Raw genomic sequence first — 57,671 nt, 5'->3', positions numbered from 1 at the left:
TTTAACACTGCATCCGCATAACCTTGCCCTTGGAATTCCGGTAGTACCGCCATTTTATAGAGATAACCAACCGACGTGCCATTATCCTTTTTGCCAGCAAAAAAATTATAACTATCCTTATCACTTATGACGACGCTCCCCACTAACTTATCGTCATCGTAAGCTACATAAAAATTATCTCTCCCAAATTCCTCTGCTAATTTATCTGGCGTTAGATTGTTGGCATCCCAGCTACTACTACCATAGCCTCGCTGCCCCATCCAGCCAGCAACTTTAGTAATAACCTTCGTTGCGTTATCGAAATCATTTACCAGTTTGACTTGCTTGACGCTACTCGTCACAATCTGCCGCCGATCCACGATATTCAGCTGCTTTTCGACGAAATTCTCCGCCGGCAGGCCATGGCAGTCCCAACCCCAGACGCGCTCCACGCGTTTACCCTTCATCGTCCAGTAGCGTGGCACTGCATCCTTCACAATACTGCTAAGCAACGTCCCATGGTGCGGCACCCCAGTGATAAACGGCGGCCCGTCGTAAAAAACGTAGGCATTATCCGCCGGCCGCTGTGCTACCGACTTCTCAAATGTCTGGTCATCCTTCCAGCGCTGCACCCAATCCTTTTCGTATTCTGCCGCCCGGCGGCGTGTGCCGTGTGTGAATTTCATACTTTTCCTCCTTATCTACCTTATATTCACTGCTTTGTTTAAATTATTAATCAAACTTTCCTGTTCCCCGTTCATCATTCTATTAGTTTCCTCATCGCCTCCACTATCTCCTCATGAACGATTCCATTGCTTAATACCGCCCCGCAAATATCCTGATCATACCGCTGCTCCCGGCCGAAGAGGTCAGTCACCTTACCGCCAGCTTCCCCGACGATGACTTTCGCCGCCGCAATGTCAACATTTTTGCCCTTCGTGCCAGCAAAGACCGACGCAACAAACCCACCACGCGCTACTAAGGCTGCCGCGTGCGTCGTGCTTCCTAGCGCCGTGACATATGCACCCTTCTCATACGCTAACTTGTGAATCACCCGCATAACATCCCACTCTGCACTCGGCCACCAATCCACGTTCATCCCAGTCATCCCACCAAAAGTCTTCTTATTCACGTAAATCTGTTTACTATTCATAAACGCACCCTGGCCACGCACCGCCCAATACAAATGATCGCTAAACGGCGCATAAATCACACCGACTTCCGGCTGGCCATTAATCACCAACGCTAACGAGAATACCGATACTGGTAACTCCATCGCAAAAGGTGCCGTACCGTCAATCGGGTCACACACCCACACATAGTCCGAACCACGGCGAGCACTCGCTTCTTCACCGTCAATATCATGGGCTGGATATCGCTCAGCTACTCGCTTGATCACAAGCTGGTTGATTTCCTCATCGGCGATAGTCACAATCGTATTGTCTACCTTGAGATGAGCATCCGGTTTTTTACCAAAATATTCTTGCATAATGTCGCCCGCTTCGTGCGCTACACTTCTTGCAAAATCAAGCCATTCTCGTTGTTGGTTGGTCACAATTTACTCCTTAATAATATATTTCTTAGTGTCATCACCACTGCATCATCCAGCACCCGCACTCGATCTGTGTGCCGATCACTATACCCAAGCGCACCTTTCTGATTTGTATAGAGTGTTATGTGCGGAATAATAAACTCCGCCTGTGGGATCAGCTCACGAATTGCATCACGCCACGTCTCTAGTTCATCCCATCGAGCAAGTACGATAATCGTTTCACGGCCAGTCACGTCATCTTTTAGCTTAAGAAAATCACCAGTCAATTCTGGCTCTGTGGTCATTGCTGCACCAGCTTGACACGACACCTGTTCCAGTCGTCCATAGCCGGCCTCATCGAACCCGTACTCCTCACGCACCGCAAATAACGACAAATGGAATTCATCATCTTTGAGCAGCAGCCCCGCCACCTGACGCGGAAAGTCTACCGCACGAACCAAATCAGTCGTATCATACATGATATAATCATGCGTCCGATCAATGACGAAATTATTCACTTGATTGTTACGCGCAAATTCGCTCATGTTAGATGACTCCTGCTATTAGTTAATGACGCGAAAACTTATCCAAATAAAATCACCTCTTCTGACTTCGAGAATCCGCTGGAGGTGTTTCAAGCGGACGGTACCATCTCGATTCCAAAAGAAGTGATTCTTCGCGGGCTTTGCCGAGTTGACCGGCATCCACGCACTCTTTTAGCACTCAATTGTCACTTTGTCGCAGCGAGTCACGGTGGGGTCTAATCTCAGCTGATAAAAAGCCGATTTCTTCCCGCAGGCTTCGCGGTTGATAGCCGCTCATTTCGCGCTAGTATCGCCAAGACTACTCACCCAGCACACGTGAAAACGCCCTACTCACATTGTAGCGCGTTTTCGACGGAATTACTAGATACTACCATCTCAGACCATCTATGATCTGGTTGAATTGCTCATTAATCTTTGCGCCATCCTTTGCCCGACGTAGCTTATCCAGGCATTCCTGCACGATAGAGGAATATGTTCTCTCAGTTTCACCATCACCCAACCAACAGTTTTGATAATCCTCGTCAGGAAACTCACGCAGATAATCTAATGTTTTTATCAGACCGACCTCAAAATTATTAGCATATCGTTGGGCATAAGCCAATGCCTCAGGTGAATGATTCGCCTGAATTACTTGCACAGCCTCATTAGTTATCCGCATAATTACATTTTCTATGCCAGCATCTACATATGGCCAAGGCTCTAATAGCCTCTCATCATCAGCGTCGCCCAAAAATACAAACTCCGGCAAAACATTTTGTGTATAATACGTAACGGCATCCTTGAGGTCTTTATAGACTCCCATTGCCTCTTTGGCCTCAATAAATTCCCCATAGGTATTACAAAATTTATGATATCCTTCATCCTCAAGTTTTTGGTATCTTTTAGATAAAGCTTCAGGTATATTGATCTGCGCCGCCTCATCAATCTGTATAAACTTTTCTATTTCTTCCCCTACCCGGCTCTGGAGCTTATTTCTATCAGCATCAGCAACGCCTTCACGATACTGACCCGTACAGCCCCTCGCGATTGCGCTTCGGGTCGTCTTCAAAACATCTACTACTAGTCGAAGATCATCACCTGGTTGTAGGTTCTCCACATACTGTACAAATTTACCAACATCCTCCGGTGAATCGCCCGGAACGACCGGATAAATTTTACCGTCACCGACCATGGTCTCGCTAGAACTACCGATCATCGCCATTGAGCCGCCCCCGTCCGCCAGCCGAACACCCGCATTACCAAGAATCTCTGCATGCCGTAGACATTGGATATCAGCCTTGATACGATTCTTGCTAGTCTGATCCGATAAAGCCTCTTCGAGACTACCACTGTCTACCTCGGCTGCTTCGGCTTTGTTTGTTGCTATTATAGCAAGTACTAGGTCTTTAAATGGACTAACTCCCCTGTTGTGCTCAATGATTCCATCATAGGCCTCTTTCACCAATGATACCGGTGGTATCGGATGCTCATGTCGTGGCGATAGATGATCATGCATTATTTTTACCTAATTCCTTTTTTTCTTATCTTTACTGAACTATCAAAATAATACTCTATATATCTATATTTGTCAAGTTTATAATGCTTCTGCCGTGCACTGCCCTTAGAACATAAAGGCCAGTAGAATTCTCCACTGGCCTTTTGTACGGTAAAAAGCTTATTTAACTTCCAAGCCGCCCAAAATACACTCACCCCTCAGGTGGATTGTCTTTTTAGCAGAAGACTTCGGCGCAGTTTTATCCTCACTGCCGCCCAAAATACCACGAACCTCATTTTGGACAATTACGTCGTCCGGCAAACTAATGCTGGCGCCGCCACAAAACGTAAACACATCAATTACCGCACCGTCCTTAATCTTCGCCTGACGTAGATCCAACTCCACGCCGCCAAATATCGCCGTCACTGAACCGCCGGTATAATCGCCTTTCACCCGCGATTCTTCGCCGTAAAAAATTGCAACTTTTTCGTTATCGCTACCATCAGCAGCCAGCTTCTTAGATCGTCTGCGGCCCCCAGACCCGATACTCAGCATGATTACCAAGCCAACAATGATTAATATCACTGGCCAAAATAGCTTCCAGACACTAACATTAATCACATTATAGGTGTTCAGTCCGATCGCCGTACCAACAGCTATCAACAGTAACCCCCATACCCAGGCCGCTGGTCTGCGGGAGCTGAATAGTGCTGATAAACCAGCCAGGAGGAATATACCTGCCCAAAAAGTACCCCAAAATAGGTGCCAGTTATCAAAGGTAATAATCCCGAGATTCCGCAGCAGCAGAATCCCGCCGAGCGCCACGATGGTAATGCCCAAAAACGCTCTGACGAGAAAATTTTTCTTCATATGCCTAGTATACGGATACTAGTACCATTATTCAATACGCCTACTCTTAATTTATGCGAATAGCTCACGCCCGAATGTTGCCAAAATAACAACAACGATCACAACGGTCACTAGCGCCAACAGGAACGTGTCAAATCCCCGATCGACAAATTTTCTCGTACGCCTACCGCCAACCATCCTAGTCACCACATTATATCTCGTCAATCCGTAACAGACCAGCAGCATACCCGCGTCCAGCGTCAAACACCACGGACACAACGCGCCAATCTCAACATAACTCATATAAAACATCCAACCAGCAAACAGAAGGCCCGCCACCGCACCAAGCTGCGCGCCCCACATAAACCACTTCGGCAACTTCGCACCGGCTAGCAACGCCACCGCAATTGTCACCATTACTGGTAGCGTCATCACGCCGATGAAACTATTGGGAAAGCCGAGTAGTGTCGCCGACCAATGGTTTGCCACCGCCGAACAGCTTATCACCGAATTCAAGTCGCAGTTCAATGCAGCATGCGAATTTTTAGCAAGCGTCAGCGCCTCGATCGACAGTACAAACGAGGCCAACAAGCCCAAACCGCTGCCGAGCAGCAGCACTAATGCTGCGAACTGCCGGCGTTTTGAATCTTTGTTCGAGAGCCACTTACGCAGCATATCAAACATAAAAACTCACCTCACTAATCGTCGGTAGCGGTAATCCGCACCACATATTCTGCATCTGGCTATCAGCGCTCAATGCGATAACGGTCGGGTATTCAACGATGTCGTATGTCCGGCAAAAATCGCTGCCCTCAGCCGAATCTGGGTCAAGTTCCTCAATCGTATGTCCCGTCTGCCGACTAAAGTCATGTAGAAAACTAGTGACTTGGCGCGCGTAATCACTTTCTGCCCGATATACGACGACGACTCGCATTATTCTTGTCCTTTCTGGCGGCGTTGTTCTAGTATCTTGACGAAATCATCCAGCGTTTCAAACTTCTGAAACACGCTGGCAAAACGTACGTACGCCACCTCGTTACGCTTCGCTAACTCATCCAACACAAACTCGCCGATCTGCCGCGACGGTACCTCTGAGGCGCCCAGGGCATATAATTTATCCTCAACCGCCGTGATAATCGACTCGACTTCCTCGTCGGATTTAAGGAATTTGCCGACCGACTGGCGCACCGCATGCGCGAGCTTAACTCGATCAAACAGTTCACGACTGCCGTTTTTTTTAATCACAATGAGGTTTGGCTTTTCTACTCGTTCATACGTAGTGAAACGCCGTCCATCCGGCGTCTCGCGGCGGCGGCGAATCGCCACGCCATCAGAAACCTCTCGCGACTCAATCACGCGGCTATCACCAATGTTAAATCCGCTCATTTATTCCTCCTTGTTCTTTTTGCGGCGACGAAGGAATGCTGGCGTATCATCTTCGTCCGCCTCATCCTCAGCTGGCTGATCCCAGATGTTATTTTCCTGCTCGGACGTAAAGTCTGTCGCTCCGCTCTGCTCACTGAGCTCCAGATCAATCCCTTCAACCACCTCGTCATCAACCTCAGTCTCTGATTCATGCGACGCTTCACTCGTCAAACTCACCTCATGATCATGATACGTCTCGCTATCAAACCCAGTGGCGATAACCGTGATGATCACCTCGTCTTCGAGTTCTGGCTTGAGCGTCGCTCCAAAGATAATATTGGCATCAGGGCTGACCGCGCTGGTAATTACCTCAGCCGCCTCCTGAATCTCCGCCATACTCATGTCATAGCCACCAGTCACATTAAACAGCACGCCCTTCGCACCGTCAATCGACACCTCGATCAGCGGACTCTCGATCGCTTGCTGAGCGGCCTGCACCGCACGGTTCTCGCCATCGGCCCGACCGATCCCCATCAGCGCCGAACCAGCCCGACTCATCACCGCCTTGACGTCAGCAAAGTCGAGATTAATCAAACCATGCTCGGTAATCAGCTCAGAAATACCCTGCACACCTTGGCGCAGCACGTCATCAGCAATCTTGAACGTCTCGAGCAGCGGCGTCCGCCGATCAATCGTCTGCAGCAATCGGTCATTCGGAATAGTAATCAAAGTATCAACCTGTCGGCCCAAGTGAGTAATTGCCCAGTCTGCATTCACCCGACGCTTCTCGCCTTCAAAACTAAACGGCCGCGTCGCCACGCCAACCACCAGGATGTCCATCTCGCGAGCGATCTCCGCCACGATATGCCCAGCGCCCGATCCAGTGCCGCCACCAGCACCAATCGTCACAAACACCATGTCCGCGCCCTCAAGTGCCTGGCGAATCTCCTCGCGCGACTCATTAGCCGCCGCCTCACCAACCATCGGATCAGCACCGGCACCCAGCCCATTAGTCGTGGTATGCCCAAGGTGAATCTTAACATCCGCCTTAGAATTGTGCAGTGCCTGAGCATCAGTATTCATGGCGATAAACTGCACGCCAGCGAGCCCCGCATCTTTCATCCGATTGATGGCCGAACCGCCAGCTCCACCGACACCGACAACTTTGATACTGGCAAACGTTTGAACTTCACTTGGTGTAATCTGCGGCATTTTCCTCTCCCTATCTTTCTCTTATCAAGTATACCATCTTTGTCTACTAGCTTCTACTTAAACCTCGCTAGCAATCGACTAATCATTCCGCCGGCTTTCTTGGTCACCGAACCTACCTTGCTCTGCGCGTGCTCGGCCCGCTCAGTCCCCGCCCCATCAATGAGCATCAGACCAATTGCCGCCGCAAACTCCGGCCCATTCGCCTCGTCACTCACGCCCGCATATCCTGCCGGCACGCCTAGCTTAGCCGCCACGCCGAGGCTATTTTTCGCAAATTCGACCAGATCCTTAACCTTGGCGCCACCACCAACCAGCACCACGCCGCTCGGCAGCCGTCCGATGCCACCGGCCCGCTTCAGTTCTTTGGCAACGAGCTCGAAAATCTCCTCATAGCGCGCCTCAACAATCTCATCAATCTCGCTTTGTTCAAACGTATACACCTGTTTGTCGTATTTGGTATCAACGCGACCAGCCTTACCGCCGCCCAGCCGGGCATGCGCCAATTTAACCGCCTCAGCGATCTCCGGGTCGGTCTTGAGCCCAATCGCCACATCATTTGTCACGTTCTGCGCCCCCATAGGGATCACCGCCACATGCTGCAAATCGCCCTCTTCAAATACCGCCACTCCCGTTGTACTGCCGCCAATGTCGATAACCGCCACGCCGTTCTCAATCTGCGACTCGCTGAGCACCGCTCGCGCTGCCGCCAACACGCTTGGTGTTAGGCTCGAGGCAGTGACATTCGCCATCTCGGCCGACCGGCGTAAATTCGCCACATACGGCGTCAAGCCCGAGACCACATTGGCTCGTAGCTCCAGGCGCGTCCCACTCATCCCCACCGGATCCTTGATGTTGTCCTGCCCATCCAGCCGATAGGCATGCGGCACAATCTCCAAAATCTCTCGATTAGCCGGCACCTTCCCGGTCGTCGCCACTTCCTCGATCCGCAGCACGTCCTCGTCTGTCACTTCGCCGCCGCTCATCCCCACCGCGATCATGCCATCGGCCTTGGTGCTCAAGATATGTGACCCATTGACGCTCAGTGCCGCTGCATTGATATGATGGCCGCTCATGCGTTCGGCCGCCTCGAGCGCCTTGTCAATCGCCGCCGCCGGCCCCGTCAAGTTCGATACCGCACCTTTACGCATGCCGCTATTCTCACTCACACCAACACCAACGATGTTCGGCAGTCCCGACTCCCCGATATGTCCGACCACGCAGCGCACGGTCTTTGTACCAACATCAATTCCTACCACATATCGAGATTGTTCTTGCATATGCTTAGTATACCAGATAGCCTAGAGTGTCGTCAAAATCTCCGCACCCGTCTCAGTAATCAATACGGTGTGTTCAAAATGTGCACCCAAACTGCCGTCTTTCATGCTAATCGTCCAGCCGTCGTCCTCGGTCACAATTTTCTCGCTGCCGAGGCTAGCCATCGGCTCGATGGCAATTGTGTCGCCTGCGTGCAGCACCGGCCCGGTACCGCGGCGACCATAATTTGGAATCTCTGGACTCATGTGCATCTCCAGTCCTACGCCGTGGCCAACCAGCTCGCGAATGATACCCAATTTCGCTTTCTTCAACACCGCTTCCACGCCCGCCGAGATATCGCCAACGCGCGTTCCCTCGCCAGAAATCGCATCAATTCCCGCATACAAACTCTGTTCCGTCGCGTGCAGCAAATGCTTCTTAGCGCCGCGCGGCTCTTCGTCAATCACCATAGTAAAGGCGCTATCGGTTTTCATACCGCGGTAGCCGATCACCAGGTCAAAACTCACCACGTCGCCTTTCTCAAATACATAGTCTGTCGGGAACGAGTGCACCAATTGCTCATTAGTCGACACGCAGATCACCCCTGGAAATTTTACCTCATCTGTCAAATACGTCGCTTCCGCACCAAAATCCTTGATTCGCCCGGCCGCAAACTCATTGACATCCAATTCACTCATACCAGCCGTTACCCGCTGGCGCAACTCGTCATAAATCGTCGCCAACATCCGCCCGCATTCGCGCATATCCTTCATCTGCTGCGGCGTTTTCTCACCCGTAATTAAAGTTGGCATGCGTACGCCACCTCTTCATAAATCCGGTCATGTACTTCACCAGCCGTCCCGACGCCGTCCAGATGGACAATCCTAACGCCTGCCTCAGCAAAAATCCCCAACACCGGATACATTTTTTGCCGATAAATCGTCATTCGCCGGGCAATCGCCTCTGGCGTATCCTCCAACCGGCCACGCTTTTCTAGCCGCCGCATAATTTCCGCCTCCGGCACTTCCAGTGAAATCACCGTATCAATCTTCTCACTCATCCGTGCCATATACTCATCCAGCCATGCCGCCTGTTCTTTCGTCCGCGGAAAGCCATCCACAATGATATTTGGATATTTTTTATCGCGCGCATCCTGCACCGCCTGCTCAAACACTTGGTAAATCAACGCATCGCTCACCAGCTCGCCCGAGCGTAAAATATCAATCACCGCCGGATCATTACTTCGGCGCAACATCTCGCCGGTCGATAGCCATTTCCAACCCTGGCGCGCTGCCAACATCTGCCCCTGCATACTTTTACCAGCCCCCGGCGGCCCAAACAATAAGATCATCCTTTGCTCCTTTTTCTGTGTTGTTATTGTTTTGCTAGCGTTTCTTTGGTAATTTTCGCAATCAAGGCGCCGTCAGCCGCATTGCCAGCCTTAGCCTTCACCGCACCGATCACCTGACCCATCTGCTGCATCGTCGCACCCAAATCAGCAACCGCTGCCTCGACCATTACCCGAATCTCATCTTCGCTCAGCTGTTTAGGCAGATACTCCTGTAAAATAGCTGCCTCCTTCTCCTCTGGCTCAGCTAGTTCCGCTCGGCCATTTGCCCGGTATAATTCGGCACCTTCTTTGCGTTTTTTAACTTCGCGGGCAATAACCTTCTCGACTTCTGCATCACTTAGGCCCTCGTCGCGCTTACCGAGCGATACCTCCTCATTAAGAATTGCCGCCTTCAAACTACGTAGGACGTCACCCCGAAAACGATGCCGCCCTAGAAGAGCGGCTTTCATATCATCAGCAATACGCGCTTTTAGCGCCGACATTAACGCGTTGCTCCCATACGCATCCTGGCTGTTTTCTCGGCCCGGCGCTCGCGGCGAATAATCGCTTTCTTGCGGCGCTCAACCTTGGAAATCGGCTTGGCAAATCGCATCACCGACTTTGCCCGTGCAAGGACACCGCTCTGCAGCACCTTGCGATTAAAGCGACGAATCACATTCTCGTTCGCTTCCTTCTGATCTTTACGTGTAACTTGAACCATACTTTTTGCATTATAACAGATGAGAAAATATTTGACAAATTAGTATTCCAGATCAACCGAATATATCGCCGCCAAACTTGCCGGCTGGTTCATATTGGCGTGTGTATGACGAAGGATATTCCACTGACTGATTTCTGGAATATTAGGTATATTACGTATATTACGTGCACGCTCAACTATCATTTGAATATCTTCCCACTTGTTTAGATGGCTCAGTTCTGGTACTAAAATATCAATCCTCTTTCGCACATTTGGAGCCGCCGCCTGGAAGTCACCCTCAAACGCATTCCGTTTCAATCCAGACGGATCAACCAAGAAAGACTGAATCCAACCATTCTTTGGTGCTTCAAACGGACGGTCCAACTCCTCCGGGCTAAACTGAACGCCCTTTGCATATTCGGTATCACGGAGATGAGGAGCTTCCACGGCAAGCGGTATCAAGCCAGCTTCTTTAGCTGTTGGAGAAGCAGACTCCTTAGCATACCGAGCGTCCTCTGCTCCTTCTTTTCCGAAAAAGCCAACAGCAATACCACCCAGACTCATATCCCGTGTACCTGTCGGATCATGCAATCGTAACTCCGATACTGCACCTGGCTCCATATTCGCGACTATTCCCGCAGCTTGCCTTGCCCCCAGTGAGTGTCCAGCTACATTGACCTCGTCATAGTCTTGAGCAACATGCTCCAACACCTTTGCATAATATTCACCTGCTGGTACATAGCTACCAGTCTGCCTGATTTCTTTTTGGACCGACTTTGGCAGCATACCAGAATTACCGATTCCTGGACCATTCATTACCATATAGGCAACATCTGGATTTGCATAAACCATATTGACCGCTTCACGCTGAGCGTTCGGATGACGAAAGGCACCGCCCCAGCCATAATACACAGCCTGAAGCTCTCCCGCGCTAGGGTCGCCGATTAGCGCAACCTCAATTCCAACGCCACCCAAACCACGAATATAGCGTGGGTTTTTCAACTGCTCAATAGCTTTTTCTTTCTGGTCCTTGTTGATATCAAGCCACGGATTGGCCTCCAGCTCTTCAATCCTTTCTGGCGATATCTGAATTATTCTACCATCATTAGACAACTTATTCTCAGTGCCCTCTGCTGCGGGCACTATATGACTGACTCGTTCTAAACGAAGACCTTCGTCAAAGCTATAGTCTGGTGTTATTTTAGCTGTTTCACTCATGTGCGTAATGCTCCAGTGCGGATTATTTCTCAAACTGACTTTTGTTATATTACATAAATTGATATAAATCAACCATACGGTGGCTACTGACACCTATGCTGTAACTATTCTGCACTACTTACGTGTAGCAACCGTCCCTCAACCGTCCGCACTCCCTGCCACTCGTTGACGGTTGGCTGAAACCACACTGCTACTTCATCACCTGGATCGCGAAAGAATTCCTCTGATGCGTTGAACGCCAGCGTCTGCAACAGTTTACCATTTTTATCACGCAGCGCTAATTTAACGTGTTGTCCGTCCGCACCCATCCGCCGCACGCTCGATACGCTCGCTGTAGTGATTTTTACTACAGGCTCGGGATTACCATTGCCAAACGGCTCCATTCTCGCCAGATTCTCCACCAATTCCTCATTAATTTCCGAAAAATCGTCGATTTCCACGTCAGCCCGCGGCAACAAATATCGCTCTTGATTTTGTAGCTGCAGCGAGTCATAAAACTCATTCACGCGCTGACGAAAATCGCCAATTTTCCCAGTCTCCAGCGTCACGCCCGCTGCCGCTCCATGTCCGCCGCCTTTGATGATAATGTCATCCGCTGCCCGCACGGCATCTGCCGCTGAAAAATCACCAAAACTGCGCGCCGAACCCGTTGCTTCCTCGCCGCGCTCGCCAATGATAAATACCGGCTTTTTATATTTCTCCACCAGCTTCGACGCCACAATGCCGATAACACCGTGATTCCAGCCATCACTACTAACCACCAGCACCGGGTCATCAGCCAACCCCTCGGCTTGTACGCACGCCTCCTCAAAAATTGCGTCCTGAATACCGCGCCGCTTACCGTTCAGCTCCTCTAGCTTCTCACTTGCCTCCAGTGCCGCCAGCCCATCGCGCGCCGTCAGCATATCTAGCGCGTGCTGCGCCGTCTCCAGCCGCCCCGCCGCATTCATTCGCGGACCCAAACCGAACCCCAGATGCCTGGCATTGACTTGTTCTGGCTCAATACCCGCCACCGCCATCAGGGCCTTCAGTCCTGAACGTTGTTGTTTTTTCAACACCTCCAGACCCCAATAGACATTTGCCCGATTTTCATCCGCCAACGTCACGATATCGCACACCGTCCCCAGTGCTACCAAATCGAGTAGCCATTTTTCATAGCCATTAGGCAGCCCATCCAATTCAGTCTGCAGCGCCTGGACCAACTTGAACGCCACGCCCGCCCCACACAAATCACGAAATGGATACGTATGACCAGAGAACTTCGGATTCACCGCTGCCACGCTCGGTGGCGGCGTTTCGGCCACGTTGTGATGATCCGTCACCACCGTATCAATTCCCAAGCTAGTAGCATAGGCAATTTCCGCATGGCACAAACTACCCGTATCCACCGTCACGATCAAATCCGCACCCATATCACGCACCTTGTCCACCGCACCCATAGTCATACCATAGCCCTCGACAAACCGATTCGGAATGAAAGCGTCTACGCCCTCAAAACCAAACTTACCAAACGCATCCAGCAGCAGCGCCGTGGCGCTCAGTCCATCAATATCATAATCGCCGTAAATGACGATTTTTTCACCGTGCTGCCGCGCCTGTTTCAACCGCGCCACCGCCTTCTTCATGTCCGGCAGCAAAAACGGATCGTGTTTGACCGCCGTATAATCCGGCTGCAAAAAAGCCTCGCGCGCTGCTCGCGTCGTCAGGCCCCGCGCTGTTAAAATCTGCTCAAATAATGTCATCAATCTCTATCAACCGAGCCGCGCTTCGGCCGGGCCGCATGTTGCTGCGACTTAATCACCATACTCTGTAATTCCTTGAAAATCGGGAACTGCTTGTTCGTAAAGTATGCCCGCGAATTGCCCTGCTTTTCACTCCTCAGGAAACCAACCTTTTCCAGCCGCTTGAGCTCGCGCTGAATGTTACCGGGATCTTCCTTAATCAGCTTCGCCAGGCCACGTACGTGCGTATGAAAATCAGGATACTTGGCGTACACGACTACGATTTTGCGTCTCACTCGTGATGTAATAAAAATGTCAAGCATTCTCTCCCCATATTCCCTTTCGTTACCACTCAGTGTATCACAATTTTACAACACCCGACAAGCTTTTTTCGACAATTATACGCCCTACAGCCTCAACATACGCGCTTACACCCTAAAACGCTCATGATTATATTCAACCAGCCAGCGCGGTATAATAAAGCAAGACATGTACTACTATTTGGTATCACCGATCAAGATCATTCGTGCCGATGCGCACTCGTTTACCTATGCACACCCTGAGCAGCTGCCAGTCGGTGCGCTGGTCGTTATAGAAGTTGGCTCGGCTCATTGCGTTGGTATCATCATGTCAGCAGTCGTTAAGCCTGAGTTTACGGTTAAAGAAATTGTCCAGATTTTAGATGACGCTCCCGTGCCGCTACCGCTCATCCAAACGGCTCTGTGGATGAGTAGCTATTATCATACGCACCTCGCGACCGTCTGGCAAACCATTCTGCCACGCGGTTTGACGAAAAAGCGCCGCCACATACCCGCACGCGCCGCCAGTCCGCAGGCCTCACGACCACCGACAACAGCGCTCACGCCCAACCAGAGAGCCGCCATCACCGCCATTGACGACATGCTCCCCGGCAGCGCCCTACTACATGGCGTGACCGGATCTGGCAAGACGCGTGTCTATATCGAGCTCGCCCGGCGGTTGATAGACGAGGGCTTATCGTCAATTATTCTGGTGCCAGAAATTGCCCTCACCTCACAACTCGTTAGCGAATTTGCGAGGTATTTCGACAATATTATCCTCACCCACTCGCGTCAGACCGAAGCAGAGCGGCACGTGACTTGGCAACATGTTATCAATTCACGCGACCCGCTCATCGTCATCGGCCCTCGATCGGCCCTGTTCATGCCCGTCCAGCAGCTGAGCCTCGTCGTCATTGATGAATGTCACGAACCCAGCTTCAAACAAGAACAATCGCCCCGCTACTCAGCGCTGCGTACTGCAGCCATTCTCGCTCGCCAGCACGAAGCCAAGCTTGTCCTCGGCAGTGCCACCCCTACGATCAGCGATTATTTTCTGGCAAAAACCGCTGGCCGGCCTATCATCGCTATGCCCACGCCCGCCCGTTCAGACGCCGTCAAGCCACGCATCTCGCTGGTTGATATGACCAAGCGCACAAACTTTACTCAGCATTTCTTTCTCTCTGATCAACTACTCTCGGCTATCACCGGCTCGCTGGATGACGGTCATCAGGCCCTCATCTTTCATAATCGCCGCGGCACCGCCGCTATCACCCTATGCGAACAATGCGGCTGGAATGCTGGCTGTCCGCGCTGCTTTGTGCCACTCACCTTACACGCCGACCAGCACCAGCTCCTCTGTCATATCTGCGGTTTCACTGCAACCGTCCCTACCAGCTGCCCCGAGTGTCGTCATGCCGATATCATTCATAAGGGCCTCGGCACCAAGCGCATCGAGGCAGAATTACGCAAGCTCTTTCCCGCGAGCACCATCGCCCGCTTCGATGCCGATACAAGTACCAACGACGCAGCTGATAGGCGCTACGACGAGCTCAAAAACGGTTCAATTGACATCATCATCGGCACCCAAGTGATCGCCAAGGGCCTCGATCTACCGCACCTACGCACTGTTGGTGTCGTCCAAGCCGACGCCGGGTTGACACTGCCTGACTTTTCCTCGAGCGAGCGCACCTTTCAGCTGCTGGCCCAAGTCGTTGGCCGCGTTGGCCGCTCCCATCACGCCACCAACGTCATCGTCCAGACCTTTCAGCCGGATCATCCCGCCATCCGCGACGGACTCGCTCAAAATTACACTGACTTTTATGCCCGCACTATCGCGCGGCGACACGCTACTGACTTTCCGCCATTTGTCTATCTGCTCAAATTAACCTGCGTCTACAAAACCGAAGCTGCCGCTATCCGCAACGCCAAAAAGCTCGCCCAGACACTGCAGGCAGCCGCCCCGGCCGACATGTGCATCCTTGGCCCAACACCGGCATTTTATGAGCGAGTCCGCGACACGTACCGCTGGCAGCTCATTCTCAAAAGCCCGCGCCGCAGCGACCTTGTCAGCCTCCTTGATCTCGTACCACCCGCTCATTGGCAGGCTGAGCTCGACCCGACCAGCCTCCTCTAGCCACCTGTGGTATAATAATCACAATGACTAAAGACGATATCATTGCCCTGCCACATCCGCACCTCCGCCAAAAATCAGCTAAAATTCACGTCATCACCGACGAGGTGCGCCAGTTATCAGCCGATATGATCGCGGCCGCTCTTGACTGGGAAGATTCTCGCCCTCATGAAATCAGCGCTGCCCTAGCTGCCATCCAGGTTGATCATCTCGAGCGCGTCATCATCGTCCGCAGCGACTTTGACGACAAAGTCACTCGCGAATTCACCACCTTGATCAACCCCGAAATTGTCAAATACGAGGGAGAAATTGTCGCCGATTTCGAAGGCTGCCTCAGCGTCAAGCATGTCTACGGCAAAGTCCCCCGCCATTCTAAAATCCGCGTCAAGGCTCTTGACCTCGACGGCAACGAGATTCGCCTCAAGGCCGAAGGCTTCCTCGCCCGTGTCATCCAGCACGAGATCGATCACACCAACGGCGTCGTCTTTATCGACCATATCCGCGACCAGCACGACGCTTTTTACACGCTCGATGATTCTGGTGAATTACAGCCGCTTGATTATGAAGCCGACATCAAAGATAATGCTCAGCTGTGGGACTAACATGCCACCAATCATCTTTTTCGGCACCGAAGCGTACAGTCTGATTACCCTTAAGGCACTCTACGAGGCAGGATTTCCCATTCGCGCCGTCATCACCAAACCCGATATGCGTAGCGGCCGCGGCCATAAGCTTACCGAACCACCAGTCAAGACCTTTGCCCGCCAACATGGCATCCTCGTCTGGCAGCCCAATAAGCTCCGCGACATTATCCCCGATATCACCGCCCTCCAGCCTGTCGCTGGCGTCCTCGTCGCTTATGGCAAAATTATCCCCCAGTCAATCATTGACCTCTTCACTCCTGGTATTATTAATCTCCATCCCTCGCTACTGCCAAAATGGCGTGGCCCTTCACCCATTGAGGCCGCCATTGCACACCGAGACTCAGAAACCGGCATCTCCATTATGCAGCTTGACGCCCAGATGGACGCTGGCCCAATTTACACCCAACACCGTCACCCGCTCACCGGCACTGAAACCAAACCGCAGCTATATGATGAGTTGTTTGCTGCTGGCAGCGACCTGCTCGTACGCACGCTGCCGGGCATCCTCGCCGGTACGCTCCAGCCAACTCCACAAAACGACGCCGATGCCACGTATTGCCAGCTGCTTTCCAAGGGTATGTCGCTCATTGATCCTGCCACCATGACCGCCGCAGTCGCCGACGCCCATGTACGGGCGTATCTCGGCTTTCCACGTAGTCGTCTGCGCATTCATGACCGTGAACTCATTATTACCAAAACTCACGTCTCAGAGGCTCCAGAATCGCCGCTGAGCGTCAAGTGCTGTGATGGACGATACGTAACCATCCTCGAACTGATCGCCCCGAGCGGCAAAAAAATGACCGCAGAGGCGTTTCTCCGCGGCTATCAAGGCTAAGTTCATGATCTAAGGCAGCTTAAAAAACTTGCTCTAAGCTTGACCCGGCGCCGAGGATGCACTCATACCGCCTAAAATAGCCTCGCGGTTAGTTATAATCTCCTTCTTCAGCTCGTCCATCGTTGCTGCCACCACGTCGCGATAATCAGGCCGATTCACCTCCAGCCACTTCGTCGCCGCAAACTCATCTTTTAGACCCGGATTATTCGGATCAGCCTTGGTCGCCTGCACCAGCCGCTGAAACATTGGCTCCTGCTGGTAATTTGGTGCGTGTTTGGCGAGAAACTCATCTACCGCGCCCGGCGCCTTGTCGATGATGTTCGCAAATTCATCCAGCTGCGCGTCACTCATCCCCTGACTCAGCCGCTCACCGACCCGTAGCTCCAACTCACTATAAATATGCTGCAAAAACGGCTTCTTCTGCTCATCTGGCAGTTGGTCTAGTCCTAATTCTTTCAAAAAATTATCATCTAGTTGGAACATATCGTCTCCTCGTTTATGGTTCCCGTTCTTTATATCTAGTATAGCAGCATCCTGATCAGAATGCTACTATACCTCATGGAGCTATTTGACGACCTATGCGTCCAACCGACTTTTTAGACGAGCAATCTCATCCTCCAGTATTGCCTGGTATAGCTGTCCGGCCTCTGGTATATGAGTTTTTAGCCACTCACCGACAACGGTAGGATCACCATCATATGCGTCAACGAGCTTATTTAATTCCTCATCTTGTTCTTCCGTTAATAGCTCATCGCCAACGCTAGCAAATTGGATCTCAACCGTACCGATGAGGTTGTGGAGAGTGCTCTGCTTAACCTCATCACTCGCACCAGTAATACCTAACTGCTCAAATATTTGTTCCTGTGTCATTGTTTGTGTTCTCCTATTGTTTTAATTTCTAAAGCTTAGTGACGCCTTTCATAGCTTCAATGACTCGTGCTGCTTTATCACTAAAGCGTACACTCGTATCAACATTCCAAGGCCCAAACTGCTGGTCACCAGCACCTCCCGTAAATATATCTACTGGGTTATTGTTACCGTCGACAAAAAGATTATCTTGGCCAATGTTATTTGCAAGCTTATTCAGAAACTCCGTCGAATCGCCCTCGAGCCTATAGCCAAGATGCTGCAACTGATCGCCAACCACGCTCTCTGGCGCACTGTTCGTATTAACTTCAGTAAAGTGAGACTGAGCTGGTAGAGTCTCTGACGAAACTGTTGGTGGAACATTTCCAGCACTATCACCGCCTCCGGTTTCTGACTTTAGCTTTTCAACATTGCCACTCCCACCGGCGCTTCCCGATCCCATCAAATCCGTAGAAAATTTAATGACTGCAGCTAGCGCCACCGCGCCTACCACTGGCTTAATAAGACATTCAGCATTCTTGCCAGCCTCAATTGATGTCTCATATAGATGCGTACCGACGATATCACGCGCACCCGGCTCCCAATCAGAACCTTCTTCTTGTGCCGCCTCAGCCCGAGCCTGCATAGACTCCAAGAACCGTTGATGATATACGTCTGCCACAGCCTCAGCTTTATATTCTTTATTTAGCGGATTTTTATCTTCTGGACTAACTTTCATGTTGGCATTTCGCTTGTTGGCCAAGCCACGAAATACACCAGCACCCGCCCCAGCAACGGCAAGACCAAGCGGCAAGCTAAATATCGCCGTCAAGCCACCAACCGCACCAGCAGATACATAGCCCAGTCGTCGCAACCACTTGCTCATTGGACGTCGATGCTTACCATTCTCATCTTTGCCATAGTCCATCTGTAGACGTGCAATTTCTTGAACATTGTCATGATGCTCTGTCGCAAAGAACTGACCACGTATACCGCGAACTTCCTCTTCTGTTAGATTGCCATCATTAATCTCACGACTGAGGAAGTCACGCCGATCAGCATCAACCTGCGTCAAGGCTGCTTCGTAAGCTGCCGCTGCCTCCTGCTCTTCTTTAGATGGACGCGTTAGACGATCAGCGAGCTTAGCGCCCAATCGACCACAACCCAGCAAGCGTTCCATGAGCTTACCGCTTGGATTGATGCGTAGCCCATGGCTCTTCTGTTTACGATCCATAACCTGTTGAAAACGCTCACGTTCAGCTTCATAGCGCCTAATATGCTCAAGATACGGGTATCGTTTCTCACCAGTAGCAGGGTCTATCTCATACGTATTCTTAAAGAAATCGCTCATGCGAGTCATCGCATCACTGATTCTCTCCTCGGCTGAACGTGGATCATCCTCACCACTACCATCATCTTCCGGCCCCTTCGCGCCTTCCGGACCTTTTTTACCCGACCCCAGACCATCAATCTTCTCTATGATTGCCTGAATAGCTTCACGCGCCTTCGCCTTATCTTCAGCAGAGGCGTCTGGATCACTGAGAACTCGCGAAGCCTCGTCCACTAGCTCAACAGCTTTATTCATAAGAGCATTTTCACCGCCCTCGCTGCTGCTACTACCCTGGCCCTCAGTCCCCTTACCAATCGCCGGAACCTCTCCCAAGTTTTTCTTGGCTGGCAGCAAAGCAGGAGACGACGATGTGTCAACAGACCGCTCCGCAGACGAAATAGTGTTGCGACGATGAGAGATGTTTCTTTCTGGCATACTGGCAGCTTCCTTTCAAAGACAAATAATTATATGTAAGCAATTTAAGTATCTCGTAAAATATACACTTGCTGTCTAAACTTTAGCAGATTTAGTAAGAAAAGTCAATAGAGAATCGTCCGATATACTAAAATTACCCACAGTGACAAGTTGTTACAACGTCTTCTTCACCAGCTCCCGCGTAAAGAACTCCAGTGTGTCGCCTTCTTCGACGGCGACTTTTCGCGTAGTTTTGAGGCTGAGTCCGCACATTTCACCCTCAAACACTTCTTTGGCTTCCTGATGTTGACGCTGAACGGATGATACTTCAACCTCGGCAATGTGCTCATCGCCGCGCTTCAGGCGTGCCAACAAGCCCTTATAGACCTTACCCGTCATCACTTCACCACCAGCGATCACCTCTTCGCGCACCGTTCGGAACACGCCCTTAACACTCAGCCGGCCGACCTCAGTCTCGACGACCTCTGGGGCCAGTAGCGCCTCCATGGATTGCTTGGCATTATCAAGTAGTTCATAAATCACCCGGTATAGTCGCACCTCAACGTGCTCACGCGCTGCCAGGCGCTTTACTGCTGGCGGCAGATCGACATTAAAACCATAAATAACCGTGTTCTCGCCAACTGCCAGATGAATATCATTTTCTGAAATGTTACCAACCCCGCTACCGATGACATGTAGATCCACCAAGCCACCTGTATCAATCAATTTCAGGCTATCAATCACCGATGTGAGCGACCCCTGAACATCAGCCTTGACGAGAACATTGAACGACTCAGCGTCATGCTGCTGACTCATCATTTTCAAAATATCCGAGCTGGTGACATTGGTGCTGGCAGCCATTTTTTCCTGCTCTAGGCGCGCTGCCTGCGCCAAATGCCGTGCTTCTTTCTCGTTTTTAGCCAACCGAAAACTATCACCAAATTGCGGCAGCTCCTTAAATCCAGTCACATTAACCGGTGTGCTCGGGCCCGCCATTTTCATTGTCTGACCACGAAAGTCCGACATTGTTCGTACTCGACCGTACGCCGTGCCGGCCACCAGATAATGCGCTGGCTTTAGCTGACCGTGCTCAACGAGTAGCCCGACCACCGCGCCACGCCCGGTTTCCATATGCGCCTCAATCACCAAGCCCTCCGCCGGCACGTCCTCATCCGCCCGCAGATCTTCCATATCTGCCACCAGTAGCACCATATCCAGCAGCTTATCCAAATTCTGGCCAGTTTTAGCGCTAACTTCCACCATCACCGTATCGCCGCCCCACTCCTCAGGATTGAGGCCGTGCTCAGATGCCAGTTGCGTTTTTACCCGCTGTGGATTGGCGGTATCTTTATCAATTTTGTTGATTGCTACCACGATTTTGGCGTTAGCCGAACGGGCAAACCGAATCGCCTCGACCGTCTGCGGCTTGACGCCGTCGTCCGCCGCCACTACGATGATCACCACGTCAGTCAGCACCGCGCCGTGTTGCCGCAACGCTGCAAACGCCTCGTGCCCCGGTGTATCCAGCAGCGTAATCATCCGCTCGTTACGCTTCGTTTGGTAGGCGCTAATGTGCTGCGTGATACCGCCGGCCTCACCAGCAGCAGTCTTGTTACCCAAAATCGCGTCTAGCAAGCTCGTCTTGCCGTGATCAACATGCCCCATCACCGCCACAATCGGTGGGCGCGGTACTGCCCTTTCCGACAGTGTATGTTCCACGCGGGCGCGGCCAACAGCCGCTTCCTTTTTCTTGAGCGTCACCTCAAGGCCCAGCTCTTCAACGATAATCGATGCCGTCTCAAAGTCCAACCGCTGATTAATCGTCGCCGCGATACCATTCTTAAACAGCTCGCCAATAAGCGTCGTGACCGGTAGATTCAAGGTGGTAGCGAGCTCTCCGACGGTTACTGAATCTGCAATTGCGACAATCTTTTCTGTCATCTGCTCGTGCTCCTTTCATCGCCCGCGTGACACCTCGGCGAACTGTTTACATTACTCTTTTTCTATAGGCTATTTTTTCTTGCCGCCAGCCAGCGACAGCGAAATCTTGCGATTATCTTTATCAATTTCTAGCACGGTAAAGGTCTTGCGCTCATTCAGTGTAAAGACTTTCTCCGGGTCAGTCCCATCGCCACCCAGCTCCGAAACGTGAACGAGAGCCTCGACAGCTGGACTTAGCTGCACAAATGCACCAAACGGTGTAATCCGTGTGACTGTGCCTTCGACGTCCTCGCCTGACTTGAACTGCTCCACTTCATCCAGCCATGGGTCCTTCGTCAGTTGTTTCATACTCAAGCTGAGGCGCTCCTTGTCGATAGCGATAATCTTCGCCTCCACAGTCTGGCCAACCTTGACGTAATCGCTCGGGTTGTTAACCCGCTCCCAGCTAATTTCTGAGATGTGAATCAGTCCCTCAATTCCCTCAACGTTCACAAACACGCCAAAGTCTACCACGCCAGTCACGATACCCTTGATGGTATCGCCGACTGACAACTTCTCGAACCGCTCCGCCAGGCCCTCTTTGATGGCCTCTTTTTCGGAAAAGATGAGCTTGTTCGCCTTGCGATCAGCATCCAAAATCCGTACGCGAATCTCTTTGTTGACCAGCACGTTAAGCCGCTGCAAGATCTCATCCTTGTCACTTGAACCAACTCGCGGATAATGCTCAGCCGATAGCTGCGATACCGGCAAGAAACCGCGCACCCCTTCATATTCAGCCAACAGACCACCACGATTGGCGTCGTACGGTGTCACCGTTACAATTTCACCGCTCTCCAATTTGGCGGCGACCTCGTCCCAGCCACGATCGCGCGCCGCTTTACGCATGCTCAAAAGTGAATAACCGTTGTCCAGCTCAACCTCGACAACACTCGCAGTTACCTCGTCACCTTCTGCGTAATTGTTCGACATGCTCACCTCACGGCGCGGCACCAAGCCAACGCCCAAAGGCCCCAGATCAATCAGAACTTCGTGTTTCTTTATTGATAAAATAGTTCCGTGCACAACCTCGCCCGCGGTCAGCTGTTTCACGGAGTCGCTCGCCTGAGCAAGCAGATCGTCCATGGTCAATGGATTTGCCATACGTCCAAATAGACTCCCATATTACGTTAATATTCTTATCCAAGCGGCCTGCCAAAACAGTCACCTCTTGGAGGTCTCGCTTTATTATATCGTAGATAACGCCTCGAGTAAAGAGAAGAAAGCTAAACTACCAACATTGACCGGCGATAAGCAAAGCCCGCGGCTACAATCAGCCCCAACACGAAGCCAACTGCCAACGAGTCAGCCGGCCCAGTTGCTGGTAAGCGGGATGACCCACGGCCATTATTTCGAGCTGGTGCTGTCGGTTGATTTTGTGCGTGCTGTTGAGGCTGTTGCTGCGCAGGCTTTTTGACTTCAGCTGAAGAAGTATCTTTTTTCTCATCACTCTTCTCATTCTTCTTTTGCTCAGTCGATGCCTTATCAGTCTTTGTACCCTTTGCATCTTTTTGCTGCTCGGTCGTCGCAGTATTTTCTGCCGATGATGCCACCTGATTCTGTGCCGATAATTGTCGCAATCCGTACAGCGTTGCCAAAGCGATCGCCGCCAAAATAACCCCTACAACTACGTAGATTACAACATATCCTCGCTGGCGGTTCTGCTTCATACCATTATCTCCCTGATGTTACTAGTACTTACTGTACCATATTGTCACCACTCTCGTAAAGGGTTATACTGGCCTCATGATTATTGCAATTGATACTGGGGGTACAAAAACATTAGTCGGACGATTTACCGACAACGGTACACTAGAAACAACGACTCGGTTTGCTACGCCAACAGATGTTACGGCATATATCAAACAGGTCGTTGAGACCATCACCATGATCACCGAGGGCGCGCCTGTCACAGACATTTCAATTGGCTTGCCCGGCACCGTCACTGGCGGTGTTGCTACGTACTGTATTAACCTTGGCTGGTGCGGCGTACCCATCCAAGACCTCTTAGCCAAGCACTTCTCCGATGCTCAAATTATTCTCGAAAATGATGCCAATCTCGCTGGTCTCGCTAGTATCCGTCGCCTCGAGCCACAACCAGCCTGTGGTCTTTACGTCACTGTCGGCACAGGTATTGGCACTAGTATCATCCTCAATGGCACACTCCACCCTAGTTTGCGCGGCAGCGAAGCCGGCCATATGCAAGTTGCGTATCAATCAACTATCGATTCATGGGAAAACCTTGCCTCGGGACGAGCGCTCAGTCAACAGTTTGGAGAGTTATCGGACACAACACCGCCTGAAGTCTGGCTTGAGGCTGCTAAGAGACTCAGTCTAGGACTTCAGGCACTGACCGCCGCTATCCAGCCAGATGTCATCGTAATCGGCGGTGGCATCGGCCGCTACACCGACAAATTCTCCGCATCGTTAGCCGGATTTATCACCGAGAAACTACCGTCATTTATCACCTGCCCACACATCGTTGGTGCAGCATATCCCGAGGAGGCCGTACTGTATGGCTGCTACGATAACGCTATCCTCCATCGTTAAGCAGCTGACTCGTGATTACCCGAGGTATCGGTTCCAGACTGGTGATGTTTTTTCGTGGTCATACCACTCACAGACAATTACTTACATTGATGAGGAATCACCAGCTGCTGTCGCCCAGCTACTCCATGAAACGGCCCATGCCATCCTAGGCCATCATCACTATACTCGTGATATTGACCTTATTACCATAGAGCGCCAGGCTTGGGAGGCGGCTATCCATCAGTTAGCCCCGAACTATAATATTATTCTGACCATGGATGATGACGTCGTTCAGGATGCACTTGATACCTATCGCAAGTGGTTGCACGCCCGCAGTACATGCCCAACATGTGGCGCTGTCGGTATAGAAACCGCCAAGCACCACTATCATTGTCTCCTTTGCACCGGCAACTGGCGTGTCAACGAGGCCCGGTCCTGCGAACTGCGCCGTTACCGCAAATAGCCCTCTGTAGAAAGAGGGCTATGTATCCTTTTAAATAGTACGGCTACGCAGCCAGCGTTACGTCGTCTTGAGCCGTTGCCTGTACTGTCGATGCTGTTGTCGGATTAACCGCCGTCGTAGCTGTCGTTGTTGCCTTACGCCGACGAGAAATACGGCCACCCTTCGCGCCAGCAATCCGTGCTAGAGCTGGATTAGCCGCAAAACCACCGGTACGTCCGTTCCGACCGCCCTTCGCACCAATCTTTGCATAGAAATCTGGGTCACGTGCTAAGTTTTTTGCTGCTGCTTTCATACCGCCAATTTTTGTACCTGCCATGTGAGTTTTCCTCCCTAATTAAAAAGATTTCCACATCATCTACCGTGGAAACCCTCGCCTTTATATATCACACATGATATGTGTTTATGTATGCATATTATCATACTGCTCATACTTTGTCAACATTTACATAAGCCATTTTTATTGTGAATAAAATATTGCAATCGGCGATCTACTTCGTTATAATGAGATCTGTCACACCGTGACGGCACCTGTTGGAGCTTAGAAATGATGAGTTCCACCACTCAAAAACCACCCTTTCTGCGAGATGGGTGGTTTTTGGTTGTACAAGGAATTCTGTCAACAGCTAAATTACCTGAATTAAAAAATAATCTGACGGCGAGCAAAATAACATATACCTCTCTTCAACTTTCCAACCACAAAGCCGTGTCCGTAAAACTAGCTCAATAGCAAAGACGTGTGACCCCAACGCACCATCCTTATCCGGATGCCAATTTTAATGCACCGCCAACAGCTGCGCCGCCGGCCCAGCACCAGCTGTCATTGCCACAAACTGTGCCCTCGTCCAGTAGAGCTGTCCCGATATTGGGTCATTAATATAAAATCCAAGCGGATCGTGTGGCTCGCCGCGCACCCCAACGATGAGGCGCACATGCATTGGTATTGGCCCACTCACCGTTCGGCCTGACGATGTTCTCCAGCTGTCAATTTTTGCGCCAGTCCGCCACACACCCCACGCGATAACTGGATTACCATTGTGGATTTGCTGCGCCACGAAATTCGCATTAGCCCCATACGCTAGCGATGTTCCCCGGCCATATTGGCCGGCAGCTCGCGCCACTGGACCAGCATATACACCCCATCCTGTGCCTGTACCCTGATTACCGTTTACATCACCCACAAACTGCGCATTCGGATCATCCCACTCATTTGTCGACTTATCTCGCGGTCGTGGATGATACCCAAAGCGCTGCAAAATATTCCAATCATTATCATGTACGCCACGATATGCCAAGGCCATACGCAGCGAGGCCGCTTCGCAGCTTTGGGCGTACGCCTGACGATAGAATGGTACGTTATTGAGTTTGACGACCCGTGAATTAGTTGTGAACGATGTCGCAATTCGCTCTACACTCGGCAGTCCAAATACTGGCTGCACGCCTGGCTCTACCCAAACCTGGACTTGCCGCTGAAAGCCCATATTGACCACCCGAGCAACCATCGTATTACCACGCCAGGAAATACTCTGAACTGTACCAGATGAAACCCTGAGACGATCCTGGGCGCTCTTGTGGTCAACTGCCTGATCAAAGGTTATCCATACATCCTGCACCGCTTGATCAACAGTGGTTCGCCACGGGGACGCCCCCACACCACGCACATGCCCATTAGTGGTAAATGTCTTTTTTACTTCCTCGACGAGAACACCTCCACGAGCTGTCCGTAGGCCTTTAGGAATGGTGTATGTGTATGTCTTGCCCGGCTCCAATTTATCCGCCTTGAATACGTACTCGGTATCGCTCCGCCACGAACCATTACCAGCCGTATCAACCGCTATATTTGGCCGATCCTTTGCATCAATTGCTTCCTGAAACGTCAACTTCAATTCATCTGATGGCGTTACTGAATGCTCTTTAATCGGTGACCCAATCGCCGGTAGTGGCGCACTCTTCACCGTAAAACGTTTTAACTCTTCCTTCTGGGCTTTATCGTATAACTTGAAGGTGTACTGCGTGTCAGGTGCTAGTAGGCCAGCATATTTCCATGAAAATGTTTGATCATCAGACGACTCACGCTTCAGCTCAAGCGCTGGCTCGGTCGTCAATTCTAGATCGCGCAATTTACTCGCCCGCGACCCCAAACGCACCGTCAACGCCTGGTCCATTGCGATCACTTCTTTGCCGTCCAGTGATGTCGTATCCACTCGTGGTGCTTTTTGCGTCTTGAACGATACATCATGGATTGTCGCATTACCAAACAGCGAACGTCTCGCTCCCGGGAACGCCACGGTGTAATTTGTATCAGCTGCCAGTGGCTGGTCGGGCGTAAACTCCATCTCAAAAACGCCAAACAACTGTCGCTTTTCGCGCCACACGCCGCGCACTTCCGGCTTAATCTCTGGCCTCACCTCGCCAAGCTGTTGATTAAACTTCAAGCGGATCGGCCGGTCAATCGCCTGCAAATCCTCGTCGGACACGCGCTCAGCGCCGACGTTACCGCGCGTTGTGATAACAAATAGCACTCCAACTACTATCACCGTCAACGCAACGATACCGCCACCAATAATAACCCACGATTTTGGCCGCCTCAACCAAGACGCGCACATCACCACAAACCCCCCACGCTCCGACCTCAGGGACTCTGGCTGTTCTGTTTGTTTTTTATCCATTTCCTCATCATTATATCATACTTATGCTACTCGCAAGCGCCTCTGGCAAAAACGAAAAAAGACTCCCTATTCGGAAGTCTTTTTTATAATTCGGCACCGTGCTAGTTTCCCACTTTCGCAGTATAATCGCCGCTGAGGAGCTTAACTTCTGTGTTCGGGATGAGAACAGGTGTTTCCTCCTCGCCATGGGCACCGAAGGAGGGGGTTTAAAGCGCTTGGTTCCACATATACTCGCGTGGTGGGCCAAACCCCTTTCTTCGATGTCCAGTTTTCTGCACGGAATTGAATTGTTAATTGACCGGCACTTGTTGAAAAGCACCAATTACTAGTCAAGTCTACCTTATCCGCGAGCGTTATGCAAGCATAAACGCTAGCAGACAAGGACATAAAAAGGCAATGGGACTATTAGTACGCTTTAGCTCCATGCATTGCTGCACTTCCACCTTGCGCCTATCAAACAGATAGTCTTTCTGTGTCCTCATAGGGAAACCTTATCTTGAGGTTAGTTTCGCGCTTAATATGCTTTCAGCGCTTATCTAGTCCGCACATAGCTACTCGACAATGCAGCAGGTGGCCACAATCGATACACCAGAGGTGCGTCCGCCCCGGTCCTCTCGTACTAGGGGTAGATCCTCTCAAGTTTCCTATCGTCCATACCGGATATAAACCGAACTGTCTCACGACGTTCTGAACCCAGCTCGCGTACCACTTTAATCGGCGAACAGCCGAACCCTTGGAAGGTGCTCCCCCTCCAGGATGTGATGAGCCGACATCGAGGTGCCAAACAGCGCCGTCTATGTGAACTATTGGGCGCTATAAGCCTGTTATCCCCAGGGTAACTTTTATCCGTTTGCGCTGTCGATCCCACATTCATGTACAAATGTACGTACAGCGGATCACTTGCTCCGACTTTCGTCTCTGATTGGAATGTACTCCTCACAGTCAAGCTGGCTTATGCGCATACACTATCACTTCGATTTCCATCCGAAGTTAGCCAACCTTTGAACGCCTCCGCTACTCTTTAGGAGGCAACCGCCCCAGTTAAACTACCCACCATACACGGTCCGCTAACCGGATAACGGTCAGCGTGAGAACACAATCACAACAAGGGTGGTATTTCACTTGGTGACTCCACAAATACTGGCGTATCTGCTTCAACGTCTCCCACCTATGCTACACATGTTGAAACCGTATTCAATGTAAAGCTGTAGTAAAGCTCCATGGGGTCTTTTCGTCCTGGTACGGACAGACGGCATCTTTACCGCCAATGCACTTTCACCGAGTCCTTCGCTGAGACAGTGCCCACATGATTACTCCATTCGTGCGGGTCAGAACTTACCTGACAAGGAATTTCGCTACCTTAGGACGGTTATAGTTACCGCCGCCATTGACTAGGGCTTCAGTTCGCACCGTGAAGCGCTCCCCTTAACCTTCCAGCATTGGGCAGGAGTCAGCCCCTATACATCCACTTTCGTGTTAGCAGAGACCTGTGTTTTTGATAAACAGTTCCGTGGGCTCTTTTGCTGCGGCCCCCACATCGTTAGATACAAGAGATTCGCGTTCAAAAGAGCAATTCGTTTGCTCGTGTCTCAGAAAATTCGTTTTGTGATTAAAAATGTACTATTTAACCTATTATTCACTGAGTGAACGCGGCTGATATCCACCGAAGTGGGGGCAGACCTTATCCCGAAGTTACGGTCGCTGTATTGCCGAGTTCCTTAGCGAAGGTTCGCTCGTAAGCCTGAGTCTACTCGACTCGAGCACCTGTGTTGGTTTGCGGTACGGGCGGCTAAGTCCATGCGCACACCTGCTTTTCTAGCCAGGGCTTTCACCAAAATCGCGACTCCGAAGAATCACTTTCACTCCCTTTGCGTTCCCGCTCGGTTGGACGGATAAACCATGAATCCGCTTCGATTACTTCCCCGTGAACAGTGTACAAAACTTAACCGGTTCAGGAATATTAACCTGATGTCCATCGCCTACGCTCTGCGCCTCGGCTTAGGCCCGACTAACCCTGAGATGATTACCATGGCTCAGGAAACCTTGCTCTTACGGCCGAGAGGATTCTCACCTCTCTTATGGTTACTCATTCCAGCATTCTCACTTCCTACCGCTCCACCGAACCTTCCGATTCGACTTCACCGCTGATAGGAACGCTCCTCTACCACGCCAGATAAATCTGACATCCATATCTTCGGTATAACGTTTTAGCCCCGTTACATTTTCCACGCAAGATCTCTTGACTAGTGAGCTGTTACGCACTCTTTAAATGAATGGCTGCTTCTAAGCCAACATCCTAGCTGTTTAAGAAATCTCACCTTGTTTCCCACTGAACGTTAATTTAGGGACCTTAGATGATGGTCTGGGCTGTTTCCCTTTCGAGCACCGATCTTAGCACCGATGTTCTAACTGCCGTGGTTACACACATGGTATTCGTAGTTTGTTAAGGGTGGGTACAGTTGCCCGCCCCAGTCCTTTACAGAGCTCTACCCCCATGTGCTACTAACACGACGCTAGCCCTAAAGCTATTTCGAGGAGAACCAGCTATCTCCGAGTTCGATTGGCATTTCACTGCTAACCACAAGTCATCCAAACACTTTGCTGCGTATCCTGGTTCGGTCCTCCACCACCTGTTACAGTGGCTTCAACCTGCTCATGGTTAGGTCACCCGGTTTCGGGTCTAATCCTTACAACTAAACGCCCTATTCAGGCTCGCTTTCACTGTGGCTCCGTCAATTGACTTAACCTCGCTGTAAAAATTAACTCGCTGGATCGTTCTACAAAAAGCACGCCGTCACCGGATAAGCCGGCTCCGACTCCTTGTAGGCACTAAATTTCAGGATCTATTTCACTCCCCTCCCGGGGTTCTTTTCACCTTTCCATCGCTGTACTAGTTCACTATCGATCGTATATTATATTTAGCCTTGGCTGGTGGTCCAGCCAGATTCAAACAGGGTTTCTCGTGCCCCGTCCTACTCGATAAAACATACATAAGGTCAGCGTCGTTTTCGCGTACACGGCTTTCACGTTCTTTGGCTAGTCATTCAAACTATTCTGCTAACCACGCAATTTCTTACCTTACTACCAGTTGATAGCCTGGTATCGCAAATCAGATACCTTCAAATTGTTCTGAAGTTCTCTGACTTGGTCATATGTAATATCACAACCCCTTATTAAGTATTCGTCTATCAACTTATTTGCCTAAATAAATAGGCAAAAACTTAAAAGGTTTGGGCTGTTGCGATTTCGCTCGCCACTACTTTCGCAATCGTTATTTACTTTCTCTTCCTCATCCTACTAAGATGTTTCAGTTCAGATGGTTCCCGCTCGCTTGCCTATGTGTTCAGCAAGTGGCAACATGACATGACTCATGCTGGGTTTCCCCATTCGGAAATCCCCGGATCAAAGCTTGTTGACAGCTTCCCGAGGCTTATCGCAGTCTTCCACGTCCTTCATCGGTAATATACGTCTAGGCATCCATTTAGTGCCCTTGAGTACCTTTTTATGCATTGACTTAACTAGTAGTTGCTACCTTGCAATTACTGTTACCGTCAATTAAAAACTCAATTTCTTCTCTTCAAATTGTTAATGATCATGCCTCACGCTTGAGTGCACATCTCGACCCGTCAAAATAACGTCATCTAATCTACACTCAACGATACTATCACCACTGCCCTCGCACATTTTGCAGTGTATTGCCAGAGGTTCTCCTGAACATTCGCGTAACTAGTAATCAACTATACAGCAGCCGAAGTTGTTTTGCAAGAGTTTTTTCAAAGTTTTTTCGTCTTTTTTGACCGGCTGCGAAAATCCGCGCCAACTGCCTCGGAAATATGAGAAAAACCGTCTTTTTTCAATAGCTCCGCCAATCCGCGATTAATTCGCCCAACCAGCTGCGGTCCTTCAAAAAACAGACCGGTAATCAGCCCTACTAGGCTGGCGCCAGCCTTAATCTTGGCGTACGCATCCTCAGCCGAAAACACTCCACCAACGCCAATGATCGTCAACCGGTCGCCATATTTCTTATACGCATGGCGAATCAGCTCTAAGCTGTGTTCGCGCGTTGGCGCACCACTCAGCCCACCGCGAATTTCATCAGTCAGCGAATCTTTGATGTTAATTTTACTACGGTCTTTGATCAGATTTGCCACCGTCACACCTTGGATATTATGCCGAACAATAACCCCTAGCAGCGCATCAAACTGCTTTATGTCATATAGATGTGGCATTTTCACCCAGAACGGTACGTCACGCGGCACGATATCAAGTGTTGTTAATAATGCATCGAGCGACTCCGCCTCAATAAACGGCTCCTTGCCGGCATTAGGGCATGATATGTTAATTTCTACAACACTCGCCAATTTGTTGTGAATAATATATTCTGTTGCTTTTTTTACGTCATTAATGATCGCCTGTTCGGCTGGATAGCCACCAGCCTGCTCAATCGTTGTTTTATTTGCAATAACCGCCACAGAGATCACACTGACTGCGTTGCTTGACCGACGGGTGTTTCGTTCGATATAGTTACGGATCTTTCGCAAACCTTTATTCGGCATACCCGCAAAAACTACGACTGACTTCGTCCTCGGCAAGCGATGAAACCACGGCCGTCGATTCCCCTTCCTCGGCTCTAGTGTCACCGACCCACCCGAAGCAAACCCAAAACCAATGTCTTCCATTAGTGACAACAGCTGAATATTTTTATCAAATCCTGCCGATAAGCCGATCGGGTTACGAAAAGTGATGCCGCTCACTTCCTGCTGAAGCGAGTTGTCTTGAAAACCCCACGACTTACGGATACCCCACCGAACAGGCGGCAGTACTTGCACTACACGACCGCAAAAAGTAATTAATTTGTGAGTAAAGTCTGGCGTCAACAAGAATAGTATCGGCTTTATAATGTGTTTATACATATTCTAAAAGTATAGCTATCGTCTTATGATTAAGCAAGTAAGCGTATTTCCAACAAAAAACTCACCTGAGGTGAGTTATCAAACTAATCTGGTGGGCGACAAGGGACTCGAACCCCTGACCCTCTCGGTGTAAACGAGATGCTCTAGCCAACTGAGCTAGTCGCCCGTATCAAAAAGCGTGGTGGGCGATGAGGGACTTGAACCTCCGACCTCGTCATTATCAGTGACGCGCTCTAACCAGCTGAGCTAATCGCCCTCATTGCAGTCTTGGTGGAGTGTCGTAGACGTAAGCCTACTTCACCCCATATGGTGGAGGCACAGGGACTCGAACCCTGGACCCCCTGCTTGCAAAGCAGGTGCTCTAGCCAACTGAGCTATGCCCCCATCTCGCCAAGACTTTATTCATTGTACCGTATCTTTTTTATTCTGGCAAGTGTATAATGGAGATATGTATTATAAATTTACCTTTGGATCTTTTTTTGTCGGCCTCATCGTTTTGATTATCGGCGCCGTCATGACCGTATATCATCAAAAACTGGCAGACAATCTCGCGAGCGGTATCAGTAGTTACGAGCGCTTTAAGTTCTGGGGTCTGGTCGTCTGTGGAGTTGGCTTTGGGATTATGCTGTGTCTCCACACTATCCCGCTGGGCTGGCTGGCAGAATCGCTATTCGGTCGCCGATAGTTCCGCAGCCATCGCCATATCGCGTTCTAGTTATAATCGATTAGAGACAGCCACGTGAAAGACCCCGTCATTAGTCATAGACGACAAAACACCCTCCACATAGGAGGGTATTTCCATATTAACAACTTGATTGTGCAATTCATCAATCGGCTTATCGTAGAGAAGGTTTTGAACTTTGTCTCGTCCCTAGAAGGACTATTGTAAATATGTAAGCTCAGCATATTTACGAGACCGACCTAGCTCAATTTGTGATTGCTCGACAAATTGGCATCTATTCTCCCTAGAAAGGAGGTAATCCATCCGCACCTTCCGGTACGGATACCTTGTTACGACTTAACCCCAATCATGCCCCCCACCTTAGGCCGACGAATCGGACTTCGGGTGTTGGTCACTTTCATGGTTTGACGGGCGGTGTGTACAAGACCCGGGAACGTATTCACCGCAACTTGCTGATTTGCGATTACTAGCGATTCCGACTTCATGCAGGCGAGTTTCAGCCTGCAATCCGAACTGGGACTAGCTTTGATGCGATTTGCTTCACCTCGCGGCTTCGCTGCGCATTGTACTAGCCATTGTATTACGTTTCTAGCCCAGGACGTAAGGGAAATACTGACCTGACATCATCCCCTCCTTCCTCCCCGTTACCGGGGCAGTCCAAGTAGAAAAATACAACTACTTGCAAGGGTTGCGCTCGTTGAAGGACTTAACCTAACATCTCACGACACGAGCTGACGACGGCCATGCATCACCTGTCACAGGGTTCCAAAAGGCACAGTCTACTTTCATAGACCTTCCCTAGATGTCAAGCCCTGGTAAGGTTCTTCGGTTATCATCGAATTAAAGAACATAATCCACCGCTTGTGCGGGTCCCCGTCAATTCCTTTATGTTTTAGCCTTGCGGCCGTACTCCACAGGCGGGATACTTAACGCGTTAGCTTCGCTACTGAAGGGGTCGATACCTCCAACAGCTAGTATCCATCGTTTACGGCGTGGACTACCCGGGTATCTAATCCGGTTCGCTCCCCACGCTTTCGTGCCTTAGCGTCAGAAATGGTCCAGTCACCTGCCTACGCCATCGGTGTTCCTTCTTATATCTACGGATTTCACTCCTACACAAGAAATTCCAGTGACCTCTACCACTCTCGAGTAAGCCAGTTTGAATAATAGTCTGTATGGTTGAGCCACCAGGTTTCACTATTCACTTGACTTACCGCCTACGCAACTCTTTACGCCCAGTCACTCCGGATAATGCTCGCACCCTACGTATGACCGCGGCTGCTGGCACGTAGTTAGCCGGTGCTTATTCATGAGTTACCGTCATATTCTTCACTCATAAAAGAAGTTTACAACCCGAAGGCCTTCATCCTTCACGCGGCGTTGCTCCATCAGGCTTTCGCCCATTGTGGAAGATTCCTCACTGCTGCCTCCCGTAGGAGTCTGGACCGTGTCTCAGTTCCAGTCTGGCTGATCATCCTCTCAGACCAGCTATGGATCGTCGGCTTGGTAGGCCATTACCCTACCAACAACCTAATCCAACGCAGGCTTCTCCCAAAGCGGATAAATCCTTTAATCCGAAGACCATATGCGGTATTAGCTACCCTTTCGGGCAGTTATCCCTCACTTTGGGGCAAATTCCTACGCGTTACTCAGCCGTTCGCCGCTCGCCGGCATTCTGCACTATCAGTTCGAAGTCACCCTAGACACTCATTTTCTTTCGAAATGATGCGGCTGATTTCCTTTGGAAATCCCCGCGTCCAGGCTTCAAGTTGATAGTGCAGAACCCGCTGCCGCTCGACTTGCATGTGTTAGGCACGCCGCCAGCATTCATCCTGAGCCAGGATCAAACTCTCCGTTAAAAATCTACTTTATATCAAAGTAGTAAGGCTCTACAAAAATATAAACTGACGATGATATTGCACAATCAAATTGTTAAAGATCATAGTCGGGTTTGTGTACCGCTTTCGCTTCACCTAACAAATTAGCGTGATTGTCGCTTGGCTCGCACTCCAGCAACCAGACTGATACTCATCTTACCTGATATTAGTAGTCAGGTCAAGGGTTATTAGCAATTATCTTGTAGCGAAAATTACAACAAACGTCACAGCCGCACCCACAGCGGCCCCAGCAAGCACTTCTGGCAGTGTATGGCCATGTGCCACCCTAATCGTCGATAGTTTTGGATAATCTTTTCGCACCACTCTATTGAGCAAGTCACCTTGCTGTCCAGAGGAAAATCGCACCATCACCGCATCATATAATACGATTGCCGCGAACCACGCAGCCAGGCCAAACAGCGGACTTCCCCACCCCTGGTAGTGGCCGATGGTCAGCGCAAGTGACACCACTGTTGCACTGTGAGCACTCGGCATACCGCCCGAAAACAATACCGGTGAACGAGGGTTCGACTGCGTAACTCGACGATTGCGGCCAAACAGCCGGGCCAGATGCTTTGATGACTGCGCTACAAACCACGCGATGCCCGGTATCAGGATGTATTGCATCGGCACTTAGCTAATCCTCCTCGTCTGGACGCTTCTCCATTAGGCCAATCGACGACACCGCATCGCCATCGCTCAACCGCATAATTGTTACGCCTTGGGTTGTTCGGCCGAGCAACTTGATGTCACTCAAGCCTAGACGAATTGTTTGACCATTTTGCGACACCAACAGTGCTTCGTTCATCGTCGGATCAATTGTCTGTACTGAAATGATCGGGCCAGTCTTTGTTGTCACAATCGCCGCTTTTATCCCGACACCACCGCGCTTATGACTTGGGAAATTAGTCACTTTCGTGCGCTTACCAAAACCTTTTTCGCTAATAACCAGCAGTGTCTGATCATCACTGGTAACGATGTCCATACCAACAACGCAATCATTTGGACGCAGGCGTACACCACGTACACCACGCGCCGCTCGACCCATCGGCCGGGCATCCTGTTCGTTGAAACGAATCGCCTGGCCAGCTGATGTTGAAATAATTACATCACTTTTGCCATCTGTTTTCTTGATCCAGCGCAGCTCGTCACCATCATCTAACTTAATGGCAATAAGCCCGTTCGTCCGAATATTGGCGTAGTCACCAAGCGGCGTCTTTTTGACCGTACCGTTCTTAGTCGCCATAAACAGATAACCTTGATCACCAGCATTCTTCTCGTGTTTAATGATAGCGGTGATCTTCTCTTCTGGCTGTAGCTGGAGCAGGTTCACCGCCGCCACACCTTTGGCACTGAGACTGGCAGCTGGCACTTCATACGCCTTCAGACGGAAAATCCGACCTCGATTCGTAAAGAACAACAAATAGTCATGGGTATTTGCTGGCACCACCTGGTCAATGATATCCTCCTCTTTGGTGGTCATGCCGCGCTTGCCCTTGCCACCACGGTTTTGCTTGCGATAGTCACTGAGCAGGGTCCGCTTGATGTAATTCTCACCAGTCAGCAAAATGACCGCCTCCTCATCCGGAATTAGCTCCTCGTCAGAGAACTTACCCAGCTCATGGTTGATAATTTTACTACGCCGCTCGTCGCCATACTTTTCCTTCATCTCCAGGAGCTCAGTCTTAATGATATTCAAGATCTCTTGCTCGTCGGCCAAGATAGCCTCTAACCTTGCGATCAGTTTCAGAAGCTCGCGCAGTTCATTTTCAACCGCTTCACGCTCAAGTCCAGTCAGGCGTCTCAGCTGCATCGCCAAAATAGCCTTGGCCTGGATCTCGCTCAGTCCAAACTTAGCGCGCAGATTCTTTTCCGCTTCATCCTGGGTTTTTGAGGCACGAATCGTCTTGATCACCTCGTCGATATGATCCAGTGCAATCTTGTAGCCCTCCAGAATATGCGCTCTTGCCTTAGCTTTTTTCAGCTCAAACTCAGTACGGCGGCGCACCACAGATTGTCGGTGCTTAATAAACTCGCTCAAAATATCGTGCAAGCCTAAGATCCGTGGCTGCATGGTATTGACCAGTGCCAGCATGTTGTAATTAAAACTTGTTTGTAAAGCTGTTAATTTATACAGCTGGTTCAGCACCTTCTTTGGATACGCATCTTTCTTCAGCTCGATGACAATGCGGACTTTACCTCGAGAACTTTCATCACGTAGGTCGGCCAGCATCACTCGTTTTTCTTTATGAAGCTCACCAATTTTTTCGATTAGTGTTGCTTTATTTACACCATACGGGATCTCTGTGACGACGATCTGATGCCGCCCCTTCTTGGTCTCCTGAATCTCCGCCACCGCCCGCATCATTACACTACCGCGACCAGTCGCATATGCCTGACGCATCGGCGCGCCTCCATAGACAATCGCCCCCGTCGGAAAGTCCGGGCCCTTAACGTGCTTCAGTAAATCATCAACTGTCGCCTCAGGATTATTGATCAGCTCAACCGTCGCATCCACCAACTCGCCCAAGTTGTGCGTCGGGATACTCGTCGCCATACCAACAGCGATACCAATCTGACCGTTCAATAGCAAGTTTGGTAATTTTGCCGGCAGCACGATTGGCTCACGCTCTGAGCCGTCAAAGTTATCCTTGAAATCAACCGTTTCTTTCTCGATGTCAGTTAGTAGTTCTTCAGCTGGCTTGTCGAGTCGCGCCTCAGTATAACGGTGAGCGGCTGGTGGATCTCCGTCCATTGAGCCAAAATTTCCCTGGCCCTGCACCAAGGTATAGCGCATCGCCCAATCTTGCGCCAGACGCACCATTGAATCATAAATCGCTGAGTCACCATGCGGGTGATATTTACCCATTACATCACCAATGATGCGTGCTGATTTGACGAATTTTGCGGTACTACGGTTGCCGTTTTGGTTCATTGAATACAAAATACGGCGATGCACCGGTTTCAGACCATCACGCACATCTGGTAGTGCCCGGTCAACAATGACACTCATCGAATAGCGGAAGAAATTATCCTGCATCACGTGTTCGAGTCGACGTCGCTCTAAACCTGTTGGCATATCGGTTACCATATCCGGCGTCGCCTCAATTGACTCGTGGTGACTGGTTGATTGTATCTGTTTGTCCTGATCACTCATGATTAAATATCCAAATCCTCCAAGTTAGCATTTTTTGCCCAGCTTTGAATAAAGTTTTTGCGCAAACTCACGTCATCGCCCATCAACCGCGTAAAGATCGCATCCGCCTCTTCGGCGTCTTCCACACTGACCTGAATCAATACACGATTTTCTGGATTCATCGTTGTCTCCCACAGCTGGTCGGCATCCATCTCACCAAGACCCTTAAATCGTGAAATTGTCACGCCAGCCTGCTTGGTGACATCTTGTTCATCATCGATTGTTGTGCCACGACTTTTCTTATCGGCAATTAGGCTCGCCAATACTTTGTCTTTCTCATCCTCGTCATACGCATAAATCTTCTTCTGCCCGCGGTTGATTGAATACAGCGGTGGTTTGGCAAGATACACATAGCCACCCTCAACCACCTCTTTCATATAGCGGAACAGGAATGTCAAAAGCAACGTCGCGATGTGACTACCGTCAACATCAGCATCGGTCATGATGATAATTTTGTGATAGCGCAAGCCATTGATGTCAAACTGATCGCCAATCCCAACACCAAACGCCTGGATCATTGCCACAATCTCTTTGTTAGCAAACATCTTATCAAGCCGCGCTCGCTCAGTGTTCAACACCTTACCACGGAGCGGCAAAATTGCCTGAGTCTTACTGTCGCGGCCTTCTTTAGCTGAACCGGCCGCCGAGTTACCCTCAACGATATAAATTTCACTATCGCTCGGACTTTTGCTCGAGCAATCCCATAACTTACCTGGTAGCCCCATACCATCAAGTGCACCCTTACGGATCACATTGTCGCGGGCTGCTCGTGCCGCTTTGCGGGCTCGTGCCGCCAAAGTCGCCTTACCGACAATTTTCTTAGCAATACTCGGATTTTCCTCGAGGTAATACGCAAAATACTCGTTCATCACCTGCTCGACATAGCGACGCATTTCTGGATTACCGAGCTTATTTTTGGTCTGACCTTCAAACTGTGGATCAGGCAATTTAACCAAGATAATCGCCGTCAAGCCCTCGCGAATGTCGTCACCAGTCAGGTTATCTTCCTTTTCCTTCAATAAGCCATTCTTACGCGCATAGTCGTTGATGACCCTGGTTAGCGCTGAACGAAAACCAACTAGGTGCGTACCGCCATCTGGTGTCAGCACATTGTTGGCGAACGGCTTCACCGTCTCAATGTAGGTATCGTTATATTGCACGGCAATTTCCACCATGCAATCTTCAACCTGCTTCTCAACATAAAAGACATCGTTTGATAAAACATCTTTGCCAATGTTGAGGTGTCTCACGTAGCTCTGAATACCACCCTCAAAGTAAAATGACTGTCGCTCACCTGTTCGATTGTCAATAACTGAGGTGTGCACGCCTTTGGTGAGGTATGCCTGATGGCGCAAATAACTAACCACCCACTTGTAGTCAAATTCCACTGTCTCCTTAAAAATCGTTGGATCTGGGTAGAATGTTATGCGCGTCCCGGTTGGCCGATCAGTTTTACCAACCTTCTTCAGTGGTTCAACGATACCACCAATCGCAAACACCACACGGTACAGCTGCCCGTCTCGCACCACCTCAGCGATCATTTTGGTTGAAAGCGCGTTTACCACGCTCGAACCTACGCCGTGGAGTCCAGATGACACTTTGTAGCCACCGCCGCCAAACTTACCGCCAGCATGTAGCACGGTCAGCACTGTTTCTAGAGTAGACAAACCAGTTTTTGGATGTTTATCAACTGGAATACCGCGCCCATCATCGGTCACCTGCACACCACCGTCTTCTAGCAGCACCACCTCTACTCTCGTCGCATGGCCCGCAATTGCCTCGTCAATTGAGTTATCGGCAATCTCCTTGATCAGATGGTGAATACCATCATATCCCGTGCTACCAATGTACATTCCCGGCCGCTTACGCACCGGTTCGAGACCCTCCAAAACCTGGATTTGCGAGCCATCGTAGGCTTGCTTATCTGTTTGTTTAGCCATGCTTCCCTCACTATTTCTGATTTGTCAGCTATTTACAACTCCCCCATTATACCGCAAAAAAAGTGTTCACTCAAGCTATTTGCGTAAAAGCGATCGCTGTGCTATAGTGGAGACGGAATTTTTACGAAAACATAAAACTAATGGAAAATAAGGAACGGCATGTTTAAGAAAATCGTCTCCCACCTCGCGTTTAGCCCAAGCCTCATCCAAGAGCTCGGCTTTTACGCGAAACGCCTCCACAAAGAGGAAATCACTCGCAAAACCGGTCTCATTCTGACCGCCCTAGCGCTCATCGTGCAGTCATTTGCCGTTTTCCAACCACCTGAATCTGCCAATGCCGCCAATGCTTCAGACCTCGTTTATGGCGGTATTCATACGAAATCACAGCTACTCGCCGCGTGGGACAATAACTCGCAAAATTATCGTGATATGCTGCAGCATGCTGGTATCACACGCGAGAACTTGGCGAGTGCTCGGGACTCTGAGATCAGTACTCGCAGCAGCGGCCGCGATAATGGCTGGCAGTCCTGGAGCCGAGTTTCACGCTTCGGCCTTCAGCGCGGAGAAGTCCAGTTTCAGGTTGGTAGTCTGACGCTGTATTCGCGACCAATGGCTGAATTTGACACCGGGCGCAACCGCAGCGGCTCAGGTTCATGGTATAAATCATTCGTCGGCACGACTAGCGAGGGCAAACCGTTTGCTATCATGAAGGCCTGCGCTAACATCATGCTCAAAGAGTTGCCAAAACAAAAACCGAAACCAACCGCCGCTTGTAAATTACTTGAGCGACCCGTCGTCACCGACCGTACCAAAGTCTCGATGACAGCGTATGGTGATGTCCAAAACGGTGCAACGATCGCTGGCTATACCTTCATCATTAAAAACTCAGCCGGCACAGAGGTGCTCCGCAAACGTGTCAATACCACCGCTACGAGTTCGTCATTACAGCACACACTCGACAAGGACGGCACGTATACCGTGTCCGTTATTGTCCACACCAGCCTCGGTGACCAGACGAACAGTGCCTGTGCTTCAATCTTTACGATCAGTCCAAAACCACGCTGTCCACTTAACCCAAGTCTGCCGATAGACCATCCCGACTGCCAGCCGTGTCCAGGCGACGCCACAATTTGGGTCAAAGACACAACCTGTAAAGCCCAGGTTACCCGCACCAAGGCGGCACATAACCTGACCTCTGGCGGCGATGCCACCAAGAAAAAAGCCAACGCCAGCGACCGCATTGAGTATAAGCTAACCGCTAAGAACGAAGGCAAAGCTCCAGCAACAGTCGATCTGAAGGACGAGCTATCCGATGTACTAGAATATGCCGATATCTATGATAATGGTGGTGGCACCTTTGATAAGGAAAAGCGCACCCTTTCTTGGCCACGAGTCACCCTCAAACCAGGCGAACAAAAGGTTATGACCTACGTCGTCCAGCTCAAGGGTCAACTTTCGGCTAAACCACGCGGCACCAGCGACCCGTCATCGTATGACTGCCGTATGACAAACGTCTTTGGTACCAGTGTCGAAATTGTTGTTAACTGTCCAACGCCAAAGGTCGTCGAGCAGACCGTCGCTACCCTGCCGCGAACCGGCCCTGGAGAAAACATGTTATTCGCCGGTATCATTGCAGCTGTTGTCACCTTCTTCTATTGCCGCTCGCGACAACTGAGTAAAGAGGTCCGCATCATTCGCCGTGATATTACGGCGGGAACGTTATAACATAGGGAGGGTAATACAATGTCAGAAAAACTGCACAGAGCTAATCCAGAGCTAACAAAGAATGCTGGCGAACTTGAGCAGTCAGCCAGCGAAGTAGAACGATCAGCGGCTGAACAACTGGAGCGGCGGGCTGAACAAGTTGCCGGACGACAACATGAAAAGCTCGACGATGCTCGTCACGAAGCATTAGAGCAAGCCGAGGCAAGCCAAACCGCTGAAACGGAGAAGCCAGTAGTCTCAGAGGCACCTCGCCAGATCACCAAAGCCGACCGTACCGACAGCTACCGGAAAACCATGAAAAAAATGCAGAGCGAATTATCGCCAGCTTCACGCACCTTTAGCAAGGTCATCCACAACCCAGCCGTTGAAAAAGCCAGTGAAGCTATCGGCAGCACCGTCGCACGCCCGAACCTCATTATTGCTGGCGCACTTGGCGCAATTTCCTCAGTCATCGTCTACTTTATCGCCCGCCACTACGGCTACGTTCTCTCTGGATCAGAAACGATCATTCTCTTTGGTTGTGGTTGGGTTATCGGCGCCATTATTGAGTACGCTCGCGTTGGCTTCCTCAATAAAAGATAGCCTGGCCCACGCCTAGCGTAGCTTGATCGATATCTCGCCATTATCGTTATTATCACCGCGCAGGTCGAGGCGGTTTTGCGACTCTGCCTGCTGCAGTTCTGCCGCCATCCTATCGGCAATTGATAGCGGTGCGACCTGCGCAGCCACATCCGAACCAGCCACTGTCGGCGCAGGCGCCGGATGCTGATCTGGTGATCGTAAACTATCATGAGGCGCACTCGCTGGCTGCCCCAATGGCCCGTTCGGCGAAGCACCAACTCCCTGCGACATCTGGCCAGCCATCTGGGCGGGCATAGCGACATCTTGTGGCACAGCGCCTTGCCCAATCTGTGGCGGTCGCATAGAAGCCAACGGTGGTTGCGCACCCGCCAAGCCTGAGGTCGGCGACGCTAGTCGCGACGTAGCTGGACGGCCTGACTGTGGAGCTAGCGGCGATGGCGTACCCAACCGAGACTGCCCCGCACCCGGAGCAGCAGCGCCCACAGCCCCTGGCTTGCCACCACCAAGTTGTTGACGTTTTGACAACCACTCGTCCAGGAAAGACGAACCGCTCTTTGCAGTCGGCCGATTGAGCGATGGGCCAGTCGACGAAGTCGCTGGCTTTTTATTGCGACCAAGCCGCTCAAATATTTCCTTCTCAACCACCGCGCGTGGTTTGCCGTACTTTGCTGCCGATAGTCGCACCAACGCATCGCGGAGCTGATTGTTAACCTGCCCCATCGGTGGCACCCAGTTCATACTAAACGGCGCCGACGGTACATTATTGATCATCACTGAAGCGATCGACTGGAAATTTGGTAGCTTTGATAAGTCATCAATGTCAAACACTGGCTGAAACTTCTTGACCATCAATTCCGCGTCAGTAATACCAATACGCCCCGAGATAACCGTACCAATGTTACCAATAATAGCCTCACGAATCTTCTCCGTTAGCTGCGTCATGAACTGGTTACCCATGATCAGGCTCAGCTTATATTTTCGCGCCTCAGACAAAATTGATTCAAAACTATCAGTCGCAAAGTTCTGCACCTCGTCAACATATAGTGAAAAGTCTTCACGCTGCTCTTCCGGGATATCAGCCCGCGACATAGCCGCCGCCTGGAACTTCATGATAAAGATAATTCCTAGTAGCTTGGCATTGAGTTCACCAAGCTTACCCTTCGACAGATTAACTAACAAAATCTTTTTATTATCCATAATCTCACGGATGTTAAACCCTGACTTCGTCTGGCCGATGATATTACGCATCGAATCATTAGAGATAAATGGGCCAAACTTCGAGACCACCCACGATATCACCTCACCGGCCTCATTTGATCGCTGTGAGGCCGGGAACTCCTTTGTCCAGAAATCAATCACCTGCGGATCAGTGACGTACTTCAGCTTGCTCTTCACAAATTCTGGGTCAATGAGACACTTTGGCACATCAATAAATGTTCCACCAGCTGGATCCGCCATTAACAGCAGCGCACAGTTACGGAAAATATGCTCAAGCCGTGGCCCCACAATACCGGTATGCCCCGGATCGTACAGCCCATACAGCATGTTAATCGCTTCCTGCACCAGAAAGTCCTTTTGATCCGGACTATCGAATTCAAACATGTTGAGGCCAATCGGATTTTCCATATCGGCAGGGTTGAAATAGATAATATCCTCCACCCGCTCTTTCGGCACCTTCCCCATGAGCGACTCGACCAAATCACCGTGCGGATCGATCAGCGCAAATCCCCGGCCATCCATCATGTCTTGATACGCCATATTTTCCTGCAATACTGACTTACCAACACCAGTCTGACCGATGATGTAAACGTGACGACGACGATCCTTCGTACCGATACGAATTGGCTTTTTCGTACCACGAAATTCGTTGTAACCAATCAATAGTCCCTCGTCCAAGACATCAGTCGGCCCATCAACCTGCTTGGACATCTGCCGCTTAACCTGTGAAGTTGGGATGGCAGTTGCGCTCGGCAAGTGAAACAGAGTCGCCATCTCAACACTATTAAGGATATTACTGCGAATATGTTGCGGGAAAAACCGCATAATATACGCTGTGGTCATTTCCTCAATATTATTTGTCAACGAAAAACGAAAACCATTATTGCGTGGCGAGTCAAACATCGCAAACGCAGCGATAATATTTTTAAGCAGCACCTGTGAACGAGCGGCAGTATTTGATGAAATTACCACCCGCACTAATACCTCATACGCCGGATAGCGGGTCTTCTCGCTAACAGCATCAACCTCTGCCTGCTCGAGCGACGATAGCTGTTTGTCCTCAGGCTTAATTTCACCTTCTTTTTCTTTTGCCGACTGTGGTGGTTTCCACAACGCCTCAAAAATGTCCCCAACCATTGAGATATCAACGCCCGCCACCTTCGTTGATTTCTTGCCCTTGTTCTTCTTCATCTTCTCAACATGCTCTTCCGAAGCACGCGACCAACCCTCCCGCGCCGGCCGAACCAAGAACTGCAAACCGATACCATCGTCTTTTGTCGCCGCTGACATAGCATTCAGTAGCGCGCGCGATGCGTCTCGCTTTGACTCTTGGTAGGTCGCGATAGGATAGACGAACGACTTACGGAGCGAGAATTCGCCGCCAATCGTCCCGCTCATCTTGCCAATTTTACTAAATACATTCGTATCAGCCACTTCTTCCAAGCGCGCAGCCGGATAAGCTGCCGCGATCGCTTGGCGAATTACATCAACCAGCACCGTCGGCACCACGGCATAATAATGCACCAAACCGCCACGCGCAATAATCTCAAATGACAAATGACGCTGTCCGTAGAGTCGACTCTTAAATCCTTTCGTGGCGGTACTTGATATAATGTTATACATCACTTGCGCTTGGCTGAGGATTTCTTCCGTCAAATCACGTTGGTCACGGCTCGCCCCGTCAATATCCTCGCTTGATGGCGGCAAATGAATGAGCAGCGGCACCATTTTTAGCCCGCGCTCATAATTTTTTGCTTCACGCAGCATCTTGCGATACTGCAGCGTGACAATCGTCACACCGATCGCTAATACTACGACGACGATAAAACCAGTAATTAACGGCCCGCTATCCATATTCCTATCCGTTTGATTGGCCCATCTCCCTGTTGTATCTCTTTTTGAGATAATCAGCCTGCAGTTGTGCAATTACTCGCGCCCGTTCGTACGGATCATCTTTTGTCAAGGTAATAATCCGCTTCAATTTATCAACCCACTCCTTCTCAATCAAATCATCATCACCAGCTATCAGCGGCGTATCGTCAGTTGACGTCGTCGATGCAGGAGCCTGTACCGCTGGAGGCGCTGGTGCTGGAATAGTCGGTAGTGCTGTTGCTGGCATCTGTGAGTTCGCCACATTTACCGCTGAGCGTTCGGCGGAGCGTTTCTCAGTCTCTACCTGATTTACATCGTCATCCAGCCGAAGCTCGCCGCTTGAAGCGGGCGGTAAGCTCTCAACCGGTGGACGCACCTGAGGCAACTCTGGATTCATACCTATATTGTACCACGTTACCGATAGAGTTCCTACGCCCTAAAATCGTTTGTGTACATAAAAACAACCAAGGCTCAAAAAAAGCACCAGAAGCAGGACATCCCACGCCGTAACACCACCAATTGATTGCATTCCCAGTAAGATAACCGGTATAAGCCCGATGATACTCGCATAATAATATAATTTCAACGGTGTTACCGAGGCCAAGCCACGATACATATTATGTTGAACAACACGCATCGCTATACGCTTCACCGCAGCCATCACCAAATAACAGATCGACGCAGTTGCTATATACAGACATACGAAAAACGCTAGGATACCCAACGGACCAACGCTCATTGGCGTCACCGTGTGCACCAATACGACATCTGCCGTCGCAGCCAGCGCCGCGACCATAGTAACATACCGACACTTCATACTCACACTATATCATAGACTAAGGGAGCCCAGGCGACGAACCATTATATGATCAGGTGAACCATCCGCCGCACTCAATAACTATTAGGGCGCGGTCACCTGTTCAAAATCCGCCGCTCAGGGCAACTGACCGCTCCGAATTTCGGAGCATGTCCTTGCGCAACGTTCCTCTTCCTGCACATCCAGTAGTCTCATTGCTAATCACCTAACAAGGATTAACTGGATGCGCAGTGGTACTAATTATACGCGCGCTCAACGCGTTACATTGCAACTGTTAACTACAGGTTAACAATCACAAGTTCGGCGGAGCATCGGCAACACTATGGCGGAATAATCTTTTGTTATTCTGGCTTCATACTGCTGCCGACTATACGCCAAACGATATGCGTTACTGTGAATTCGGTCACGTAAATTGTTAATGTTGTTATTGTTATTTATTATTGTACTGATTTTTGCTTTTTATTCTCTTAAAAGCTTGTACTAATACTATCATGCATACGCTTATCGGTCAATACTTCACATAAAAAATATGTTGTATTTATAACTTTTTTGTAACAATCTTTACATATTTTCATCTGTTATGTTCTATGAAATGTTTTATACACAACATTGTAATATAAACATATGCTTACTATACCGCCCGCTAATCCATAGTTCTTGTATAGCCACTCCATACGACATCATAAATCTGACAAATAATCTAGCAATTAATGCGGCTCGCTGAACGTTTCCACAAATAAAACACCAAAACAACCAAGCCCTTAGCGTATCCCGTTTCGCCATCTCGCAGGTAAAACACCGGCCGTGCGGGGCACCGACCAGGAACCATCAGGGTTCAACCGTCTCGTCCAGCAACAACCTATATTTTCATCAAACCACTTCACTGACCCTCTAAATTATGTGGTATTTTTTACCTAGATTTTTTCTCAAAGATTATTGACATAACCATTTTTATCATTTACTATAGGGGTAGCTTCTGAATAAAAAAGTTATACACAACTTGTCGGGAGCCAAAAATAAACAGCACACGTAAAACTCCACTTTTTGAAAACAACCACTACTCGCAGGTGGTTGTTTTCATTTCATAGCAACACACGCAGCCACATTATCACCTGTTTTACGATAAAAAATCGACCTCTTTAGGTCGATATATAACTGTCTGGTGGAGCTGCCGGGTACTGCCCCCGGGTCCAACTGGTATCATGATATCCGTCTACGAGCATAGGTTCTTTTAATTTATTTTATAACGTTGCTCGGCTTAAAAACGAACCAAAAAACCAAGCTTCGTTACGCGGAGAAAGTCCCACATGTCCGCCGCTTCCGAACATGCAGCCAGCAACATATATATGACACCCTAGGCTTTGCCTGTTGCCGCAAAGCAAGGACGGTCGCTTAAATTAAGCAGCGACTGGCGCAGCAGCCATCGGAGTGAAAACACTCTTCAGGCTAGCAAATGCACCTGCAAGTTTAGACTTTGCAACTAAAACATACGTTACGCGTATCGTCGGCTCGCAGAATATCTTGATAAAGTCCAATTGTCGAAAGCTATATCAGCCCCATCAATCTGCCTTGAATTATAGCAACCTTCCCTTTTCAAGTCTAGCTATCTATGCTTTACTAGGTATATGGTTAGCAAGGTAGTTTCAGCGACGCCATATGGCTTTCACGGTCAGCTTATTGAAATTGAAGGCGACATATCACGAGGACTACCTGGACTACAAATCGTCGGACTTGGCAACAAAGCAATCGATGAATCGCGTGATCGCGTTCGCAGCGCCATCAAGAACTCGCTACTTGATTTTCCAAAAGGTAAAATTACCATCAATCTCGCCCCGGCGGAACTACCAAAAGACGGTACGCAATTCGACCTACCAATAGCCCTCGCAATTCTCTGTCTCGGCAAACAACTTCCTCAAACCGCCCTAGAGGGAGCGCTATTTGCTGGTGAATTGGCACTCGATGGTAGTCTTCGCCCCATTCGCTCGGCCATTACTATTGCCGAAACCGCCAAGCAGCACGGTATCTCGACGGTATACCTACCAGCTTCCAACAGCGAACAAGCCTTGCTTATTTTTGATATTACCGTAATCCCCGTCAATAATCTGACCGAATTATTTCTCCACCTCAAACAAGAAAAACTCATCCAACCCGCAGTAAAAACAAAGCAGCAATATCGCCAAAAGAAACGCGGCATCATCATTGATGACATCCGCGGACAAGAGCAGGCCAAGCGAGCTGTCGCCATTGCCGTCGCGGGTAGGCACAATATTTTGCTGTCCGGACCACCGGGATCCGGCAAGACCATGCTAGCACGCGCACTCAATTCACTCCTGCCGCCGCTATCTGACGTTGAGATTATCGAAGTAACGAAACTCCACAATCTTGACGGCAATCAAGTTAGTCATGATATCGTTACCGACCGACCATTTCGCACACCACACCACACCGCAAGCCGCATATCAATGATTGGTGGTGGCGCAAAGGCCACGCCCGGCGAAATTAGCCTCGCGCACCACGGCACACTTTTCTTAGACGAATTATTAGAATATCCACGAACGACATTAGAATCGCTTCGTCAGCCGCTTGAGGATAAGCAGATCACAATTTCCCGCGCCCAAGGTAAATACTACTACCCCGCCAATTTTATGTTAGTTGCCACGATGAACCCTTGTCCATGTGGTTATCTGGGCGATCCAGAAAAAAGTTGCCATTGCTCATCGACCCAAATCCTGAACTATCAGAAACGATTATCCGGCCCGCTCCTTGATCGTATTGATCTAACAATCAATGTTTCCCGCGTCGCACATGAAGATTTGTTGTCCCGTAAGTCATCGTCGGATTCACAACAAAAACAGTTTGAAACTATGATTAAGGTAGCTCGTACACTACAAACTAACAGATACGGTAATGGTAATAAATACAACGCTGATATAGATGGCAGTAGTGTTGATAAAATAACTGCCCTAACGACTGAGGCCAAGCAATTTCTCCTTACAGCCGCCAAAAAGCTTGACCTAAGCGCTCGTGGCTATTTCAAAGTTATCAAGGTTGCTCGCACTATCGCTGATCTTGAGTCATCACTAGAAATAACCATTCCTCATGTCGCCGAAAGCCTACAATACCGACAGATTATCCCGACCTAGTGCTTGAAATCGACCCCTATACCTGATACAATGACTGATGAAATTAATCTAAAATTGCTTCAAAAGGAGAGCTAGGAGATTAATAAATCAATTCGTATTAACGGAGCGATCCGTGCTCGGGAACTGCGCGTTGTTGGTTCTGACGGTGAACAGCTGGGGATAATGCCCCTGCGCGACGCCCTTCAAGCGGCGGAGGATGCGGGACTTGATCTCGTTGAAATATCACCAAATGCCAATCCACCAGTCGCCAAGATTATTGACTGGGGCAAGTTCCAATATCAGAAGATCAAAGACCAGCAGCGCAACAAGCGCGCGGCAAAAGTCGGCGATCTCAAGCAAATGCGCTTTGGCCTGAAGATTGGCGCTGGCGATCTCGAAGTCAAGCTGCGCAAAATACGAGATTTTCTCGCCAATGGACACAAGGTCCGTATCCAAGTCGTCTATAAGGGTCGCGAGATGGCGCATAAAGAAGTCGGTTACGAATTGATCCAAAAAATCACTGATCAGCTTGAGGAAGAGGCAATTCTAGAACAAAAACCTCAGATGGCTGGTCGCAATCTGAGTGTGGTAATAAGGAGTAAATAATGCCAAAACTAAAGACCCACAAAGGTACCGCAAAGCGCATTAAGTTAACGAGCTCTGGCAAGTTAACTCGTCAACGTGCATTTGGCGGTCACTTCTTAGCCAAGAAGTCAAAAAGCCGTAAGCGGGCGATTAATACAACAGCGAAAGTAACAGGCTCGATGGCAAAGAATGCCCGACGGGCAATGGGAGTTTAATCTATGAGGGTAAAACGAGGCGTCCCTGGACACGCAAAGCACAAGAAAATTCTGAAAGCCGCTAAAGGCATGCAGCACAATCGAACTCGTAGCTTTCGCTTAGCGAAGCAGGGGGTAATTAGAGCTCTGCAATATGCCTATCGTGATCGACGCAATAAAAAACGAGACCTCCGCAGCCTGTGGATTACCCGGATTAACGCAGCCGCTCGCCAAGAGGGCACGACGTACGGCAGGCTCATGGCTGCTCTCAAGGCAAAGAATATTGAGCTTGACCGAAAAGTGTTGGCAGAGTTAGCCGTTAACGAACCTACGGCCTTTACCGCAATTGTTAAAGCAGCACTATAAGAAAGCGACTTCAGCAAACTAAAACCTTCTCCGCTGAGAGAAGGTTTTAGTTTACAGCCTACCGATAAGCCGGGTTCTGTCGCGAGCGATCATCTATCTAGTTTACCTGTTGCCAGATAAATCAAGCGGTTATCGGTCTACGAGCGGACAACTCATTTGTAGACCTCCTTGCAGTCGACAGGGTTTACCTCTCCTCTGTGTCACCACCGAGGACTGTAAGCTCTTACCTTACTCGTTTCACCTTTTCCTTTGTGTCTATCGCCACAAAGGTAGTTTTGTTTCTGTGGCACTTTCCCTAGGGTTACCCCCGGTCGCCGTTAGCGACTGTCGGTGTCCTTTACTGCCCGGACTTTCCTCTTGGCTTCACCGCCAAGCGATCGCTTAGTAGACTGCCCTATTATTATACATCATAAAAGCCCCAAGCAGTGCAAGCACGTGATATTCCCCCGCATAGATGCAAGGTGGGTATCCGCAACCAGTCACCACGATGACTGACCATTAGGACTCCCTATCATATGATGTTAGGAAAATCATATGCGCCCGCCTACCTGAGGCTATCTCTATTATACACCAAAAATCACGCAAAAGAATTGGATAATACCGTTCGTAGCAAACGTCATAATTCGCCCAATTGCCGCCTGTCCGATCATAATGATAATGAACACCACCATTACCCCGTAGCGCTCAATCCACTCCATGCCACGGCGCACACCCTCTGGAGCAAGCGCGTACAGCACCCGCGACCCATCAAGTGGTGGCAGCGGCAACATATTAAACACGAAAAAACCTAAATTGACCAACACGACGAGGCTAATGATTTGCCCCACTAATATATTTTGAATCAGCCCGCCGCTAGTAATAACCCCGCTGACGACACCCACGCCAAACGCTAAAAACGCTAAAAACAAATTAGTCAGTGGCCCAGCAAGCGCTACAAACGCTGCGCCCCATTCACCGTGTCGTACGCGCTGAGGATTAAATGGCACCGGTCGAGCACCACCAAAAATTGGCAGCCCTAGCATAGCTAGTAATAATGGCAGCAAAAGCGTCATGAACGGATCAATATGCTTCAGCGGGTTTAATGTCAGCCGCCCCTCTGCCTTGGCTGTATCATCTCCAAGGAAATAGCCCATAAACGCATGCATCGCCTCGTGTAGCGTCATTGAGACGAGAATGACCACCAAGACCATACCTAAATATGCCAAATCCATAATTACCATTATAACACCTTGACTAATTATAGAAATACCGCTACAATACGATAGATTGTTTAGTTAATATAAAGCGAGGTTGGAAATGGCATCACGATGCGAACTAACCGGCAAAGGCAAGCAATACGGTCACAACGTTAGCTTTTCCCTTCGCCGTACCAAGCGCACTTTTAAGCCAAACCTACAGAAGAAAACTCTTGTAGTAGATGGTCAAAAAGTCACGTTGGTTCTGAGTACTCAAGCAATTCGTACTCTTAAAAAGAAAGGGCTGTTACGCCCGATACAGACAAAAACCGCCTAAGCTCAATCCCCCTCCTGACAAGGAGGGGGATTAGATTATTGGTGCAACGTATCGACCAGCCTAGCTCCGCGCGACAATAATGATTGATAGTTGTTCAGGTAAAGATGCCACCCCTTTCACCTTCCACTTTGGCCCAGCGTCAACAGTCTCCACGCCCATTTCGCTAACAAACACCGACAGGTCATCTTGCGGTACTTCGTAGTGTAGCGCGCTATCAGCATAATGTACCGGGATAACTACTTTCGGCTCCAGCTGGCGTACCATATGAACCGCAGATGTCGCGTCAAGCGTGTAACCACCACCGCCAACCGGTATCACAACAACATCAACGACACCAATCTCCTCTAGCTGAGACTCTGACAATTTTGGGGCAACGTTACCTATAATCACAACACGCACACCACCAATTGCTAAACGGTAAATCGTTGATTTTTTAACATCAGTTTCCGTATCAATGTGTCGCCAGGCTGCCACCCCTTTCAGAGATACGTCGCCGACCTCATATTCACCCGGACCGCTGAAGAGTAACCGTGGTGTTACATTACTTGCGGCAAATCTATCCTCTGACAATATCTCAACATCCTGCCCCCCGAGATTATCCTTAAGACCAACCAGCGATAACGCTGGATCAAACGCAATTTTTACCATTTTCGTTGTAAAAATAACATTATTTGCACCTTTGTATTCTACTTCAAACATATACGTCTCCTTATCCTAGTATGCTCTCTGCGTCTACCACAACCGAGTGCTTACTATTCATTATTTCCATCACAAACTTATCTCTAACGCTCAGACGATAGTAAAAATCATCATAGCTCATTACAGCATAATTCAGCTCTCTCCCCTCGGCTTTTTCAATTTTCTTAATGGCGACACCCACTCTCGACTCCGATAGCCGACCAACTAACAGTATATCAACCCGACTCGTTGATCCACGCACTAACGCACCGGCAACTATAGCGATCTTCAGCCCGGACAGCCGAGCAATATCGTTCACCCACGGTATACTGTTCTTCTTGTTATGGTCAACCTGTTCACTCGGTCGTTCATCGGCAAAAATCATCTTTAGTGGCGTGAAGTATGCATACTGCTGATTCGCAGCATAATACAACTTATTGTCATAATTATTCGAAACAATGACTCCGACTCTGAGCATATTTGATAGTTCACGCCGTACCGAGTTAATTTGCTCGCCGATCAATCGCGTAATCTCTCTAACATAAAACGATTTTTCAGGGTTCGCTAAAAACAGGTGTAGTAACTTCACCCTCGTTTTTGAGCCGAACAGCGCATCAATCATGTATTAAAAATTGTACCATAAATTTTACGCCTGAGCCAAAAGTTGTGACAAATAGTGTTCAGCGGAGTCAAGGGTCACCCACATGATAAACGGGTTGCGTCGCAACCATGTCATCTGGCGCTTCGCCAGTCGCCAATCAGCCGTGATAAATCGCTGTTTTAATTCACCCTCAGTAATATTTTTATTCAGAGACTCCCGGGCCAGCGGATAAACATTACCTGTCATAGCCTCACTGCCCCAGCCATATTTTTGGCCTAGTCGAATTGCCTCATCTACAACATTATTTGAAAATAATTGTTCAGATCTGAGTATAATTCTTGTTCGCAGTATATCTTTATTCGTAGCAATTCCTACAACGATACTATTATCTCTAATTCCTGTACTACATCTGTTAATATTATTTTTTTGTTCAATAGCACGTATAAGATAGCGTTTATTTTTGTCATTTTCTGGTAATTTTATGTTGTGTATACTACAATAATATTGTAGCTCGGCTACTGTCCTTTTTTCTAGCTCATGCCGTAAAGTAGGATCGGGAGGAGCTCCAAATTGAAAATCAAAAATTACTGCATTGATATAGAGACCCGTGCCGCCGACAAGAAATGGTAAACGCCCCCGAGAGCGAATTTCACTTATTTTTTGCAGAGCATACTCCTTAAACTGTGCGGCGCTAAATGTCTCACCCGGGCTGACCAAATCAAGGCCCCAATGGGGCACGGCTTCTCGCTCAGCCATAGTTGGCTTTGCGGTACCAATATCCATGTCTCGATATATTGTTCTGCTATCGGCACAAATTATTTCGCCATTATACTGTTTTGCCAGGCGAATCGCCAGCGAGGTCTTACCGCTAGCAGTCGGCCCCGCGATAACAACTAGGGGTAATTTTGCTTTTATAGTTTCGGCCGCCATCGTCGTTCCTCAAAATCAATTATCCGCCATCTCTCATCGCAATAAATACCATCTTGTTCAAGTAGCTGCCTTTGCACACCTTGCCCACCCGGAAAACCTACCGCCAAGCCACCTTTCGCGTTCACTAGGCGATGCCACGGCAAATTCTCTGGGCCACCATGCGCTATCCCGCCCACAATTCGCGCTGCGTGCGGGTGTCCAGACAGTGCTGCCAAGTCACCGTACGTCGTCACCTTGTCGTCAGGTAGCTGCGCCATGAGAATATAGATCCGGTCTCGCAAGCTAGCTATTGGCAATTCGCTCAATTTCCACCTCCACTTCTGACCACGAATGGCATCGCACCACTCTATCCGGCAAACTATCTGCTCTATTCCAAGTATAATCACCAAATAAGATGGCATTACGACCAGTCTCGGAAACAGCTAAACAATGTTTCAACTGATCATCAATTAAAACATCGGCATTAATTTGCGTGATTAACTCGGTTTTTGTCAGTTTATGAGAGCCCTCGTGCACTGTATCCCATAGGCCAGAGAAGTAGACCGCAGAACTGGCGAAAACCCCTGGAAAATGCTCCTCGATCCAAAGCAGTGTATCGCTTTGCACCTGCAAGCAACGCGAAGTAGCCACCATGAGATGATCCACCTGCGACATGTTTCTAAGCACCTCCTCCGCCCCCCCTATATAAGCATATCCCTTTATCGCACCAGAGTCGTGAAAGACATAAGCACGCCGTTCTGCCTCCTCGCTATCAACATGCCACATCTCTGACCAATGTTCGCTATAGTCATCAACACCCAATCGTGTGCCCCACCGTTCATTACTAAATGCCACAAACCCGATTGCATTTTCTGCTAGAACATCGTCAATGTCAATTGCAATTCTTAGCCTACGCACAAGATTACAGTCCCCGTACATACTCAGCTAGCTGTTCAAGCGGAATTTGCTCTTCACCCGCATGCGTCCTGATGCTTACGACACGTGCTATCTGATCCTTTGGCCCAACAATAATCTGTATTGGTATTTTTACAACAGTCGCCTCACGAATCTTTTTCCCAAGGGATTCATTACGACTATCTATTGTAAATCTTACATCGTTGTATTTTATTGGTTTCATTAAGGTCACCTCTGATAAAATCGATGTAATTTCATCAACGTAGTCTGAGACGGTGTCATTAATCGTTAGAATACGTACTTGTTCTGGCGCCGCCCAAAACGGGAACCAACCACCCGTGTGTTCAATGAAGACGCTCAAGAATCGTTCAATCGACCCGAGCAGCGCACAGTGAATCATCACAGGTGTTGTAAAATTACCATCACTATCTGTGTATTCCAAACCAAACCGTTGCGGCTGCACGAAGTCTAGCTGCACTGTCGCGACTTGGTGCTCACGACCGATAGCGTCAGTTGCCATGAAATCAATTTTTGGTCCGTAAAAAGCAGCCTCACCTTCCTGCTCAAAATAGTCCAAGCCAACTTTTTCAACTGCTGATTTCAACTGATTTTGTGCGGAAGCCCACAGCTCACGTTCGCCCAAATATGCATCAGAATCATCGCGATAACTCAGTCGAACCCGCAGTTTCATATCAATAGTACCGTACAATTCCTGGGCAGCGGACAACAAATTATTGATCTCTTGCTCAATTTGATCTGGACGACAGAAAACATGACTATCGTCCTGGGTTAATGAGCGCACGCGATTCAGACCACCAAGCTCACCGGTTTTCTCGTCACGATAATCAGTGGTCGTCTCCAAGTAGCGCACCGGCATATCGCGGTAGCTACGAGGTTGTGAAGCAAAAATCTGCGTATGGTGCGGGCAGTTCATCGGCTTTAACGCCATTTCATCACTGGTTTCCTGGCTTTTAACCAAAAACAGCTCTTCGCCAAATTTGGCCCAGTGGCCTGACGTTTCATACAAATCCTTTTTGGTAATATGCGGCGTCCAGACTTTTTCAAAACCAAACCTCTGACGCAGCTGATTTGAGTATTGGGCCACGGTATCGCGCAAGATAGTTCCACGAGGTGTAAATAATGGCAAACCAACCCCCACGAGCGGCGAGGTGGTGTACAGATCAAGCTCCTTGCCTAACTTGCGGTGATCACGCTGTTTGGCCAGCTCTAATTTCTCCAAATATTTATCCAGCTCTTCCTGCGTAGCAAAAGCTACACCGTATAGTCGCTGCATTTGAGGATTCTTTTCATTGCCCCGCCAATAGGCGCCCGCAACCCGCATCAACTTAAATGCACCAACCTGACTGGTATTTACAGCATGCGGTCCACGACACAGATCCTTAAACGACCCGTTGGTATAAAACGAAACTTCATCGAGCGCGCTATCACCTTCGGCAATTGTACCCATTTCTGCAGCGTCCAGATCTTTTGCTACCGTTGTCCCGGCACGTTTTAGGTCATTAAGAAGTTCTTCTTTATATGGCTGATGGCTATCTTTGGCCCATTGAATTGCTTCATCAATTGGGCATTTTGTGCACACAAAGTCTTGCTTTTCGGCAATGATTCGTCGCATTACCTTTTCAATTTTATTAAACTGCTGCTCACTGATCTTCGTTTCACCAAGATCAATATCGTAATAAAACCCATGTTCAATAACCGGACCAACTCCAAACTTGGCGTCTGGCCATACCCGCTGCACAGCCGCCGCCATAATATGCGCCAGGCTGTGTCGCATTGCATAGAGTTTATCTTCGCTCATAAAACCTCCTTTAAGTAATTATAAAAGCACGCCCAACGCGTATAGCGTGCGTGCCTCGGTCCTGGGGACGAGCCAGGAGGTTCCACCTTGGCGATGACTCTTGCTCCGGCTGGTTTCGTGCGCCGCAACCGCTTTCACGTTGCTCGAGAGGTGGTTAGTCTCTGTCCTTGCTATTCTCACCGTATCATAGTTAAAAGTTCCGGGCAACCCTTACGACGCATGGACTAGGTAGCGGATCCGTAATACTACACCAAGAAACGACATGACGGCCAACCCCTACGCTCTCCGCAAGAGGTAATTGCATTCACCACTAATTCCTGCTATTATTGACAATAGTCGGGCGATTAGCTCATTTGGCTAGAGCGCTTCATTGACGTTGAAGAGGTGAGAGGTTCGAATCCTCTATTGCCCACCATTATTGCATACAACCCTCGCAGTGCGGAGGGTTTTTAGTTTTTTCTATTTTACACATTTTTATATACTTTTCCACTAGTATTTTTTATAGCGATATGTCAATATATTGATATGATTTGTATAAATTGTTTTCACGATAAAACTACTACAAAAAACTCCCGCAAGCACACGAAACACCCCAGCGTCTGGCGGCGACGGGCTTGTCCAGAATGTGGCGCAGTCTTTACGACATACGAACAGGCTACGCTAGACGGGCGCATGGTGCTAACACACGACGGGTCAACCACCCCTTTCAATTTAGGAAAGCTCATCATAAGCATTAGCCGTAGCTTTCAACATAATAAGCATGCTGCAGCACATGATAGCTACTTCCTTGCACAAACTGTGCAGCAACAGATTATCAAGCAAGGTAAGCCGCTATC

General features: G+C 49.6%; 51 protein-coding genes, 4 tRNA genes, 3 rRNA genes, 2 other RNA genes and 1 pseudogene (1 of these 61 only partly in view). 14 read left to right on the top strand and 47 right to left on the bottom strand.

The window, feature by feature from the left end; all coding sequences use genetic code 11:
- From FBF28_00885 to FBF28_00805, 17 genes are all read right to left on the bottom strand, one after another.
- Positions 1 to 665, bottom strand: partial view of an isoleucine--tRNA ligase gene (locus FBF28_00885; protein ID QJU08122.1) — the 5' portion only. The gene continues 3,013 nt to the left of window position 1, outside the view; 665 of the gene's 3,678 nt are visible here — the first part of the coding sequence; its start codon is at positions 663 to 665; the stop codon falls past the left edge of the window.
- 74 nt (positions 666 to 739) lie between these two features.
- The gene (locus tag FBF28_00880) at positions 740 to 1,537 is read right to left on the bottom strand and encodes an inositol monophosphatase (GenBank protein QJU08121.1); all 798 of its coding nucleotides are present in this window, start codon (positions 1,535 to 1,537) and stop codon (positions 740 to 742) included.
- Positions 1,531 to 2,055: a hypothetical protein gene (locus FBF28_00875; GenBank protein ID QJU08120.1), complete on the bottom strand. Its 525-nt coding sequence runs from the start codon at positions 2,053 to 2,055 to the stop codon at positions 1,531 to 1,533. The genes FBF28_00880 and FBF28_00875 overlap by 7 nt, the downstream gene beginning before the upstream one ends.
- A 367-nt stretch (positions 2,056 to 2,422) precedes the next feature.
- On the bottom strand, positions 2,423 to 3,550 hold the full coding sequence (locus tag FBF28_00870; protein QJU08119.1) for a hypothetical protein: 1,128 nt from the start codon (positions 3,548 to 3,550) through the stop codon (positions 2,423 to 2,425).
- Positions 3,551 to 3,709: 159 nt separating this feature from the next.
- A complete protein-coding gene (locus FBF28_00865) occupies positions 3,710 to 4,399 on the bottom strand; it encodes a hypothetical protein (protein ID QJU08118.1) in 690 nt (229 codons plus the stop codon).
- Between the two features lie 51 nt (positions 4,400 to 4,450).
- Positions 4,451 to 5,062 (bottom strand): vitamin K epoxide reductase family protein, encoded by a 612-nt coding sequence (locus tag FBF28_00860; protein ID QJU08117.1) that lies wholly within the window; start codon positions 5,060 to 5,062, stop codon positions 4,451 to 4,453.
- Entirely contained in the window at positions 5,055 to 5,312 is a 258-nt protein-coding gene (locus FBF28_00855; GenBank protein ID QJU08116.1) for a hypothetical protein, read from the bottom strand. Before FBF28_00855 ends, FBF28_00860 begins: the two co-directional genes overlap by 8 nt.
- Positions 5,312 to 5,764 carry a transcriptional repressor NrdR gene (gene nrdR / locus FBF28_00850; protein ID QJU08115.1) on the bottom strand — a complete coding sequence of 151 codons (453 nt, stop codon included), beginning with the start codon at positions 5,762 to 5,764 and terminating at the stop codon, positions 5,312 to 5,314. Before nrdR ends, FBF28_00855 begins: the two co-directional genes overlap by 1 nt.
- Positions 5,765 to 6,955: a cell division protein FtsZ gene (gene ftsZ / locus FBF28_00845; protein QJU08114.1), complete on the bottom strand. Its 1,191-nt coding sequence runs from the start codon at positions 6,953 to 6,955 to the stop codon at positions 5,765 to 5,767.
- Positions 6,956 to 7,008: 53 nt separating this feature from the next.
- Positions 7,009 to 8,232, bottom strand: coding sequence for a cell division protein FtsA (gene ftsA, locus FBF28_00840; protein QJU08113.1), 1,224 nt, complete (start codon positions 8,230 to 8,232; stop codon positions 7,009 to 7,011).
- A gap of 21 nt (positions 8,233 to 8,253) precedes the next feature.
- Positions 8,254 to 9,021 carry a type I methionyl aminopeptidase gene (gene map, locus FBF28_00835; GenBank protein ID QJU08112.1) on the bottom strand — a complete coding sequence of 256 codons (768 nt, stop codon included), beginning with the start codon at positions 9,019 to 9,021 and terminating at the stop codon, positions 8,254 to 8,256.
- Positions 9,009 to 9,560: an oxidoreductase gene (locus FBF28_00830; protein QJU08111.1), complete on the bottom strand. Its 552-nt coding sequence runs from the start codon at positions 9,558 to 9,560 to the stop codon at positions 9,009 to 9,011. The genes map and FBF28_00830 overlap by 13 nt, the downstream gene beginning before the upstream one ends.
- Before the next feature lie 23 nt (positions 9,561 to 9,583).
- Complete coding sequence (locus FBF28_00825; GenBank protein QJU08110.1) at positions 9,584 to 10,042, bottom strand: GatB/YqeY; 459 nt, start codon at positions 10,040 to 10,042, stop codon at positions 9,584 to 9,586.
- Complete coding sequence (locus FBF28_00820; protein ID QJU08109.1) at positions 10,042 to 10,260, bottom strand: hypothetical protein; 219 nt, start codon at positions 10,258 to 10,260, stop codon at positions 10,042 to 10,044. Before FBF28_00820 ends, FBF28_00825 begins: the two co-directional genes overlap by 1 nt.
- A gap of 39 nt (positions 10,261 to 10,299) precedes the next feature.
- The gene (locus tag FBF28_00815; GenBank protein QJU08108.1) at positions 10,300 to 11,457 is read right to left on the bottom strand and encodes a hypothetical protein; all 1,158 of its coding nucleotides are present in this window, start codon (positions 11,455 to 11,457) and stop codon (positions 10,300 to 10,302) included.
- A gap of 104 nt (positions 11,458 to 11,561) precedes the next feature.
- A complete protein-coding gene (recJ, locus tag FBF28_00810; protein ID QJU08107.1) occupies positions 11,562 to 13,199 on the bottom strand; it encodes a single-stranded-DNA-specific exonuclease RecJ in 1,638 nt (545 codons plus the stop codon).
- Positions 13,199 to 13,501: an ArsR family transcriptional regulator gene (locus FBF28_00805; GenBank protein QJU08106.1), complete on the bottom strand. Its 303-nt coding sequence runs from the start codon at positions 13,499 to 13,501 to the stop codon at positions 13,199 to 13,201. Before FBF28_00805 ends, recJ begins: the two co-directional genes overlap by 1 nt.
- 166 nt (positions 13,502 to 13,667) lie before the next feature.
- Between FBF28_00805 and priA the strand changes: the two genes are divergently transcribed.
- From priA to fmt, 3 genes are read left to right on the top strand one after another with little or no spacing between them, the layout of a single operon-like run.
- Entirely contained in the window at positions 13,668 to 15,611 is a 1,944-nt protein-coding gene (gene priA, locus FBF28_00800; GenBank protein ID QJU08105.1) for a primosomal protein N', read from the top strand.
- 23 nt (positions 15,612 to 15,634) lie between these two features.
- Positions 15,635 to 16,210, top strand: coding sequence for a peptide deformylase (gene def, locus FBF28_00795; protein QJU08104.1), 576 nt, complete (start codon positions 15,635 to 15,637; stop codon positions 16,208 to 16,210).
- A gap of 1 nt (position 16,211) precedes the next feature.
- Positions 16,212 to 17,087 carry a methionyl-tRNA formyltransferase gene (fmt, locus tag FBF28_00790; GenBank protein QJU08103.1) on the top strand — a complete coding sequence of 292 codons (876 nt, stop codon included), beginning with the start codon at positions 16,212 to 16,214 and terminating at the stop codon, positions 17,085 to 17,087.
- A 33-nt stretch (positions 17,088 to 17,120) separates the two neighbouring features.
- Here fmt and FBF28_00785 read toward each other — a convergent pair whose 3' ends face one another.
- The 6 genes from FBF28_00785 to FBF28_00760 form a co-directional block, all read right to left on the bottom strand.
- Positions 17,121 to 17,570 (bottom strand): hypothetical protein, encoded by a 450-nt coding sequence (locus tag FBF28_00785; protein ID QJU08102.1) that lies wholly within the window; start codon positions 17,568 to 17,570, stop codon positions 17,121 to 17,123.
- A gap of 93 nt (positions 17,571 to 17,663) precedes the next feature.
- Positions 17,664 to 17,957 carry a hypothetical protein gene (locus FBF28_00780; protein QJU08101.1) on the bottom strand — a complete coding sequence of 98 codons (294 nt, stop codon included), beginning with the start codon at positions 17,955 to 17,957 and terminating at the stop codon, positions 17,664 to 17,666.
- Positions 17,958 to 17,985: 28 nt separating this feature from the next.
- Entirely contained in the window at positions 17,986 to 19,698 is a 1,713-nt protein-coding gene (locus FBF28_00775) for a hypothetical protein (protein QJU08100.1), read from the bottom strand.
- Between the two features lie 153 nt (positions 19,699 to 19,851).
- Positions 19,852 to 21,618 (bottom strand): translation initiation factor IF-2, encoded by a 1,767-nt coding sequence (locus FBF28_00770; GenBank protein ID QJU08099.1) that lies wholly within the window; start codon positions 21,616 to 21,618, stop codon positions 19,852 to 19,854.
- A gap of 69 nt (positions 21,619 to 21,687) precedes the next feature.
- Entirely contained in the window at positions 21,688 to 22,758 is a 1,071-nt protein-coding gene (locus tag FBF28_00765) for a S1 RNA-binding domain-containing protein (protein ID QJU08098.1), read from the bottom strand.
- Positions 22,759 to 22,880: 122 nt separating this feature from the next.
- On the bottom strand, positions 22,881 to 23,324 hold the full coding sequence (locus FBF28_00760; protein QJU08097.1) for a hypothetical protein: 444 nt from the start codon (positions 23,322 to 23,324) through the stop codon (positions 22,881 to 22,883).
- Between the two features lie 76 nt (positions 23,325 to 23,400).
- Here FBF28_00760 and FBF28_00755 point away from each other — a divergent pair, with 76 nt between their 5' ends.
- Both FBF28_00755 and FBF28_00750 read left to right on the top strand, forming a co-directional pair.
- The gene (locus tag FBF28_00755; protein ID QJU08096.1) at positions 23,401 to 24,204 is read left to right on the top strand and encodes an ROK family protein; all 804 of its coding nucleotides are present in this window, start codon (positions 23,401 to 23,403) and stop codon (positions 24,202 to 24,204) included.
- Positions 24,170 to 24,646 (top strand): hypothetical protein, encoded by a 477-nt coding sequence (locus FBF28_00750; GenBank protein ID QJU08095.1) that lies wholly within the window; start codon positions 24,170 to 24,172, stop codon positions 24,644 to 24,646. The genes FBF28_00755 and FBF28_00750 overlap by 35 nt, the downstream gene beginning before the upstream one ends.
- A gap of 43 nt (positions 24,647 to 24,689) precedes the next feature.
- On the opposite strand, the gene FBF28_00745 is transcribed toward FBF28_00750, so the two are convergent.
- The 8 genes from FBF28_00745 to FBF28_00710 form a co-directional block, all read right to left on the bottom strand.
- Positions 24,690 to 24,962 carry a hypothetical protein gene (locus FBF28_00745; GenBank protein ID QJU08094.1) on the bottom strand — a complete coding sequence of 91 codons (273 nt, stop codon included), beginning with the start codon at positions 24,960 to 24,962 and terminating at the stop codon, positions 24,690 to 24,692.
- Between the two features lie 457 nt (positions 24,963 to 25,419).
- A complete protein-coding gene (locus tag FBF28_00740; protein QJU08093.1) occupies positions 25,420 to 27,312 on the bottom strand; it encodes a hypothetical protein in 1,893 nt (630 codons plus the stop codon).
- Between the two features lie 88 nt (positions 27,313 to 27,400).
- Positions 27,401 to 27,509, bottom strand: a 5S ribosomal RNA gene (rrf, locus tag FBF28_00735).
- Positions 27,510 to 27,699: 190 nt separating this feature from the next.
- Positions 27,700 to 30,815, bottom strand: a 23S ribosomal RNA gene (locus FBF28_00730).
- A 270-nt stretch (positions 30,816 to 31,085) separates the two neighbouring features.
- The gene (pyrD, locus tag FBF28_00725) at positions 31,086 to 32,225 is read right to left on the bottom strand and encodes a dihydroorotate dehydrogenase (quinone) (protein QJU08092.1); all 1,140 of its coding nucleotides are present in this window, start codon (positions 32,223 to 32,225) and stop codon (positions 31,086 to 31,088) included.
- Positions 32,226 to 32,314: 89 nt separating this feature from the next.
- A tRNA-Val gene (locus tag FBF28_00720) sits at positions 32,315 to 32,391 on the bottom strand.
- A 13-nt stretch (positions 32,392 to 32,404) separates the two neighbouring features.
- A tRNA-Ile gene (locus tag FBF28_00715) sits at positions 32,405 to 32,481 on the bottom strand.
- A 51-nt stretch (positions 32,482 to 32,532) separates the two neighbouring features.
- Positions 32,533 to 32,609: transfer RNA gene (locus tag FBF28_00710), tRNA-Ala, on the bottom strand.
- A gap of 64 nt (positions 32,610 to 32,673) precedes the next feature.
- Here FBF28_00710 and FBF28_00705 point away from each other — a divergent pair.
- A complete protein-coding gene (locus FBF28_00705) occupies positions 32,674 to 32,910 on the top strand; it encodes a hypothetical protein (GenBank protein QJU08091.1) in 237 nt (78 codons plus the stop codon).
- Between the two features lie 281 nt (positions 32,911 to 33,191).
- Here FBF28_00705 and FBF28_00700 read toward each other — a convergent pair.
- The 4 genes from FBF28_00700 to gyrB form a co-directional block, all read right to left on the bottom strand.
- Positions 33,192 to 34,769: ribosomal RNA gene (locus tag FBF28_00700) — 16S ribosomal RNA — on the bottom strand.
- A 210-nt stretch (positions 34,770 to 34,979) separates the two neighbouring features.
- The gene (locus tag FBF28_00695) at positions 34,980 to 35,411 is read right to left on the bottom strand and encodes a divergent PAP2 family protein (protein ID QJU08090.1); all 432 of its coding nucleotides are present in this window, start codon (positions 35,409 to 35,411) and stop codon (positions 34,980 to 34,982) included.
- A gap of 10 nt (positions 35,412 to 35,421) precedes the next feature.
- Positions 35,422 to 37,875, bottom strand: a complete 2,454-nt coding sequence (gene gyrA, locus FBF28_00690; GenBank protein QJU08800.1) for a DNA gyrase subunit A — start codon at positions 37,873 to 37,875, stop codon at positions 35,422 to 35,424.
- A gap of 68 nt (positions 37,876 to 37,943) precedes the next feature.
- Positions 37,944 to 39,920, bottom strand: coding sequence for a DNA topoisomerase (ATP-hydrolyzing) subunit B (gyrB, locus tag FBF28_00685; GenBank protein QJU08089.1), 1,977 nt, complete (start codon positions 39,918 to 39,920; stop codon positions 37,944 to 37,946).
- Positions 39,921 to 40,079: 159 nt separating this feature from the next.
- Here gyrB and FBF28_00680 point away from each other — a divergent pair, with 159 nt between their 5' ends.
- Positions 40,080 to 41,645, top strand: coding sequence for a hypothetical protein (locus tag FBF28_00680; protein QJU08088.1), 1,566 nt, complete (start codon positions 40,080 to 40,082; stop codon positions 41,643 to 41,645).
- A gap of 18 nt (positions 41,646 to 41,663) precedes the next feature.
- On the top strand, positions 41,664 to 42,227 hold the full coding sequence (locus tag FBF28_00675; protein QJU08087.1) for a hypothetical protein: 564 nt from the start codon (positions 41,664 to 41,666) through the stop codon (positions 42,225 to 42,227).
- Between the two features lie 498 nt (positions 42,228 to 42,725).
- Here the strand turns inward: FBF28_00675 and FBF28_00670 are convergent.
- From FBF28_00670 to ssrA, 4 genes and pseudogenes are all read right to left on the bottom strand, one after another.
- Positions 42,726 to 45,299, bottom strand: a pseudogene (locus FBF28_00670) (ATP-binding protein).
- A 4-nt stretch (positions 45,300 to 45,303) separates the two neighbouring features.
- Entirely contained in the window at positions 45,304 to 45,714 is a 411-nt protein-coding gene (locus FBF28_00665; GenBank protein ID QJU08086.1) for a hypothetical protein, read from the bottom strand.
- 39 nt (positions 45,715 to 45,753) lie between these two features.
- Positions 45,754 to 46,134 carry a hypothetical protein gene (locus tag FBF28_00660; GenBank protein ID QJU08085.1) on the bottom strand — a complete coding sequence of 127 codons (381 nt, stop codon included), beginning with the start codon at positions 46,132 to 46,134 and terminating at the stop codon, positions 45,754 to 45,756.
- Positions 46,135 to 47,294: 1,160 nt separating this feature from the next.
- Positions 47,295 to 47,692, bottom strand: a transfer-messenger RNA (tmRNA) gene (gene ssrA / locus FBF28_00655).
- A 67-nt stretch (positions 47,693 to 47,759) separates the two neighbouring features.
- On the opposite strand from ssrA, the gene FBF28_00650 reads away from it, so the two are divergent.
- The 4 genes from FBF28_00650 to rplT all read left to right on the top strand — a co-directional run bounded on the left by FBF28_00650 (position 47,760) and on the right by rplT (position 50,401).
- Complete coding sequence (locus FBF28_00650; GenBank protein QJU08084.1) at positions 47,760 to 49,277, top strand: ATP-binding protein; 1,518 nt, start codon at positions 47,760 to 47,762, stop codon at positions 49,275 to 49,277.
- Between the two features lie 90 nt (positions 49,278 to 49,367).
- Complete coding sequence (locus FBF28_00645; GenBank protein ID QJU08083.1) at positions 49,368 to 49,862, top strand: translation initiation factor IF-3; 495 nt, start codon at positions 49,368 to 49,370, stop codon at positions 49,860 to 49,862.
- On the top strand, positions 49,862 to 50,056 hold the full coding sequence (gene rpmI / locus FBF28_00640; protein QJU08082.1) for a 50S ribosomal protein L35: 195 nt from the start codon (positions 49,862 to 49,864) through the stop codon (positions 50,054 to 50,056). The genes FBF28_00645 and rpmI overlap by 1 nt, the downstream gene beginning before the upstream one ends.
- A gap of 3 nt (positions 50,057 to 50,059) precedes the next feature.
- Positions 50,060 to 50,401, top strand: a complete 342-nt coding sequence (gene rplT, locus FBF28_00635) for a 50S ribosomal protein L20 (GenBank protein QJU08081.1) — start codon at positions 50,060 to 50,062, stop codon at positions 50,399 to 50,401.
- 49 nt (positions 50,402 to 50,450) lie between these two features.
- Here the strand turns inward: rplT and rnpB are convergent.
- An RNA gene (rnpB, locus tag FBF28_00630) (RNase P RNA component class A) lies at positions 50,451 to 50,794 on the bottom strand.
- Between the two features lie 170 nt (positions 50,795 to 50,964).
- Positions 50,965 to 51,621, bottom strand: coding sequence for a site-2 protease family protein (locus tag FBF28_00625; GenBank protein QJU08080.1), 657 nt, complete (start codon positions 51,619 to 51,621; stop codon positions 50,965 to 50,967).
- Positions 51,622 to 51,697: 76 nt separating this feature from the next.
- Here FBF28_00625 and rpmB point away from each other — a divergent pair, with 76 nt between their 5' ends.
- Entirely contained in the window at positions 51,698 to 51,913 is a 216-nt protein-coding gene (gene rpmB / locus FBF28_00620; protein QJU08079.1) for a 50S ribosomal protein L28, read from the top strand.
- A 60-nt stretch (positions 51,914 to 51,973) separates the two neighbouring features.
- Here rpmB and FBF28_00615 read toward each other — a convergent pair whose 3' ends face one another.
- From FBF28_00615 to FBF28_00590, 6 genes are read right to left on the bottom strand one after another with little or no spacing between them, the layout of a single operon-like run.
- Positions 51,974 to 52,612 (bottom strand): Zn-dependent hydrolase, encoded by a 639-nt coding sequence (locus tag FBF28_00615; GenBank protein ID QJU08078.1) that lies wholly within the window; start codon positions 52,610 to 52,612, stop codon positions 51,974 to 51,976.
- 10 nt (positions 52,613 to 52,622) lie between these two features.
- Positions 52,623 to 53,213 carry a transcriptional regulator gene (locus FBF28_00610; protein QJU08077.1) on the bottom strand — a complete coding sequence of 197 codons (591 nt, stop codon included), beginning with the start codon at positions 53,211 to 53,213 and terminating at the stop codon, positions 52,623 to 52,625.
- A gap of 24 nt (positions 53,214 to 53,237) precedes the next feature.
- The gene (gene miaA, locus FBF28_00605; GenBank protein QJU08076.1) at positions 53,238 to 54,122 is read right to left on the bottom strand and encodes a tRNA (adenosine(37)-N6)-dimethylallyltransferase MiaA; all 885 of its coding nucleotides are present in this window, start codon (positions 54,120 to 54,122) and stop codon (positions 53,238 to 53,240) included.
- Entirely contained in the window at positions 54,104 to 54,427 is a 324-nt protein-coding gene (locus tag FBF28_00600) for a cysteine methyltransferase (protein QJU08075.1), read from the bottom strand. The genes miaA and FBF28_00600 overlap by 19 nt, the downstream gene beginning before the upstream one ends.
- Positions 54,405 to 55,040, bottom strand: coding sequence for a hypothetical protein (locus FBF28_00595; GenBank protein QJU08074.1), 636 nt, complete (start codon positions 55,038 to 55,040; stop codon positions 54,405 to 54,407). The genes FBF28_00600 and FBF28_00595 overlap by 23 nt, the downstream gene beginning before the upstream one ends.
- On the bottom strand, positions 55,024 to 56,835 hold the full coding sequence (locus FBF28_00590; GenBank protein QJU08073.1) for a threonine--tRNA ligase: 1,812 nt from the start codon (positions 56,833 to 56,835) through the stop codon (positions 55,024 to 55,026). The genes FBF28_00595 and FBF28_00590 overlap by 17 nt, the downstream gene beginning before the upstream one ends.
- Positions 56,836 to 57,173: 338 nt before the next feature.
- On the opposite strand from FBF28_00590, the gene FBF28_00585 reads away from it, so the two are divergent.
- A tRNA-Val gene (locus FBF28_00585) sits at positions 57,174 to 57,250 on the top strand.
- Positions 57,251 to 57,671 lie beyond the last annotated feature (421 nt).

The organism is Candidatus Saccharibacteria bacterium oral taxon 488, assembly GCA_013099195.1.
Taxonomy (GTDB): domain Bacteria; phylum Patescibacteriota; class Saccharimonadia; order Saccharimonadales; family Saccharimonadaceae; genus Nanosynbacter.
This window is presented reverse-complemented; position numbering and strand designations above follow the sequence as displayed.

Bases quoted from the DNA above. Each gene is read 5' to 3' on its own strand.
- FBF28_00680 (QJU08088.1), top strand. From the start codon at position 40,080: ATGTTTAAGAAAATCGTCTCCCACCTCGCGTTTAGCCCAAGCCTCATC.
- FBF28_00815 (QJU08108.1), bottom strand. From the start codon at position 11,457: ATGAGTGAAACAGCTAAAATAACACCAGACTATAGCTTTGACGAAGGT.
- priA (QJU08105.1), top strand. From the start codon at position 13,668: ATGTACTACTATTTGGTATCACCGATCAAGATCATTCGTGCCGATGCG.
- FBF28_00875 (QJU08120.1), bottom strand. From the start codon at position 2,055: ATGAGCGAATTTGCGCGTAACAATCAAGTGAATAATTTCGTCATTGAT.
- FBF28_00695 (QJU08090.1), bottom strand. From the start codon at position 35,411: ATGCAATACATCCTGATACCGGGCATCGCGTGGTTTGTAGCGCAGTCA.
- FBF28_00770 (QJU08099.1), bottom strand. From the start codon at position 21,618: ATGACAGAAAAGATTGTCGCAATTGCAGATTCAGTAACCGTCGGAGAG.
- FBF28_00740 (QJU08093.1), bottom strand. From the start codon at position 27,312: ATGGATAAAAAACAAACAGAACAGCCAGAGTCCCTGAGGTCGGAGCGT.
- gyrB (QJU08089.1), bottom strand. From the start codon at position 39,920: ATGGCTAAACAAACAGATAAGCAAGCCTACGATGGCTCGCAAATCCAG.
- FBF28_00870 (QJU08119.1), bottom strand. From the start codon at position 3,550: ATGCATGATCATCTATCGCCACGACATGAGCATCCGATACCACCGGTA.
- FBF28_00705 (QJU08091.1), top strand. From the start codon at position 32,674: ATGTATTATAAATTTACCTTTGGATCTTTTTTTGTCGGCCTCATCGTT.
- fmt (QJU08103.1), top strand. From the start codon at position 16,212: ATGCCACCAATCATCTTTTTCGGCACCGAAGCGTACAGTCTGATTACC.
- rplT (QJU08081.1), top strand. From the start codon at position 50,060: ATGAGGGTAAAACGAGGCGTCCCTGGACACGCAAAGCACAAGAAAATT.
- rpmI (QJU08082.1), top strand. From the start codon at position 49,862: ATGCCAAAACTAAAGACCCACAAAGGTACCGCAAAGCGCATTAAGTTA.
- FBF28_00595 (QJU08074.1), bottom strand. From the start codon at position 55,040: ATGTACGGGGACTGTAATCTTGTGCGTAGGCTAAGAATTGCAATTGAC.
- map (QJU08112.1), bottom strand. From the start codon at position 9,021: ATGCCAACTTTAATTACGGGTGAGAAAACGCCGCAGCAGATGAAGGAT.
- FBF28_00665 (QJU08086.1), bottom strand. From the start codon at position 45,714: ATGAATCCAGAGTTGCCTCAGGTGCGTCCACCGGTTGAGAGCTTACCG.
- rpmB (QJU08079.1), top strand. From the start codon at position 51,698: ATGGCATCACGATGCGAACTAACCGGCAAAGGCAAGCAATACGGTCAC.
- gyrA (QJU08800.1), bottom strand. From the start codon at position 37,875: ATGGTAACCGATATGCCAACAGGTTTAGAGCGACGTCGACTCGAACAC.
- FBF28_00785 (QJU08102.1), bottom strand. From the start codon at position 17,570: ATGTTCCAACTAGATGATAATTTTTTGAAAGAATTAGGACTAGACCAA.
- FBF28_00650 (QJU08084.1), top strand. From the start codon at position 47,760: ATGGTTAGCAAGGTAGTTTCAGCGACGCCATATGGCTTTCACGGTCAG.
- FBF28_00745 (QJU08094.1), bottom strand. From the start codon at position 24,962: ATGGCAGGTACAAAAATTGGCGGTATGAAAGCAGCAGCAAAAAACTTA.
- FBF28_00760 (QJU08097.1), bottom strand. From the start codon at position 23,324: ATGAAGCAGAACCGCCAGCGAGGATATGTTGTAATCTACGTAGTTGTA.
- FBF28_00610 (QJU08077.1), bottom strand. From the start codon at position 53,213: ATGATTGATGCGCTGTTCGGCTCAAAAACGAGGGTGAAGTTACTACAC.
- FBF28_00590 (QJU08073.1), bottom strand. From the start codon at position 56,835: ATGAGCGAAGATAAACTCTATGCAATGCGACACAGCCTGGCGCATATT.
- miaA (QJU08076.1), bottom strand. From the start codon at position 54,122: ATGGCGGCCGAAACTATAAAAGCAAAATTACCCCTAGTTGTTATCGCG.
- FBF28_00755 (QJU08096.1), top strand. From the start codon at position 23,401: ATGATTATTGCAATTGATACTGGGGGTACAAAAACATTAGTCGGACGA.
- ftsA (QJU08113.1), bottom strand. From the start codon at position 8,232: ATGCAAGAACAATCTCGATATGTGGTAGGAATTGATGTTGGTACAAAG.
- pyrD (QJU08092.1), bottom strand. From the start codon at position 32,225: ATGTATAAACACATTATAAAGCCGATACTATTCTTGTTGACGCCAGAC.
- FBF28_00780 (QJU08101.1), bottom strand. From the start codon at position 17,957: ATGACACAGGAACAAATATTTGAGCAGTTAGGTATTACTGGTGCGAGT.
- FBF28_00825 (QJU08110.1), bottom strand. From the start codon at position 10,042: ATGTCGGCGCTAAAAGCGCGTATTGCTGATGATATGAAAGCCGCTCTT.
- FBF28_00820 (QJU08109.1), bottom strand. From the start codon at position 10,260: ATGGTTCAAGTTACACGTAAAGATCAGAAGGAAGCGAACGAGAATGTG.
- FBF28_00660 (QJU08085.1), bottom strand. From the start codon at position 46,134: ATGAAGTGTCGGTATGTTACTATGGTCGCGGCGCTGGCTGCGACGGCA.
- FBF28_00750 (QJU08095.1), top strand. From the start codon at position 24,170: ATGGCTGCTACGATAACGCTATCCTCCATCGTTAAGCAGCTGACTCGT.
- FBF28_00860 (QJU08117.1), bottom strand. From the start codon at position 5,062: ATGTTTGATATGCTGCGTAAGTGGCTCTCGAACAAAGATTCAAAACGC.
- FBF28_00765 (QJU08098.1), bottom strand. From the start codon at position 22,758: ATGGCAAATCCATTGACCATGGACGATCTGCTTGCTCAGGCGAGCGAC.
- FBF28_00830 (QJU08111.1), bottom strand. From the start codon at position 9,560: ATGATCTTATTGTTTGGGCCGCCGGGGGCTGGTAAAAGTATGCAGGGG.
- nrdR (QJU08115.1), bottom strand. From the start codon at position 5,764: ATGAGCGGATTTAACATTGGTGATAGCCGCGTGATTGAGTCGCGAGAG.
- FBF28_00615 (QJU08078.1), bottom strand. From the start codon at position 52,612: ATGTTTGAAGTAGAATACAAAGGTGCAAATAATGTTATTTTTACAACG.
- FBF28_00625 (QJU08080.1), bottom strand. From the start codon at position 51,621: ATGGTAATTATGGATTTGGCATATTTAGGTATGGTCTTGGTGGTCATT.
- FBF28_00865 (QJU08118.1), bottom strand. From the start codon at position 4,399: ATGAAGAAAAATTTTCTCGTCAGAGCGTTTTTGGGCATTACCATCGTG.
- def (QJU08104.1), top strand. From the start codon at position 15,635: ATGACTAAAGACGATATCATTGCCCTGCCACATCCGCACCTCCGCCAA.
- FBF28_00775 (QJU08100.1), bottom strand. From the start codon at position 19,698: ATGCCAGAAAGAAACATCTCTCATCGTCGCAACACTATTTCGTCTGCG.
- FBF28_00855 (QJU08116.1), bottom strand. From the start codon at position 5,312: ATGCGAGTCGTCGTCGTATATCGGGCAGAAAGTGATTACGCGCGCCAA.
- FBF28_00675 (QJU08087.1), top strand. From the start codon at position 41,664: ATGTCAGAAAAACTGCACAGAGCTAATCCAGAGCTAACAAAGAATGCT.
- FBF28_00805 (QJU08106.1), bottom strand. From the start codon at position 13,501: ATGCTTGACATTTTTATTACATCACGAGTGAGACGCAAAATCGTAGTC.
- ftsZ (QJU08114.1), bottom strand. From the start codon at position 6,955: ATGCCGCAGATTACACCAAGTGAAGTTCAAACGTTTGCCAGTATCAAA.
- recJ (QJU08107.1), bottom strand. From the start codon at position 13,199: ATGACATTATTTGAGCAGATTTTAACAGCGCGGGGCCTGACGACGCGA.